Consider the following 56228-nt stretch of genomic DNA (forward strand, 5'->3'; position numbering starts at 1 on the left):
GGCAAAGCCAATCCAAAGGCCGTGAACGAATTGGTCAGCAAAAAGCTGAGTTCGTAAATCTTCCGAGTTGAACAAACCCCAGACAGGGGTTTGTTCAACTTGTACATAACAAAAAGTTAATTTCAGGCCGCTCAAAACGGGCAGGCCTTCAGCTTGACTCCACGCCCAAATGGGCATTCTTCTTCCCGCAACGCGGAGAGGAAGCAGACATGAAAAATCGGTTTGATCAGGAACTGGAAACCCGGCTGGTGCGCTATGCCGCCATCGACAGTCAGAGCGATGAGACCTCGCCCTCGACCCCAAGCACCGATGTTCAGTTCGACATGCTGAACCTGTTGCGGCAAGAGCTGACCGAGATCGGTGCGCAAGACGTTCAGATGACCGGAGACAGCGTGGTCGTGGCCACCATCCCCGGTACGGCCGACGGGCCAACGATTGGATTTCTGGCGCATGTGGACACCGCGCCTCAGTTCAATGCAACCGGCGTGAAGCCTCGGGTGATCAAAGGGTATAATGGCGGCGAGATTACCTTCCCCGATGATCCCGATCTGGTGTTATCGCCCGAAGAACACCCTTATCTGGCCAAGAAGATCGGACATGATCTGATCACTGCCTCAGGCACCACTCTGCTGGGGGGCGATGACAAGGCGGGCGTTTCGATCCTGATGACGATGGCGAGGCACTTGCTGGAGAACATTGACATCCCCCACGGTCCGATTCGCATCGCCTTTACCCCGGATGAAGAAATCGGGCGCGGCGTTTCCGAACAGCTACCCAAGGATCTGGGCGCGGATTTTGCCTATACGCTGGACGGACAGGAACTGGGTGAGATCGAATATGAAAGCTTCTCGGCTGATCGGGCGGTGATCAAGATCACAGGCGTGTCGATCCACCCCGGATTGGCCAAGGACAAAATGGTAAACGCGGCGCATCTGGCGGCAAAGATCGTGCAGACACTGCCTCAGGCGACGATGACACCCGAGGTGACGGATGGGCGTCAGGGGTTCATCCATGTCACAGATATGAATGGCGGCTCGTCCGAGATGGAGATCAAGCTGATCCTGCGTGATTTCGAAATGGATGCGCTGGAAGCCCAGCGCGAAATTGTCCGTCAGGTCTGTGCTGCCGTTCAGGCCACCGAACCGCGCGCGACCATCTCCTGCGACATCTCCCATCAATACCGCAACATGCGCTATTGGCTGGAAAAGGACATGACCCCTGTCGATCTGGCGCGCGAAGCCTGCCGCGAACAGGGGATCGAGCCAATATCGGTTCCGATCCGGGGTGGCACCGATGGCTCCCGCCTAACCGAATTCGGCACACCCACGCCCAACATATTTACGGGCATGCAATGTATTCATGGTCCGCTGGAGTGGATCTCGGTGCAGGACATGGCGATCGCAACCGAAACCTGTCTGTCGCTTGTGGGCAAAGCCGCGCGGAGCTAAAGCCACAGTGCGGGCCGAATTTCGCCAATACGTGATCTTGGCTTTCACCCGCCTGTCAAAATGTTAATTTGCCCGGGTTACGCAATTAGGACCAGTTGATGCAGCGCTACGAATATAAAGTTGTCCCCGCTCCGCAAAAGGGAACCAAGGCGAAGGGCGTGAAAACGCCCGAGGGCCGGTTCGCCACCTCAATTGAGCAGTTGTTGAACCAACTGGGCCAAGAGGGTTGGGAATATCAGCGCGCAGAATTGCTGCCCAGCGAGGAACGCACAGGTTTGACGGGTTCAACCACTAACTGGCGAAATGTGCTGGTATTTCGCAGGGCACTTGCTACGGATGAGCTGGATTCGAAAAACCCGGTTGAAGAAGGCGCCACCCCGACCGCGCGCCCGGTCCCCGGACCTGACGATGGACTGACAGAACCTCCGGCCGCCCCTGCCCCGATCTCAGAAGAGCCGGAAGACCCGCCATTGTCGCTGAAGCCCTCGGATGAAACGGCAGAAAAAGACCAGACCGAGCCTTCGCGCTAGCGTGGCTTCGCGGATTCTAATTGGCTGGCTTGCGTTGAATGTGATCAGCTCTACCAATGATATTTGTGCGCGATCAGGATAAATCCACATCAACCCTGACACATCGCGCCAACCTCTTGCGATGAGCCCCAAAGGAACTATGGGAATGAATCGAGCAATCATCGCTGCTTTGATAGCAATGGCAACTGCTGGTGCCGCTTTAGCCCAACAGCAACCGAATCTGTATGTTGATCCACCGGTCTACTACCAATGGAATAAACAAGTCCAATATGACCCGATCGAGCATGTGGAAGTGATCGGGGCGGTCAACCAGAACCGCGAAAGCCACCGATGTCAATTTGCCCACAGTGTTGGGAACGGCGATGAACAGAGCACGTACCTTTTGACGCGGCACGTGGGTGAGGATCGCGTTGCGGAAATCCACCGGGTTAAGGGTGACATCATATCGACCGAGTATCGCGATATGATCGATGCCATCGAGTTTATTCGCCTTTATGACAACGATGCCGCGTTTGCCTTCGATGGTTGCTTTGCATTTATGACCAACGAAGCGCGGCGCGACGCTCAGACCAAGGCGACAACCCAACGCGAACGGCTAACTAACTTTTGCCGCGATGAGGTAAACCGCAATCTATCCATGTGCCGCGAGTTTTTACCAGGAAATTAGACCGAACGCGAATTTAGGCAGGTTGTCCTAGTGCATAACAGTAAGGCTTGGCACGACCAGCGCACCGATTTAGGGGAAGCCTTGGAACACAAGGCAGACGTTTACGCGGCTGCTGGGTTCAAACTGGCCGACCGAATCCTACGGACTGAGTTGCAGCGGCGCGACTGACATCAGACTGACACGAGTCGAGCATGTGCGGCAGCGTGTCACTGTATATACAAATTAATTTAACATTATCAGGATATTCTGGTGCCCCCACACGGACTCGAACCGCGGACCTACTGATTACAAATCAGTTGCTCTACCAGCTGAGCTATAGGGGCACTGGGTGTCGATTAATCGCTCGGAACAGGGACTGCAAGCCCGAATTTTCGCGTCGCCTTAACTTTGTGATGGTTTGCCTTAGGATAACCTAATAATCAGGCCTTATCCAAATTTGACTGCGCCGGGGACAGGTTGTAACCCAAGCGATAATTTCGCCCGAGGCAAGGACAATTCCAATATGCAGATGGTCATCCAAGCCGGAGCACACTTTACCGACCACGACCCGTTGCTCAATCTACTTCAGGCGAACGTACAGCTTGTCGCTGAGAGCCATGCGGCATTTTGGGGGATGCGTCCGTTCAGAAAGATCTTTCGGCCAGCTCTGAAGCCTGCGGCCGACCGCCCTTCGCACCAAGATACGCGGGCAAGGTTTCAGAAATTAATGCCTCAGGGGCAGCAGGTTGATCGGGCGATCCTGTCAAGTGCGCTGTATCTTGGTGAACGGGCATCGATCATCATGGATGGGCAGTTCTATGCGAACGCGGGTCAAAGGATGTCCTATATGGACCACCTGTTCAGCGATTCGTCTGTCGAACTGTTTGTGGGGCTACGCAATCCCGGCAGCTTTATTCCGAAGGTATTGATGTTGCTATCGGCCCCCGAGCGCGAACATATAGTTGCGACGACCGATCTGAGTTGCCTGAGTTGGCTTGCGATGATTGAGGACATTCGCGATCTTGCTCCAGACGTCAAGATCACCTTGTGGAGTAACGAGGATTCTCCTCTGATCCTTGGTGACATTGCGCGCGCACTTGTCGGACTACCCGCGGACACGCAGCTTGATCAGGAATACGCGCTGCTGTCCTCGCTGATCTCGGATCTGGGTAAGCAGGAGCTGAAGGGGTTGAGAGAACAACAACGCCCACCCAACGATCCCATTTTCAGAGGAAGGTTAGCACAGATCTTTCAGCAGCATGCGCTGACAGGGGCGATCGAGGAAGAGGTGGAACTGCCCGGCTGGAGCGAAGACATTATCGCGGCGTTTACCGAGCTTTATGAGCAGGATCTGGCACGGCTTCGGACCATGCCAGATCTCCGTTTTCTGAACCCGTAAGCGGCTGAAGTTACATCCCCAGCGCTTCTTTGTACATTTCCAGCATGGCTTCTTCTTCAGCGATATTGTTCTTGTCGCGCTTGCGCAGGGCGACGACGTTGCGCATCACTTTGGTATCGTAGCATATTTACGAAATGAATCTGTCTTTAATATCGGGCAAGCTCGTCCGCTCGCAGCCCAAAGCAAACTTTCACAAATGGACTCTGCAAACCCCAGAAGTGCAACCATCCGGTCTTAGCCTTATCAACAATAAATGTCCGTATTACACCCAGTGCGTTACAAAACGTCCTTCCAAATGGTGCTCTATAATATTTCAAGAAAATAGGCTGGCAAAAAGTGCCAGCTCAATTCTATTGGAAAGAGTATCTTGGAGCTAGCCCAGCGGTTTGTATGCGACCGCATCAATCTCGACCTTGGCGTCCACCATGATTTGCGAACGGACGGTTGAGCGCGCCGGGCCGCCATTTGGGAAGTAGCTCGCGTAGACCCGGTTGAACGTCCAAAAATCACGAGGATCGTCCAGCCAGACGCCCACTTTCGCTACATCATCCAGAGTGCAATCAGCCAGCGCCAAAGCTGCTATCAGATTTTCCATCGTTTTTCGGGTTTGTGACTCGATGCCTCCCGCTTCTATTTCTCCATTTTCTTTCATTGCCACCTGCCCGGATATGAACACAAAGTCGCCGGCTCTTACAGCTGGAGCAAAAGGTAGCGGTTGACCACCTGCACCGGTCCTGTCATCGCCCAAGCGCACGATCTTTTTCTCAGTCATTGAAGTGATTTCCTTCTGTTAGGTCTTTTCCGTAAGGAATGGGGTCCACGGCACCAAAGCCCGTAGTCGAAAGGGCCGCGCCGCGGTTCGCGAGTTCAGCAGATTTCAAGGCATCCTTGTTTTTCAGGTAAGCGGACAGGAAAATTCCGTTAAAACAGTCTCCCGCGCCGGTAGCGTCGACCGCCGGGACTGTTACTCCGGGAATTGTGAGAATGCCTTGCCCGTCGGATATGGATACACCGTCCGCACCAAGCGACAGCGCCACAACTTCAGCACCCAGATTGTGGTAGAAGTCAATTATGTCCTCGGGGCTGTGAAGGCTCGTCAATTGACGGGCGTCATCGAGCCCTGGCAGCACGATATTGCAGCGCCGCATTGCATCGTGAGTAACCTGCCGGGCCTTGTCTAACGGCCAAAGAGCTGTCCGCAAATTGGGATCGAAAGCAATTGATACGCCAAACTGCCGCGCTGTGTGGATTGCTTCCTGAGTTGTTGATTGAAGCTCTGGACTTACCCCAAGACTGATCCCGGAAGTATAAAACATCCTTGCATTGGAGATTGCATCGCCTGGAATTTGTTCCGGTAACATCCGACTGGCGGCGGAGCCCTTTCGACGGTAAACGAAATGGTGCCCGTGTCCATCGTGAAAGACGAAATAGAGCCCCGTGTCCTCACCCGAGGCAGATAACACGTGCTCGTGGTTCACACCTTCTCGGGACCACAAACCCCGAAGCTTCTCGCCAAATTGGTCGTCTCCGACGCGCGCAATCAAAGCGACATCAATCCCCTGTCTGGCAGCAGCGACAGCGACGTTGGAAACATCTCCGCCGAACCCCCCTTTGAACAGTCCATCCTGGCATGCGTTTAATTCGAACAGGGGTTCCCCTAAACATATGAGGTCAGCCATGTTTCACCTTATTGATGCCCGACGCAGGCTACGTCTTTGGGCTACGGTTTTGCCGTTACTGAACTTTGCCTCGCGCCACGACTGGAACAGGCCCCAGCGAATGATCCCCGCGAATGGTCTCAATCTGATCAACCATGTTGGTCACAACACAGGCATGGTTTGGAATAATCCGGATATGCTCGCCAACTTTTAGATTGATCTTGTCGGCTTTCAGAACGCCATGTTCCTCTGACAGACCCTGAACCAGAATGTCCGGGCGCCCCATCACGTACCCGTGGCCCTCCAGTCCCAACAGGTCTGAGGTCAACACTTTAGATCCCGCATCTATCACTGCCCGATTGTCGGCAGGAACTGAAATTACGGTGGCAAGAACGCTCAGCGCACAGTCCTCCCACGTGCAGACGCCCTGTGCCTGAAGGGAGCAGTCGTTATAGATATAGGTGCCAATCCGATATTCAGTTGCAACTGGAACATCCTGCGCCTGCCACATTCCTGGTGAGCCGCCATGGGACACGACGTGCACCGGCAACCCGATCTCTTCGATTTCTCGTTTGGCTCTAGTGAGCCATTCTTGAACAGCAACCTCTTGGCCAACCGGCGGATAGGTCATTAGACCGAGGAATGTAACACCTGGTTGGCTATCGATATAACGTGCCAGATCTCGCGCCTGCTCAGGGGTGGTTACGCCACAACGTGCCGCGCCCGTATCGCACTCCACAAGTACACACAGTGGTGTCGCAGCATCTGCAAAAGATTTCGACAAACCGTCAACGGTTTCGGTGTTGTCCGCGACAACAGACAATCTCACCTTCTCTGACAGGGCACGCAACCGCGCCAACTTGGCGTCACCGAGGATATTAAAGGTTATCAGCACGTCGTCGATACCACCCTCAGCAATCATTGCCTCGGCCTCACTCACTTTCTGGCAGGTTATGCCAATAGCGCCCGCCTCTAACTGCCTTCGCGCCAGCTTGGGGAGTTTGTGGGTTTTGATGTGCGGTCGGACGGCGATTCCGTGTTTCGCACAATGCCCCTGAAAGCGGTCGATGTTCGCTTCGGCGATATCCAGGTCGACTAGGACAGCCGGTGTGTCGATATCAGGAAAAATCATTCCACAATTTCCTCGTGAGGGTTTTTGACGATAGGCCAAATTGAGCGTGTCAGATTATTGTAGCGTGTTTTGGTGGGATCATTCGGATAGGGGCCTTCGACAGCTGCATAAATTATTTCGGCAGCGACGTCGGAGAAGGCACCGTGGAAATGGTTTGTAGATTTGACGACCAATATCTTTTTTTCAGTGACATCGATGCCGAGGTTGGTGAACAGGTCTGGCGAGAAAGCCTGACTTCGGTTTGTGTTCAAAACGACCTCTATCCCACCCAAACGAATGACCGAGCAATCTCCCATGGGGACGATAGATGCACCAAAGCTTTGAACTGCATTGCGTTGATTGCGGACAACTGTGACCGTGGCGTCAATTGGGTTACCTGCGAGAGCCGACGTTTTGCCCCCGAAGCGTAGATCGAATACTGCGCCTTCTCCGGCCGCATGGCACAAGCGAACAGCCATGGGATCCCATATCGTGCCGAATGCGACAGATTTGAGGTTTTGAGCAATGGCCTCTTCAAGGATCAGGGTGGAATCCCCTGCGACGCCTCCACCCGGGTTATCCCACACATCCGCCACGACCACAGGTCCATGCGCGGCTTTCTGAGCCATTCGAAATGCTTCAACCGGAGAGAGGTAGTCTGGCTTTGTCTGTCCTCGGAACGAAAACAGCTCCGTTCCCAAATTCCGGGCTATATTGTCGGCTTTGGCCCGATCATCATCTGTCAAAACGACGATTTTGGCGCCGATATCCGGAGAATCCCCAGCCATAAACCCGTGAATGACAGAAGCTGAGAGAACTTCCCCCTTTGCCTCCATTTGGTTCAACTGATCGACAAATCCGCGCATGGGTTCTTGGCTGGTTGGCAGGACATCCAACATACGAACGTCAAAAACTGAGATAACGGGCCGAATGTCTCCTTTGATCGTGCGCAGTGTCAGATCGACACAGGCTTCTCCTGCTTCAACAAAATCAGTATGCGGAAATTCTTTGAACACCGTGATCACGTCGGCATTAGCCACTCGTTTCTGACTGAGATGACTGTGCGGGTCGAAGCTGGCTCCGATAACCGTTTTGGGGCCGACAATCGCGCGAATGGCTTCGATCAATTCACCTTCGCAATCCACACATCCTTCGGCAATCATCGCCCCATGCAGGCCCAGAACAACACCGTCCAAAGGTAGCGCAGCAGTGACCTGATCCAACACTTCTTGCTTCAGGCGTCCCCATGTTTCGCGGTTTAGCAACCCGCCCGGTTCCGCCCATGTAGCAGTACCCTCGATCAACTCCAACTCATTGACCTGTGCCCGTTTTCTCAGTGCCGGAAACACAGCGCTGCACAACGTGGGGGTAACAGGGTGTTCACCGGGTGGTGCGTAAAAGCTCTGCTCGAAATCGGAAAAATCCGTGCGCAGGGGGGAAAACGTATTTGTTTCGGTCGCAATGGACGCACAGAAAACCCGCATGTCTAATCCAATTCGTTGGTTGGGTCGGAGACCAGAGACTGATCTCCGACAAGAGGTGCTGCCGGTTGGATCCGGCAGTCAGGGAGGATCAGTCGAGGTAAGACGCGTTGTTGGCGTTCTCTACCGCAGCCTTGAAACTCGCCAGAAGCTCGGCCGCTTTTTCATCCAGGTTTTCCTGAACATGCGCTTCAAAAGCAGGCTGCGTTGCAGCCGCCATGGAACTGCGTTGATCGTCAGTCAGGGCCGTCACTTCAATCTGATCCATGAGGCCCGCAAGACCTCTATCTGAGGATTCGATGATCCGTGACAGACCGCGACTTGCAGTTACGCAGTTTTCAGCAGCCGTACGGATCGTGGCCTGCTCGGCCTCGGACAGGCCCTCAAAGAAAGCGCGATTGATCATGAAGGTGTAGGGCGAAAACAAATGGTTGGTCAGCGTCAGATACTGCTGAACTTCGGCAAAATTGGCGAAGGAGATGATCGGGACCGGATTCATCTGGCCGTCAATCACGCCGGTTTGAAGGCCGGAATACACCTCGCCCCAGGACAGGGGATAGGCTTCGGCGCCCAAGGCTTGCACGATCTTCTGATGCGACGGCAATGTCATCGTGCGGATGCGAATGCCATCAAAATCCTTCAAGTCCGCAATAGGTCGCTGAGAATTGGTGACCGCAAAGAAACCGCCGGTATCCGGGAAACCCAGCACTACAACATCACCCAGTTCTGCTTCGATATCTGCGGCCAGGGCTTCGCCGAACTCGCCGTCAAAGACTTCGTAGGTCGATGCGTTGCCATTAAATGCAAATGGTAGATTCAGCACATCAATCCGCGGGTAGTAGCTTGCCAAGGCGCCAGTCGATGTCAGGGTTGCCTGAATGATGCCGTCCCGCACCTGCTGCACATGCTCGGCGGCGGAGCCCAGTTGGTTTGATCCAAATACTTCGACCGTGACGCTGCCATTGGTGCCGGAATTCACAAGGTTGGAGAACACGGCCGTACAGGCGTGCGCCGGATTCTCAAATGGATCTGTTTTGTTGTCGTGCCCGAATTTGATGACGCCACCTTCGGCCAGTGCACTGGTTGCAAGCATGGTTGCGGTAAACGCCGCACCTGTCAGAATAGTCTTCATTGTTCTTCTCCTGTTGGTTTGGTTTTCGTGGGGAATTTACTGAGCAAAGCCCAACATCCGGGGCAGCCAAAGGGCTGCGTCCTCCCAAAATGCAAAGGCAAATAAGATGGCGATTTCGGCAATCAGAAACGGGAACAGCTTGATGGAAATCCGCTCCAGCTTTTCGCCGGTGACGGACGACAGAACAAACAGACAAGCGCCCACTGGCGGGGTCATCAACGATATGTTTAGGGCCAGAACAAAGATGATCCCGGCGTGAATGGGTTCTAGGCCAACCTGCTGTGTGAGCGGAACCAACACCGGCGCAAGGATGATCAGGATGGCGGTGATATCCATAACCATACCAACAATCAGCAGCAATCCGATGATGATCGCGATAACGGCATACCGGTTATCTGAAAGGCCAAGAACGGTTTCCGCAATCAGTTGAGGAATGCGCTCAAAGCTCATCCACCAGCCGAGAATGCCAGCGAAGGCGATAATCACAAAGATAACGCCAGTGATACGCGCCGTACGTACAAGCATCGCATAGAAGCCTTTGAACGTCAGCGACCGATAGACAAAAATCCCGATGAACATCGCGTAGGCCACAGCAATCGACGCAGCCTCTGTCGGGGTGACGATCCCACCCAGAATGCCCCCCAGGATAATTACCGGCATCGCCAAAGCGGTCAGAGAGGAAACAAATGTATCCCAGACCTCGCGAGGGCTCGCGCCGCGCAATGCTTTCGGAAGGTTTTCTCGCTTACCGCCGATGGCTATGACCGCCATGCAGACGATACAAATCACTAGGCCTGGCAGAACGCCTGCGGCGAACAGGCCTGCAATGGAGACACCCATTAGCGACCCGTAGACAACCATTAGCCCCGAGGGCGGAATGGTCGGGCCGATGATGGATCCCGCTGCCGTGACCGCGCAGGCATAATCACGTTTGTAGCCTTCTTTTACCATTGCAGGCACAAGTGTCCGACCAAAGGCCGCCGCGTCCGCAGTCGCCGAGCCGGTTAGTCCAGCGAAGAAAACCGAAGCCAGCATATTGGTATGGGCCAGCCCACCACGGAACCGTCCAACCAGAACCTGAGCCAGTTTCACAAGACGACTGGTGATCCCGATGTCATTCATGATCTCACCGGCCAGAATGAAGAACGGCATGGCAAGAAAGGGAAAGATATTGAGGCCGTTAAATATCTTGCTGGGACCAATCGCCAAGAACTGCGTTCCGCCCATGTCAATCAGACCCACGACGCCGGCAAGGCCAATGGCAAACCCAATCGGCATCCCGAACAGGATAAGGGCGACAAAAACGATTGCGACGATCACAGCGTCTCCTCCACCTCAGTGGCAAAGGGTGGCTCGTCAATATGCGACCCCAAATCCCGAAACAGGACCAGCACCAGCTGTACAGATGACAGTGCCGCCGCGACGGGAATGGCTGCGTAAAACGGAGCAAGGCTGGCGCCAAAAATCATCGCTTGGCGGGGAGCTCCGCTTTCGGCGAAGCTGATCCCAAAAAATGCGACGTATAAGAACAAAGCCAGCGCCAAAACGTCCATCGCAACCAACAGAGTACGGCGCAAACCGACGGGAAGTATCATGATGAATGCAGTCAATCCGATGTGGTCCCTGCGCGCGATTCCGGAAGAAACTGCAAGCAATGCGGCCCAGATCATCAGGTAGCGTGCCAGCACCTCGGGCCACGGGAGTTGCCAGTGAAAATAGTAGCGGTCGACGACACCAAGCCAGACATCCAGCACCAAGGACAACATCAACGCGGCGACGATACCCTCGACGACTGAATTTATCTTTGCGCTTGCGGCGGAAAACCAGTCTGACATTCGCACTCCTCCCCAGGACCCGAATCTGTAACTTGGTTACACCTTGCGCGATCAGGGTCGAGTTTTCAACGAAAAAATGTAACTTAGTTTCTTTATAGCTGCCAAAATTAGGGAAATTTCGTGAATATCGGTGAATATCTTGCTCACTCACAGCGATGCATGTAACTAAGTTTCATGAGTGACCAGGAGAAAATCACGCACATGCCGAACCAACCGCGCCCTGCCTCAGATGAAAACGCGCCCCCGCATAAGGGCCGCATTGGCGCTGTAGATCTAATCCCGGCACTGCATAACTCGCAGACCAAACTGGCAGTTCAGGAGCAGAAAGTCGCTGATTATGTAAAGGACCACCTCAACGAAATCAGCTCGATGACTATCGGGGATCTCGCGGAACGTTGTTCAGTCAGCAAGCCAACGGTGGTGCGGTTCTGCCGTAGCCTCGGTTGCGAGGGCTTTCGGGACTTCAAGCTTCGCCTGGCCCAGAACGTCGCCGTAAGCGCGCAGTACTTATACAGAAACGCCGGTGATGAAAGCTCTGATGCGAATACAGCGATTGACCAAGTCCTTGGGGCCTTGTTCGCGACCCTGGATGTCATGCGCGGTCAAATCGATACGGAGAGACTTGAAGAAGCAAGGGATGCCTGCCTGGACCGACGGCAGATCCTTTTTGCGGGAATAGGAGGAGGATCCTCTCTTGTCGCTCAGGAAGCATCCAATCGCTTTTTCCGGCTCGGGATTCCATCGTTCTTCGTCAATGATAGCTATGTCCTACAAATGCGCGCGGCCGCGCTTGGGCCCGAAGACGTTCTCTTCCTTGTTTCGGCGAGCGGTGAAGCCGACGCCATCGTTAGTGCGGCGGAAGTCGCTAATGGTTACGGCGCGACCACAATCAGTATCACCAAGCCCAACACCCGACTATCAGACATATCCAAAATTGCCCTGCTCACGGAATTGCCTGAAGACAGCGACATCTACAAACCAACAGCCTCGCGATATGCCCACCTCGCAATTGTTGACGCATTGGCCATGATCGTGGCGCAGGAGATGACCGACGAAACAAAGGAGAATCTTCGTCGAATTCGTGCGTCCTTGACGGCTTACCATGGAAGAACTGGTCCACAGCCTTTGGGCGACTAACCAAGGAACGAACAGATTAGTTTGTCTCAGCGCCGCTGAACAAAATTAGTTCTGACCTGCACGGCAATCTTAGGCAACTGTGAGCCATTGAATTGGAACGTTTTTGCGAGTTTGGAAGCAAAGTGGTATCAGCGGGGGACTGGTCATGTTGGCGCCATATAACGACGCGTTGCCAGATGACGTGAGAACTGCTGCAACCAATGTCGAGCAAGCGCTGAAAGATGGAACATTGAACCCGTTTGCTGGCCCCATCACCAACGCAAATGGTGAGACGGTGATCGAAGAAGGCGAAGCGCTGACCGACAAGCAAGTTCATGAGATGAACTGGTTTGTGCAAGGTGTCGATGGCGAGCTGCCAACCTGACGAAAGTTGCGATCTAGCAAAAACGCGTGTTGCTGAACGTCTCCTGAGGCAAGCTTCTCCCCGCTTCAAGAAAGGAGAGTGTCGTAACCGCCAGGTGGGCGCGTCGAAACCGGCGCGCTCACTCTTTCTACTGTGTCGTTCACATACCGCACCCTTTGGGCCAAGAAGGTGTTTGAGAGGCAAACCCGCTCAATTCACTTCTCAATCCTGCTGATCTTTGTTCCCTGAAGACTGGTTCGTGCCATAAGCCCCAGACGTCGGTGCTATGTTCTGCTTTGTGCGTTCGTAATCCCGACACCAAGCAGTATTCAAGAAACCTTAGGCTGCGGAGCTGGTTCATTGGCTCGGTTTTAGGTCATACCAAGCGCTTCTTTGTACATTTCAAGAACCGCTTCTTCTTCGGCGATATCGTCCTTGTCGCGCTTGCGCAAGGCGACGACCTTGCGCATGACTTTGGTGTCGTAGCCGCGGGCCTTGGCCTCGGCCATGACCTCTTTCTGCTGGTCGGCAATATCTTTCTTTTCGGCTTCAAGACGCTCGAACCGCTCGATGAACTGGCGCAGCTCGCCTGCGGTCACTCGGTAATTTGCTGCGGCCTGATCTTCGGTGATGTCTTCCATCTGCGTCTCTCCCAAGGGCTGAAAATAAGCAGCCGGATACATCGGCACCGACCCGATCGCAAGCAGACATTCAATACGGCGGGCTTGTCTGAATGGCATCGATCCGCTAAGCGCGACGACGGGTTCAACGGGTGAGCGTAAACAACTATGTTCGACATTATCGTCTGGGGCGGTGCCGCCCTGTCCATGGCCGGGCTGATCGGTCTGGTCTGGTGCATCTTGCGGGTGATGAAAGCGCGCAAAGCTAACCTGACCGATGAGGAACTCCGCGCTGCAGTTCAGGGCGTATTACCCTGGAATCTTGCATCCCTTTTCCTGTCGGTTCTGGGGCTAATGATGGTTATCCTCGGAATTTCTTTTAGTTAACCGAACAGATCACACCGGCATATTGTCGAACCGCGCCTCCAGCGCATCTTCGCACAGCGCCGCATCTAACCGCCGCAAGCGCGAAGGTATCTGAACACGCTGCGCGCGCATTTTATCCAGAACCTGACTGACACGGGGCTGAAGAGCCAGTCGGGTCTCCAAGCATGCACCATGTAGCCTTTCTTCCAGCCGTTCCGCCTCTGTATAAAGATCCTGAGCAGTCATTTGCATCCTCCCATACAGTGCCAGTCTGCCTGATATAGGTAACAAGATTAAGACCAGCACGAGACCGGGCCAAAACATCGCGGAATCTTGCCTGTGAGGGCCAAATTCCGTCAATATGACCTTGGTCGCCCAAAACATATGCTCAATTCGCGGCATTTGCTTTGACAGACATCAATTCGTGATTTGGCACTTTAATCACATTCCAGTATTGATATATAAGATAGAGCCGAACGGAGGATCCCATGACGCCCATAGTGAAAGCTTTTTTTGACCCTCAGACCTTCACAGTCTCATATGTGGTGCAGGAGCCCGAGGGACAGGCCTGCGCCATCATCGACAGCGTTTTGGATTTTGATCACGCCTCGGGTCGCACTGACACCAGTTCGGCCGATCAAATTGTCGAATATGTGACCGACAACGGGTTGAAGGTGGAATGGATACTGGAAAGCCATGTCCATGCCGACCACCTGTCAGCAGCGCCCTATCTGCAGGAAAAGCTGGGGGGAAAAATCGGGATCGGTGAGAATATCGTAGTCGTGCAGGACACATTCGGCAAAGTGTTCAACGAAGGGACCGAGTTCCAGCGTGATGGTAGCCAATTCGATGCTCTGTTTACGGAAGGGGCCAGCTTTCACATCGGCCAGATGCGCGGGGACGTCCTGCATACGCCGGGTCATACTCCGGCCTGCATGACCTATGTAATCGGCGACGCAGCCTTCGTTGGCGATACATTGTTCATGCCGGATTTTGGAACCGCACGCTGCGATTTCCCGGGCGGATCTTCGGAGGATCTATTTGCCTCAATCCAAAGGATTTTAGCATTGCCCGAAGAAACACGGGTGTTCGTAGGGCATGACTATAAGGCACCCGGCCGAGATGAATTTGCCTGGGAAACGACGGTAGGTGAACAGAAGGCGTTGAATGTCCATATCGGACAAGGCCGAAGCGTTGAGGAATTTGTCGAGATGCGCGATGCGCGGGATGCGACCTTGGCAATGCCACGTCTGATTTTACCCTCTCTGCAGGTTAATATGCGGGCCGGTCAGATGCCACCGGCGGATGAACAAGGTGATGTTTTCATGAAAATTCCGGTCAACAAGCTTTGACACGGAATATCGGGTGAGGATCTAGAAATGAATGTGGAGTGGATGTGGGGTCTTGCGGGTGGCCTGCTGATCGGGCTGGGTGCCGCTGTATATCTTCTGTGCAATGGTCGGATCATGGGAGCCAGTGGCATTCTTGGCGGATTGGTTGAGCGCAACGACCGCAGTGCAATGACGGAACGTTTAGCCTTTGTTATTGGGCTGATCGGGATGCCTTTCTTGCTACGCCCCTTGATTGCACCACAGACTCAGACTCATCTGACCCCGGATTTAGCAATTGTGATCCTGGCCGGGTTACTGGTCGGTGTGGGCACGCGGATTGCAAATGGGTGCACCTCGGGTCACGGCGTCTGCGGGATTTCTCGCTTCTCCCTGCGCGGGATTGTCGCCACGGTTTTCTATATCCTTGCTGGCGGGTTAACGGTCGTTCTGTTTCGCCAAGTTCTGGGGGTGATCTGATGCGCTCAGTATTTGCTTTTCTCGCCGGAGGTTTGTTTGGCACCGGGCTGTTGATCTCAGGCATGACCAACACCACCAAGGTGCAGGGATGGCTGGATGTGTTCGGCAACTGGGACCCGACGCTGGCCTTTGTCATGGGCGGGGCGATCCTGCCCATGTTGGTGGCGTGGCAAATGACCCGGAACCGAACGCCGCTGGTAGGTGGCAAATTTCCTGCTCCACCTCGTGTTGAGCTGGATCGTCGGCTGATCGTAGGTTCGGTTCTGTTCGGGGTTGGCTGGGGGTTGGCAGGTCTGTGCCCGGGCCCGGCGATGGCCTCGCTCAGTTATGGTGGTGTTGGCGGAATTGTGTTCCTGATCGCAATGATTGCGGGCATGTTGGCCGCGCCAAAACTGGGCGCACAACTGGACAGGATGGCTGACGCGGCCTAATCAGTTGTCATGGAGATTCGACCGATTACCCCCCGCTATGCCGTCTCACCCCAGATCACGGTTGAGGACGTGCCAGCCATCGCCAAGGCAGGTTTCGTCAAGGTGATTTGCAATCGACCCAATACCGAGGTGCCGCCAGATCAGCAGTCTGATGCCATCGGGCAGGCCGTGCGCAAGGCCGGAATGGAATACGAGGTATTGGAGCTGACGCACCAGACTATGACGCCAGAGAATGTCGCCCTGCAGCGCGATCTGGCCGAAAGCTGCAGCGGGCCTGTCCTGGCCTATTGCGCATCCGGCACCCGTTGCTCGGTTGTTTGGGCGCTGGGACAGTGCAACCGGCTAAGCACGGATGAAATTCTGGACGCGACGGGTAAGGCTGGCTATTCGCTCGACGGGCTTCGCCCTGCGCTGGAGCAGCTGCGCGCACAGGACTAAGCCACCTAGTACGGCCCATCGCCCTCAGGCGCTGGCAGTCCAGCAAGATGTGAAATCTCGGCAACGCGTTGATCGGGATTCGATGGCAAGATATCATCCGGTTCAAGCAGAGTATCATTCATTGCCGGTTCGCTGGTCACAATTTCTTCGTCCAGCAATGCTGACTTTTCGTCATCGTCAAGTTTGGAAACAGGGCCAGACTTGCTAGCCAGAAAGGTCTGGTCGTCCTTCGTGGGCAATGTCGCGACCGAATTGTGTTCATTTATCCGAACCGCGCGCATCCCACCGCATTGCCCCAACCGACCAATCGCCATACGGGCACGGTCGATTGACAGAACTTCAACCCGATCCACACGCGCGCCTTGCAACGGAAGGACATTGCCAACAGCCAACTCTGACAGAGCAGTCAACGGCAGTGAAATACGGCTGATTACAGCTTTCAGTTCAGCGCGCATCACGCCGGATGCCTGATCGAGGTTCATACCCGCGAGACTGTTTTCCGCCTCCTGCTCCGCATCAGACAGCGGTCGGTCAGGCAACAACGCGCAAACCTCCCCCTGTCGGCTACCGCCAGCCAACTCGACTGTCAGATCGAATACACGATATGCCTCATCCACCAGCGCCAGTGTTAGGCTGCGCCGATCTTCAGCTCGCGATGTGAACTCAAACCCCGACAGGCTGGCCATATCCGCCGGGGATTCGACCAGCTTCTGCGCCCGGCCCAGCATATCCTCGATCAAGGGGGCGACCATGGCGGCGTCAGTGTCCGTAAACATTCGCTCCGACGGTGGATCAGAGGTGACAATTGCGATCGTCTGCTGCTGAATCACGGCCGACACGCATCCCGGGTCCAGACACACTGCCGCCACGCTACCTTGATCCGAGCCAAAAAGCAGCATCAACCAACCCTGTTTCAATCGCGCGGTCACATCCTCCTGCACACGCAACGCCTGTTTGGCCCCGATGACTGCCAGCGCAAGCCCCATGCCATCACCTGCCGCCCGCGCCAAACCAAGCCGCAGGGCACGTAGAATTGAACGGGGTGTATCAACTCCACCCTGCCTCGCCGATAGTTTGCGTGCCAATGCTGATTTGGTCATCGCCCCGCTCTGCCGTCTTAGAAACACCTAGGAATTGTGTAACCCGCAGATCGTTACAAATATCTTTATGACATCCTCATTGCGCGGCCTGCCGATAAGCAAGTGGCAGACTCACACGGAAGGCGGCTCCTGCGTGCCCAGGCAAATAGGCGACTTCGCCCCCTAGGCGCTGCATGATCTCGCGACAAATCGCCAAACCCAACCCGGCCCCACCTGCCTTGTCCGAGCCAACGCGGGCAAATTTCTCGAACACCAGCGATTGGGCCTCGGTCGGGATGCCGCTGCCATTGTCGATGAAATCAATCACCATCTGCCCGCCAACATCATGGGCCGATATCGTCAGCACCGGTTCATCAGCGTCGCAGTATTTCTGAGCATTCGAGATCAAATTAATGAAGACCTGCCCCAGCCGATCCAGATCAGTGTAGAGCGGGATGCGTTCGTTGGCGCGCACCCGCCGCACACCAATCTTGCGATCACTGCCTGCCAGAGCACTTGAGACTGCGCGATCCAATACCTCGTTCAGCGTTGCGTCATCCATATTCAGGCTGACCTGCCCGCTTTCCAGGACACTCAAATCCAGCAGATCGTCCAGCAGCCGGGTCAGACGCAGCGACTCGTCATGAATGATCGCAGCATAGCGGGTCTGCTCTTCTGCGCTCAGGCCCTCGGCGTCGCGCAGGATTTCGGAAAATGCGCGGATCGAGGTCATCGGCGTGCGCAATTCGTGGCTGACCTGACTGAGAAAGGCGTCTTTCTGCTTTGATACTTGGGTGAGCTTGGCGTTGGCCTCCCTTAACTGGCGCGCAGTGCGGCTGAGTTCAGCCGATTTCGCTTCGAGCTGGCTGGAATATTCCAGCATCTGAGCGGATTCGTCGGCTACAGCCAGCAGGTCCTCGACCGAAACAGACGCACCACCCACGATCTGACCAATCATCGCATGGGCGGTTGCGGCACCTACCGAACCGCTGAGTTCACGTTCCAGCCGTTCCAGAAACTGCGGAGTTGGTTCGGGAAGACGTCCAGGCCGGCCATTCTGCCGTTCCGCTTCGGCCTGAAAGAACTCCTGCGCGGGTATGGTGCCCAAAATCCGCTGGGTCATGATCATCAGATCTTCGCTTTGCGCTACTGACCCGGTCCAGCCGCGCGCCGAAACCGAGTGGTCGAAGACATTGACGAATTGTGCACCCTGCAGGCGTTCCAGCGGGCTTGGAAAGCTGAGCATCGAAGCGACGCAGAAGGCGATTGTGTTCAGTGACAGCGACCACATGACTGTATGCACCATCGGATCAATTCCTTCGATCCCAAAGAGCGCTTGCGGGCGTAGCCAGCCCCAGCCGAAAGGTCCATTTTCGATCACCGACGCCGGGATGATACCACCTTCCATGCCGGGCAGCAGCAGAGTATAAATCCACAGGAAGAACCCAACACTGAGCCCCACCAACGCCCCGGTTCTGGTCGCACCGCGCCAGAACAAACCACCCACCAGAGCGGGCAGGATCTGAGAGATCCCTGCAAAGGCCACCAGACCGATTGAAGCCAGTGCAGCCCCGCCACCTGACAAGCTGTAGTAGAAATAGCCCAGTGCCATGATCACAGCGATCGAGACACGGCGGGCCATCAGAACGATGGTCCGGACATCACCGGATACCGACGCGGTGCCTTCCTGCGTATTCAGCCAGATCGGCATGACCAAGTGGTTCGAGACCATGGTCGACAGCGCCATGGCCGTGACGATCACCATCGACGTAGCCGAGGAGAACCCGCCGATGAAGGACAGCATCGCCAGCCAGTCATTGCCCAGCGACAGCGGCACGGTCAGCACAAACAGGTCCGGGTTCGATCCCTCAGGCATCAGGTCCAGCCCGACCACCGCGATCGGCACCACAAATAGGCTCATAAGCAACAGATAAAGCGGAAAGGCCCAGGCTGCAGTGCGCAGATGGCCTTCGTCATCATTCTCAACCACCATGACCTGAAACATCCTTGGCAGGCAGACAAAAGCCGCTGCCGAGAGGAATATGAAAGTGGTCCAGCGCCCAGCATCCACATGCCACTGACCAATCTCAGACGCGTCGATCTGGTCCATCATCGGCCCCAGCCCCCCCGCGACGCCCCAGACGACAAAGATACCAACCGCCAGCAGAGCAAAGAGTTTAACAACTGATTCCAAGGCAATAGCCGTGACAACGCCGTGGTGGCGCTCGTTTGCGTCCAGATTGCGAGTGCCGAAGAGGATCGCAAAGACCGCCAGACCGGCAGCGACCCAGAATACGCTGGATCCCTCGCGGTAAAGGCCGGTTGGATCAGCCTCGGCAAAGATCGAAAACGACAGCGTGATCGACTGCAATTGCAGCGCGATATACGGCGTGCCACCCAGCACCGCCAAGATCGTCACGCAAACCGCCAGGGTGTTGGACTTACCGTAACGCGACGAGATCAAGTCAGCGATGGAGGTCACACGCTGGCTGCGTCCGATACGAACCAACTTGCGCAGGCCCCACCACCAGCTGATCATTACCAGAGTTGGACCCAAATAGATGGTCACAAATTCCAGTCCAGAACGCGCGGCGTTGCCGACCGCGCCATAGAATGTCCAGGCGGTGCAATAGATCGACAGAGACAGCGTATAGATCAGCGGGGACCGAAGCCATTTCCCACCTCCGCGTGCCGCAACCCGATCAGCGGCAAAGGCCACGCCGAACAGCAGCACCACGTAGCCCAGACAGACCAGGATCAGGACATTCAGCGTCGCCATGACTCGGCCCCGGGCTCGGCGTTCTCGCGCGCTGCCATACGCCTGGCAGCAATGCCAAAGACCACACTGATCAGGATCAGAATCCCCCAGCAGGCAAAGATGTAGAACATGGCTGAGGAAAGCGACAACGCCTCGGCACTTTCACTTTCACTTTCATCAGGCCACAGAAGCGGTAGCGCAAGCAGGGCGGCCCCCAGAAATGGCAGCAGCCGCGCCGCATCCGCCAGTCTGCGCCGACGATAACCCTGCCGCTCGAGAAACAGAGACGGTCGGGCCGGCGAGGGCCGGCCTTTGCCGTCGTCCGGGGAATTCATGACTGTGACGCCTGCGCATGCAGGTCACGCACCGCCGTCAAAACCTCGGCATTCGAGAACGGCTTGGTCATGAAACGACTGACCCCGGCCTGTTCGGCCATCTCCCGGTCACGGGATTGCCCGCGAGCAGTCAGCATCAGGACGGGCAATGCCTTCATCTCCTCATGCTCGCGCAGATCACGCAGCACATCCATTCCGCTTTTACCCGGCAACATCACATCCAGAATCACCAAATCGGGCTGAGCGGACAGGATTACCTGCACCGCGTCCGTTCCCTCGGCATGCGTTTCAACCTGCCACCCTTCACGCGTCAGCAAAAAACGGATCGCCTCGGTGATATTGGGTTCATCCTCGATCAACAGAACCTTACGGCTCATATTTGTACTTCCTCCCCAGGACCGGTTGCACGTCCGGCCACCTGTCCAGACCAGCTTAAGCGCAGCGTCACGAAACTGTCAAAACCCTTCGCTCAAGATCGACGGTTCCCGACGTGCGCCGCAATCTCGTTTGGGGCAAATCCGACAACTGACCCCGACTTGCGCCGCGTTCTCCGTCGGCCGCACGGTGTCTTCAACCGGCAGCACCAACATGACCGAACGGTAGACCGGCTCGGCTCCGAATTCCTCGGCCGGTTGGGGGGAGGCGATGGCGAAACATTCAAACTGGGCGGCGGTGCGGCCAAGCTGCACGACGCGCTTACGGATCGGCACCAGAGGACGGTTTAGCGCCGTGAACAAAGGCCAGAGCGGGCACGCCTCGCCATGGCGCGGCAGGGCAAAGCCCGGCGCAGGCTTATAGAAAAGAACGCCGCCCGAGGCGTCGCAGATCACCAGCCCTGCAGGACGTGCCAGCGTGCCTTCGGGCAGAAAGGCCAACCGTCGCAGCACCGTAACCAAATCCACCGAAAATGCTGCCGCGAGGGCCAGCGGGTCAGGATCTGATGCATCAAGCGCGGAGCGCACCTGATCCAACGGCATGGCCAGCGCATCGGCTGCGTAAAGTTCCAGCAAGCCCGAGGCTACGGCGTTGGCGGCGGAGGACTCGAGCCCATCCAGCAGCACATCGGTTAATTTCCCTCCGGCTTCGAGTTCCGGGAAATGATATCCCTGTTCAGCAAAAAAGGCCTCGACCGCATCAAGGGGGATGCCACGCAGATCGCGTTGCCCGTCACTGTCATCAAGATAGGCCACTAGCGCTTTGGAGCTTTCGGCCAGCCGCTCGGCATCCTGATGCAGGTTGCGATGGAAGCGGTCGCGCCATTCGGCCTCGATCTCTCCGGGTTCGGCCAGAATCGCGGCGGTTGAACGAATGGCGGCAGCGGTCGACAGCACCTCATGCATCGAAGCGGCCAGATGTGGGTCATGGGTCAAACGATCCGAAAGGGTTTCGACTGTACGTTCCAACGTCACTACGCGGCGATGCATCTGTGCCAGAACGCCGGACCAGCCAGGAAAACGCCCGGCAAATTCTTCAAGCCCGTCAACCTCGGCCTTCTGACCAACCGCATCTGCCGCTGCCTCGCGCAGTGCTGAGATGAGCGTATCTTCTATCCCTTGCGTCAGCAGCGATGGCTCCACTGACAAAACCGCCGCAATATCGACTAGAAGCTTACCACCAATGCGGCGGCGATTGTGTTCGATCAGGTTCAGATACGATGCCGAAATCCCCACCTTCCGCGCCAGTTCCGCCTGTCGCAACCCCGAGATTTGCCGCCTTTCGCGTATCCGGCTGCCGGTCAGGGTATCTCGCATCGTGTTTGTATCCTTGACGACTGGAAACAGATTTGCAGAATAACTGCATGATTTTTAACCCTTGGCGAAGAATTATCAAATAAGATTTACAACTTTGACAGCGACAACAGAAAGAAACCCACCCTTTCCCGCCGCCTGCTCTTCTAATTCAACGCAATACCCGTCACCATAAGGACATGAGCGATCCCGCCTTCGAATACGCACCAATCGGCCTAGTCGAGCTTGAGAACCGGATCATCCGGCGGTGCAATCTGCAATTTGCGCGGACCTTTGGCGGGGATGAAGCTGATTACCGCAACATGCCCTTGCTACATCTTTATCCCTCGGTTGCCGATTGGGAGCGGATAGGCGCACGCAGCCTGCAAGTGATGCGCGACACCGGGTACTATACGGATGAACGAGTTATGCGGAGGCGCGACGGGGACCTGTTTTGGTGCCGCGCACGAGGGCGGTCCCTTACGCCCGACGATCCGTTTCGTCACGGGATATGGAGCTTTTCGGATATCTCGGAAGAACGCCCGCTTGTGCAATTGACCACCCGCGAACGCGAAGTCGCCATCCTGTCCTGCCGCGGCCTGTCTGCAAAAGAAATCGGAGTGGAATTGGGGCTGAGTTATCGCACAATCGAGGCCTATCGCGCTCGTCTTCTAGAGAAATATGGCGCTCGAAAGCTGCCCGAGTTGGTGGCAAAATTGTCAGGGACGCCGCTGTAATTGCAGCGCCCCTCGAACTTGACGCGAAAACCCCTATTTAACGGGCTCAGTCGACGCTTTTCATGGGCGTCTGCATAGCTTATAACCCTGCGTAATCAGACCAAGCCCGCAGGGAACAGACGGGCCATAGGGGAACCTTCGAGGACACTCATGACAGATACCAAACACGAAGCGGATGTCGCGTTTATCAAGGCACTGGCCGAACTGCTGCGCGAGAATGACCTGACCGAATTGCAGGTCAAACGCGAATATGGCGATGACGACAGCCTGAATGTCCGCGTCAGCCGTATGTCGCAGACTGTTGCCGCTCCGGTTCAGGTGGCGGTTCCTGCGGCAGCACCCGCAGCCGCACCTGCCGCCGCACCTGCCCCCGCCGCCGAGGCGCCTGCTGCGATGGATGATCCCGCCAGCCACCCCGGCGCTGTGACCTCTCCCATGGTCGGCACCGTTTACATGCAGCCCGAACCGGGCGCGCCCGCGTTTATCTCGGTTGGTGCATCTGTCTCGGAAGGCGACACGCTGCTGATCGTCGAAGCAATGAAGACCATGAACCACATCCACGCGCCCAAATCGGGCACCATCAAGCGCATTCTGGTCGGCGATGGTGATGCCGTGGAATTCGGCACGCCTCTGGTCATCGTTGAGTAAGGCGGGCCCATGTTCGACAAAATCCTGATTGCCAACCGAGGCGAGATCGCCCTGCGTGTGATACGAGCCGCGCGCGAGATGGGGATCAAGACGGTTGCCGTCCATTCCACCGCCGACAGCGACGCGATGCATGTGCGTATGGCCGACGAATCGGTCTGCATCGGCCCCCCGCCCAGCCCGCAAAGCTATCTGTCCGTGCCCGCGATCATCTCGGCCTGTGAAATCACCGGCGCGCAGGCGATCCATCCCGGCTATGGCTTCCTCTCCGAAAATGCCGAGTTCGTTCAGATCGTCGAAGATCACGGCATCACCTTCATCGGCCCCACCGCAGAACATATTCGCGTCATGGGTGACAAGATCACCGCCAAGGACACGATGAAGGAACTGGGCGTGCCTTGCGTTCCCGGCTCCAATGGCGGCGTTCCCACCTTGGAAGATGCCAAGCGCATCGGCGAAGAGTTCGGCTATCCCGTCATCATCAAAGCCACCGCCGGTGGCGGCGGTCGCGGCATGAAAGTCGCGATGACCGCAGATGAGATGGAAAGCGCCTTCATGACCGCGCGCGCCGAAGGCAAAGCAGCCTTTGGCAATGACGAGGTCTATATCGAGAAATACCTGACGACGCCGCGCCACATCGAGATTCAAGTTTTCGGCGACGGCAAGGGCAAGGCGGTTCATCTGGGCGAGCGCGACTGCTCGCTGCAGCGTCGCCACCAGAAAGTGTTCGAAGAGGCCCCCGGCCCATGCATCACCCCGGAAGAACGAGCCAAGATCGGTAAGGTTTGCGCCGACGCGGTGGCAAAGATCAACTATATCGGCGCTGGCACCATCGAGTTCCTCTATGAGAATGGCGAGTTCTACTTCATCGAGATGAATACCCGTCTGCAGGTGGAACATCCGGTGACTGAAGGCATCTTTGGCGTCGATCTAGTGCGCGAGCAGATCCTTGTCGCCGCTGGTGAGGACATGTCGTTCGGTCAGGACGATTTGGAGATCAACGGCCACGCCATTGAGGTTCGTATCAACGCGGAAAAACTGCCGAACTTCTCGCCTTGCCCCGGCAAGATCACAGCCTATCACGCGCCGGGTGGTCTGGGCGTGCGGATGGATTCGGCGCTCTATGATGGCTACTCGATCCCGCCGTATTACGACTCGCTGATCGCAAAGCTGATCGTGCAGGGCCGTGACCGGGCCGAAGCGCTGGCGCGTCTGGAACGCGCGTTGGGAGAGCTAATCGTCGACGGCATCGACACCACCGTGCCGCTGTTCCACGCGCTGCTGCAGGAACCTGACTTGCATAGCGGTGACTATAACATCCACTGGCTGGAGCACTGGCTTGCGGAGAACATGGCCCAATAAGAAAACGGGATCAGAGGTCTACGGCCCTCTGGCCCCGGGGCACCCAGCATGAGCCTTTCCCCTAAACTTCTGCTGCATGGCTACTCCATCGGCATCTTTCCGATGGCCGAGCACCGCGATGACCCCGAGCTGTTCTGGGTTGATCCGAAGATTCGCGGCGTGTTCCCGCTGGATGGCTTTCACATCTCACGCAGTCTGGCGCGTCGCTTGCGGACGTGTGGGTTCACGATAAGCATCAATCGCGATTTTGCGGGCGTGGTGGATGGCTGCGCCGACCGATCGGAAACCTGGATCAATCCTGAACTGCGCCGCCTGTATCAGGAACTACATCGGGCCGGCCGCGCGCATTCCCTCGAAGTCCGGGAGGGTGCTTCGCTGGTTGGCGGGGTTTATGGTGTGGTTCTGGGCGCAGCCTTTTTTGGCGAAAGCATGTTTTCGCGCCGCACGGACGCATCGAAGATCGCACTTGCCTACCTGGTGGATCGGTTGCGCCAAACCGGGTTCACGCTGTTCGATACGCAGTTTCTGACCGCGCATCTGGCCTCATTGGGCGCGATCGAAATCCCGCGTGCAGTTTATCACAGCGAGTTGAAACAAGCGATTGATCTAAAAGCAGATTTCACCGCTGATCTGCAGCAGACACCTCAGGGTGTGATACAGCGGATCACCCAGACATCGTAACGCGCATGGTCCAGCGCGTTCAGCGCGGGCGAGGTCGCTATCATCCAGCCGTCAAATAGCTGCTGCGCCTTGCCCTGTTCCCAAATTGTCAGATAGGCAAAGGCGTCGCCCGTGGGGTTGTCAGCCGGGTAGCGGCAATCGCCCAGTGCAACGTCCAACCCGAATACGGTCGCCGTCTGTCCGTTCTGAACCTCGATATCCAAGGTCTGCCCGCTAACCTTATCCAGCCCGCGCAGCATGGCGCCCGGACCGGACTCTACCTTTTGCTGTGCAGCCGCAGCAGTCGCGGTGACCAGCAGCGCAGCGAGGGCCGCACGGATCATTCGCTGCCGTCCCCTGCCACAAACTTGACCAACAATGAGATCAGGCTGACCGCGCCCTGCGTGTCCTCGATCTCATCACCCGGCTCAAAATAGAACGGAGAGCCGCCGGGCATCACCTCAACAAAATTGCCTCCCAGCAAACCTTCTGAGGAAATCACAACTGCGCTGTCATCCGGGATCAAAATGCCATCCGCCACGGAAAATTGTGTATCGGCACGGTAGGTGTCAGAATTCAATGTAACGCCCGTTACTGTACCGATTTTCACACCGGCTAGGCGCACATCGGTTCCAACGCCGACACCTTCAAGAGAACGAAAAGACGCGCCCAACTCGTATCCTGCGCTGGACTGGGACAGGCCAGTGGACTGGCTGGCATAGACGCCAAAAGCAATGGCGCAGGCCAGCACGGCACCGCCGACAATAACTTCGGTCTTGGTATGAGCTGACATTGCTTATTCCGGGCTCCACGCCTCGTAGTCCGAGCGCTCTACCGGATCAGCACGACGCAGCGATCCTGCCGGAGCATAGGCCAGCGCGGTTCCCGTCAGGTTTTCCTGATGCGGTTTCTCCCAGGATTTGTGAGCCAGAGGTTTGTCGGTTGGCGGTTCATCCCAAGTGCGATGCAGCCATCCATGCCAATCAGGGTCGATCCGGCTGGCCTCGGCCTCACCATTGAAGATCACCCAACGTTTGCTGTCGTCTGCGTTACGATAGAACACGTTGCCTTCATCGTCTTCACCGACCTTGATCCCTTTGCGCGCAGTGTAGAACTGCGTGTTCAGGGTGGCTCCGTTCCACCAGGTCACGGCCCGCAAAAGACTGTTCAGGATTCCCATCGGCTGCCTCCGGCATTTCTGTCCCCGAAGATATGGACCAAAGGCACGCTGAGGTCCAGTGCCACCGGGCTTGCCTGCGTCATTCCGGCAGAATAGCGGTAACCTCAATTTCGATCCGATACTTCGGATCGATCAACCCGCATTCAATCATCGTGGCTGCAGGAGGGTTCGCGCCAAACGTCTCGGCCAAAACAGGCCAGCAAGGCTCGAACTCGGTGCGATCCGGCAACATATATGTGACGCGCACGACGTCTGAGAATGATGAGCCAGCCTCGATAAGCGCATTTTCGATAATCGACAGAGCTGAGCGACATTGGTCAACCACCGTGTCCCCCTGACTTACAGTCCCTGCGACATGAACCCAGCCTCTAGTGACAACTGCGCGGCAATAGCCAGCCTTGGCTTCGAATTCGCCGTTGGATGATATCCGTTTGATTGCCATGATCGCCTACTAAAATTGCCTCAATGACCTCAGAGCCGATTCAATGCGAGGCTCTGCGTCGCGCTCCGAAGTATTAATAGCCAGATGAAGAGCGGACCCCTGCTTCATCTGGCTATCAATACTTCGGGGAAGTCGCCCAATGGCTACGGGGGCAGAACTCCCGAACCAGCGCCGCGGGCAATCAGCCTCGGCTCAACCAGCGGAAGCAGATTCAGCTGTATCAGCGTAGATGATCAGTGGTTGCGAATCCGACGTTACCGCTTCCTCATTGACTACGACTTCGGTCACGTTCTTCATGCCCGGCAGTTCGAACATTGTATCCAGCAGGATGTCTTCGAGGATCGAACGCAGACCACGCGCACCGGTTTTGCGCTCGATCGCTTTTTTCGCAATCGCTTTCAGCGCGTCATCGGTAAAGCCCAGTTCGGCGTCTTCCAATTCGAACAGGCGCTGGTATTGCTTGACCAAAGCGTTCTTGGGGCTGGTCAGGATGGTAACCAGCGCATCTTCGTCCAGATCTTCGAGCGTTGCCAGAACCGGCAGACGGCCAACAAATTCAGGGATCAGGCCAAACTTCAGCAGATCCTCGGGTTCAAGATCCTTGAAGATCTCGCCCACACCGCGTTCGTCATTGTCGCGGACATCAGCCCCAAAGCCCATAGCCGAGCCTTTGCCACGTTGCGCAATAATCTTGTCGAGGCCTGCAAATGCACCACCACAGATAAACAGGATATTTGTGGTATCCACCTGCAAGAATTCCTGCTGAGGATGCTTACGGCCACCCTGCGGCGGAACGCTGGCCACGGTGCCTTCCATCAGCTTCAGCAGCGCCTGCTGGACGCCCTCACCCGAGACATCGCGAGTGATCGATGGATTCTCGGACTTGCGCGTAATCTTGTCGACTTCGTCGATATAGACGATGCCGCGCTGTGCGCGTTCGACATTGTATTCGCTGGCTTGCAGCAGCTTGAGAATGATGTTTTCGACATCCTCACCCACGTAGCCGGCTTCCGTCAGTGTGGTTGCGTCCGCCATCGTAAAGGGCACGTCCAGAATCCGTGCCAGCGTTTGCGCCAGCAAGGTCTTTCCGCAACCGGTGGGACCGATCAACAGGATGTTGGATTTGGCAAGCTCGATATCACTGCCCGCTTTCTGGGCATGATTCAGACGTTTGTAGTGGTTGTGGACCGCAACTGAAAGCACCCGCTTGGCGGTGGCCTGACCGATCACGTAATCGTCCAACACTTCGCAGATATCCTTGGGCGTTGGCACGCCGTCCGAGGATTTCAGGCCGCTGGCCTTGGTCTCTTCACGGATGATGTCCATGCACAGCTCGACACATTCGTCGCAGATGAACACGGTCGGGCCTGCGATCAGCTTACGCACCTCATGCTGGCTTTTGCCGCAAAAGCTGCAATAGAGCGTGTTCTTGCCGTCACCGCCTGAATTCGTCGCCATGCTTTACCCCTCGGGCTCCGTCTCAGCAGCCCATCTCGGGGCCGCGCTTGCCGTATATGCCTGCAGCTTAGGCCAGCCCTCTGGCAGCTACAATCTCAAAATCAATCCTCACGCCTGACGCGCGCGGATTTGAACCTAGGCGTCGTCGCCGTCCATTTTGGCGCGGTTCTCGACGATCTCGTCGATGTGACCCCACTCCTTGGCCTCTTCCGGGCTCATGAAATTGTCGCGATCCAGAGCCTTTTCAACCGCCTTTTTTGTCTGTCCTGTATGGCGCACATAGATATCATACAGGCGATCCTTGAGTTTTTGCGTCTCGGCCGCGTGGATCATGATATCGCTGGCCTGACCCTGATATCCACCGCTGGGCTGATGCACCATGATCCGGCTGTTGGGCAGAGAAAACCGCATTCCCTTCTCGCCACCAGCCAAAAGAACGGACCCCATCGAAGCCGCCTGACCGATCACCAATGTAGAACATTTCGGCTTGATATACTGCATTGTGTCGTAAATCGACAAACCGCTGGTGACCACGCCACCGGGCGAATTGATGTAAATCGAGATTTCCTTGTTCGGGTTTTCAGCCTCGAGATGCAGCAGCTGAGCGACGACCAGATGGCTCATTCCATCGTGGATCGGTCCGTTGATGAAAATAATTCGCTCTTTCAGAAGGCGCGAGAAAATATCATACGCGCGTTCGCCCCGGCTGGTCTGCTCGACGACCATGGGGACGAGAGTGTTCATATATGTTTCAACTGGATCGAACATTCGGAACCTGCCTGCTTTGCGATGGATCGGGACTTTACCCGAAGAAGAGTTACCCGAGTCTTAGTGCTGCTGTTGGGGGGCTGCAAGGGGGGCTGAGCGTTCCGAGGAATTCCTTCGGTTTCCGAAACTCCTCCACGAGAGGTCTGGCAAACCGACAGGAATATACCATATAACATCACGTTATTTTGATCCGTGCATATAGTGATACATGCCTCGTAGTTGTACCAATTGCACTTTCAACCTAGTAACTTCAGACAATCTCGAACTTGGGCGAATATAATCGAGGAACACGATCATGGCTTTGCCGCAAATGACCGAAGATATGTCACAGTCCGAACTTGAGCGGATGGTTGAAAACGCAACCCGCGCGTCGAATTTTCTCAAGGCGATCAGCCACGAAGGGCGTTTAATGATCCTGTGCCACCTTGTTTCCGGCGAGAAATCCGTGACCGAGTTAGAGCGGCTGCTGTCGGCCCGGCAGGCGGCCGTCTCACAGCAATTGTCACGCCTCAGATTGGAGGGGCTTGTCGTTCCCAGACGGGAGGGCAAGACAATCTACTACCGATTAGCGGACGAAAGACCCGCGCGGATACTTGAGGTGGTGTACGAGCTGTTCTGTAGTCCGGAAGCAGGCTAATTCCTGTAAATCTGGCTAAAATCCAAGGTGTAACTGGAAACGGGCCCAAGGCCTTCTCCGTAGTCTTGAGGTCGTATTTACGCGCCGTTCGCTATACGAGCGATGTAAGCGAAGGAGCCTTTGAAATCTGTGGCTCTGATACATAAAAGCTGCTACCCAATTCGAAACAATCACTTATGGAGCAATCGATGATCCGAGCAATTCTAATTGGCCTGGCCCTATTCACACTTACCGCTTGCGAAACCGCAAAGGGTGCGGGCAAAGACATCGAAAATGCAGGCGATGCTATCCAGAACGCGGCTGAGGACGTTCAGGAAAACATCTGATTACGACGGGATGTTGCGGTTTAGCAACGCCTAATCCGCAATATGTAGTTGCCAGACCCAAACAACAGGCGTAGTGTCGTCCGCACAGGTGCATAGACGCGGCATTGCATTTCTGACACTTCTACGGGGTTCTTTTGCGCAAGCAAAAGAACCCCGTTCCGTTCCGGAGGTTTGTGCGTGGTAGCCTGTATGAACCTTAAGTTCTAAAAAAGGAAAAGGCGCCAGGTGCTCAGACGCGGTCTTTGCATGCATCCTTACGGACACTCCTGACGCCTTGCCGGTTCGAACCGCCCGAGGGGCGTCCCGATCCAGTTGCCTCTGCCCCCGAAGAGGCATTGGCGACTGCCACACGCGCTATGTCGCGTCGCAGCCCGCGCAGACCTTCTGAGAAGCCGACCACCTAATCCGAACCGAAGCCCAGTTTATCTGATCCACTACCGGTAAACCATTGCAACCAAGAACAAATCCTAAAACCTGCCTTTGTCGCCGTGGCCCCCTTGGCCTTTGCGTCCAACCCCTGTTCCGAAGATCAGAAGCCGTATCCAGACTTTTGCATCAGGACCCTGTTCGGGCAAGAAAATAGCACTGCAGCATGAAAATTAGACGGGGATAAACTGTTGATATCCGGCGGGAGATAAATGTGGATAACCCGAGAATTTGCGTCATGACACAGGCTTGGACGCAGACAAATTAAAAAGCGTGCTACGAGCCAGATATCACCCAGTTTCTGCACTTGCGAAGGTTCTGAGCGTTGTTCTTAGGGTGCAGTACCAAAGGAATCGGTATTCTGAACCCAGATTTTTCGAATCGAAGAACCAATGATTCCCTAGCGCACGTGACAATTCCATTCACTTGCGATCCTCAGGACGAGTTGGCATGCCGGATTAACGTAACCCCATCTGATTGCGCGCAAACGCATTGGTGAAATCACTTCTTCCGAAATCGGCCAAGTGTTCACCATTTCTAATGCACTTTTGGGCAGCCCCGTATTGCGCAAATACTTTTTGTATTCTGTAAACTGATGCGCATGGCACCTGTTTCGCATTGGGATCCGACACGAGTAGGCATTCACTTGAACTGCCACCAATCGCCAATGTCACAAAAGTGCCAAAAACACGGCGGTGCATCGGCGTTTCATGTTAAGACCGAAACGTCATAGGCTGTGAAATGGGCTGCAAACGGAGGAACCAATCATTATACGAACAATCGTACTCGCGTTTGTGGCAAGCGTCATTGCAAGCCCTTCTTTTGCGACGTTTCTTGTGTCCTGTGAAGCACCTGATGAGTCAGGCGTTGCGGTAGCATTTGGCTTTGGAGCCGTACCCGGCCTTGCGATTGTCAGCGCGACTATCCACGCGGATGGACAGGACTGGAGCATGACAGAGATAGAAGGTGCGCTGCCCCTTGTTTTGGCACAGGGGGCTGCGGAGAACACGCACACATTGCTGGATTTCGCCGATCCTGAGTTTGACCGCATTGTTGCATCAGTGCGGCTGATAACGGCTGTTGAAGGCGACGACCAAATCACCGTTGGCACGCTCAAGATCCCGGAGGTCGGGGTCTTTCCGCTGGTCTGCGAAGGACCATGACCCACATCTTCGCTAGAAACGTGTGGGCGGGCACAGGGAGAAACCAATGCCCCCGACCTAGTGAACGAACATCCAGTAATAGCTTCATTTTCCGTTTTTTAGCGATCTCAGCCCACACCTGGCCTATAGATATGAGGTTAACTCCCGGGACATGTTCAGAAGTGGCATTTTCTAGCTACATTCCAGACTACACCAGCCCGGCAACCTTCTAGTGGCCGCGCCACCGCAGGAGACAGTCGCATGATCCAAGAAATACATCGACCCGGAGATCCAGTAGCTGACATTCTCTTCAATTGGCTTCCATTTCTTGGGGTGGTTGCGCTCGGCGTAGTAGGATTGGTCATCACCGCGCGGGGCTATCGGCACTATTTGAATTCGACATATTTGAAGCGAGCCGGTCGACCTGGGCAGGCGCGTGTGACCGACAAGTGGGTCAAGAAGGGCCACGTTGGTCGCGACGAACGGAAACGCACGAAACCTTCGAAACGTCACTTTTTGCGCTTCCAACTTTTGGATGACCCGCGCGCATTTTCCCTAAAAGAAGTTGCTCCGATAGACCTTTGGAACGCGGTCGAGGTCGGCGACATGGTCGACGTGCTCTATCACCCGCAGCGGCGCTTGATGCGCCTTGCTGCCTGGACGAACTACAGCGGGACAAACGCAGGTGCAGCCCAGATGGCAATTGGTGCGATCATGCTGTCAGCAGCCGTCGCTTCTGTTGCAGAAGGCGCAGTCTCGGCTTTGCGAAGTCCTGAGCAGCGTATTGCTGGCGAAACTTGGGTTCGTAGCAAGGCAGAGGTTTTGAACATGGGCAAGCCCGCGGATCCGTATCTGCGCATGTTTGCTCCAGGGTCCCGGATGATCCGCGTCGTGTTCGGAGATACCCATGGAGGCGCATTCTTAGGGAATGAGCGCACTATCCATGTGACCCCAGCAGAAATCCGCATATACGACATCGAAGAAGACGCGATCCTAGTTGCCTGGATGGACCCGGAGAATGAATTCAATGCTGTTCTGGACCTTGAGCAGCGTGACACAGATTTTCGTTGATTGTTTTGGATCGAATTGTACGGCGACAAATACACTCAGATGGTGGGTTTGTCCCGGATTGTGTCATTGATCGCGGTTGCAAAGAAAGTGCAGTCTTGATTCTGAAAAAGTCGAAGTACTGAATAACCAAATTTACAACGCGTGCATCGACATCGCTTTGTGTCTACCGCATATGAAAACATGCTGCGACAGCGCTCTCTGAATTTCAAAAGTCTAGAAGCTCCGCGAGTTGCGCGTTGATGATTGATCTGATGCAGCGTTGTCGATGAATGTCGGCAATGTGGGCTGCGACCGTAGCATACGAATTGGCTGGTGAATGTTTCTTTTCGGCCGTGTGACCGGGTGTTAAATTCGATATTAAAGTTATTTTGAATAATACATAATGATGAAAAGAGCCGCATGAGAACTTGGTTTTTAAAAAAGGGCTCAGCCGTAACTCGGATTGCTAAATCCTGCTTTTCTGAACGTTCTAAACAGCGTTTTCGCCACCTCCCTCATTCATTTTGCCATGTACTTTCTCCCTGAACCGTTGCGCGATGATGTAAAGGGGCGGGATGACAAATATGCCCACAAGAGCAGCTGCGATCATCCCTCCGAAAACCGGTGTGCCGACACCTCTGCGAGCGAGCATGGAGGCACCGTCGGCCACAACCAGCGGGTAGAGCCCGGCAATGAATGCAAAGCTGGTCATCATCACTGCCCGAAAACGTGCGCGGGCACCCTGAATGGCGGCATCCGCAGCGCTCAGGCCCTGCCGGTATCGATCCATCGCAAATTCGACGATCAAAATCGCATTCTTGGCGGCAAGCGCTATCAGGACCACCAATCCGATCTGGGCATAGAGGTTGTTCTGGAGACCCAGCAACAGCAGCGCACCCAACGCGCCGCACACCGCAAAGGTGACCGAGAAAAGGACCGCAAGCGGTATCGTCCAACTCTCGTAAAGCGCAACAAGGAAGAGATATGCGAACAGCAAAGCAAGCCCCAGAACAATAGGTGTCTTTCCGGCGGCCTCAATCTCTTGCTGCGCGGTTCCGGTCCAATCGTAGCTGTAGCCTTCTGGCAGAGTCTGGGCTGCAATTTCTTCCATCGCCGCGATGGCCTCGCCCATTGATACGCCCGGAGACGGTCCACCGTTTATGGTGACGGCCCGAAAATTATTGTAGCGGGCGAGCAATTGCGGACCCAGAATGAGTTCTACCTTCGCCACGGCGCGCACTGGCACCATATCTCCATCGTGATTTCGGACATGAATGCGAGCAATATCTCCGACATTGGCCCGGTATTTCTCATCTGCTTGTAAGTTGACCTGCCACGTCCGACCGAACAGGTTCATGTCATTCACGTGATACCCGCCCAAAGTGACCTGCATCGCCCGGAACAGGTCGTCGACGTTCACGCCAAGCGTCTGCAGCCTTTTACGATCGAGATCGAGATTCAGTTTTGGCGACTGCGCAGAGAATGTTGTGTAGACGCCCGACAACCGGGGGTCGGCGTTGGCGGTTGTGATGAACCCCGCCGCAGTTGCACCAAGATCTAAAACGCTGTCGCCATGCAAGTCCAAAAGCTCGAACTCGAACCCGGCACCAGTGCCCAGACCAAGGATCGGGGGCAGATTGAATGGAAAGGCAATGGCGTCTTCCAAACCGGCAAACTCGCGCCGAACATGCCGGATCGAGGATCTTACGGATAACGCCGGATCGGTTCGATCTTCAAACGGTTGCATGATGGCGATGCCAAACCCGCTGTTCGATTTGTTCAGGCCATCGACAAAGCTAAAGCCCGTGACCGTCATGACATCCTGCACGCCGGGCGCGGATTTGATGATGGTCGAGACGTCTTCCATAACTTTGGATGTGCGATTGATCGAGGACCCCTCGGGCAGCGCGACCTCAACGAAGTAAGCCCCTTGATCTTCGACCGGTAGGAAACCGGACGGCGCTGTCTTGAACAGCCAGCCCGCACCGAAAAGTGCAAAACCAAGCAGCAAAACAGCCAGAATTACTCGACGGGCGAGAATTGAGACCGCATAGGCATAGCCGTCGCGCGCGTTGTCTATTCGGCGAGATAGCCAGGCAAGCGGTCCGCGTTTTGGGGCGCTATCCCGGCGCAACAGCACCGCACACAAAGCCGGGCTGAGTGTCAGGGCGTTCAGCGCTGAAATCAGCATCGAAAAGGAAACTGCCACCGCGAATTGTTGGAACATCGTTCCTGTAATGCCGGGAATGAATGCAACCGGCACAAACACCGAAAGCAGCACACAGGTTATTGCCAGAATGGGGGCTGTAATCTGTTTCATGGCCTCGCCGGTGGCTTCGGCCACGGTCATCTCGGGGTTTTCACCCATGATCTTTTCGACGTTTTCGATCACCACGATCGCATCATCCACGACGATGCCAATCGCAAGCACCAGTGCCAGCAACGAAACTGTGTTGAGTGAAAACCCCAAAGCGAGAATGAACGCCAGCGCACCAATAAGCGAAACCGGAACCGCGATGAGCGGGATTAGCGCCATCCGCAGGTTGCCCAGAAACAAGAAGACCACGATCACCACCAGGGCAAACGCTTGTACCAGAGTTTTCACAACTTCATCGATACTGGCGCGGACGAAGGTCACAGAGTTGTAGGGCACACTCCAGTTAACCCCATCGGGGAAAGCGCTCTGTAATCCTGTCAGCGCCTTTTTTATGGATTCTGACGTGTCCAGGGCATTTGCGCCCGGCTCAAGGTAGACACCGATCATTGCGGCCGGCTTATTGTCAAACGAGGAAAAGGAGTCCCGGGTTTTCGCCCCAAGGTCCACCCGTGCGATGTCACTGATCAAAACAAAAGAGCCGTCTGGAAGTGCCCGCACGACAATCTCTTCGAACTCGGCGACGGTGCTCAACCGACCTTGCGTCTGGATACTCAGCTGAAAGGTCGGGTCATTTGTCATCGGCTGCGCACCGACGCGCCCCACCGCTGCCTGAACGTTTTGCGCATTAAGGGCGGCGATCACATCGTCGACGGTCACCGAAAGACTTGTCATCTTGTCGATGTCGAGCCAGATGCGCATCGAGTAGTCAAGCGCTCCGAACAGCGTCGCATCCCCTACACCGGGTGATCTTTTGATGCTGTCCAGAACGTTGATTGTTGCAAAATTCGACAGGAACAAGTCGTCGTTCTTCGGGTCGTCCGAGGTAATGGCCACGACCTGCAACAGAGCCGAGGACTTCTTTTTGGTGTTGACGCCCGCGCGTGTGACCTCTTCGGGCAATGCGGACATGGCCAGGCTGACACGGTTCTGCACATTGACAGCGTTAATATCAGGGTCTGTTCCAGGCTCGAAAGTAACCTGCAGGTTATAGCTGCCATCCGAACCGCTCGTCGATTTCATATAGAGCATGTCGCTGACCCCAATCACCTGTTCTTCGATGATCTGGGCAACGGTCGACTCGACCACTTCTGCCCCGGCCCCAGGGTAACTGGTAGTAACCTGAACCTGTGGCGGCACGATGTCGGGCAGCTGCTCCACCGGCAGCTGCGTAATGGAGATCAACCCGGCCAGCGTAATCACCACCGAGATGACAATTGCAAATCTGGGGCGGCGGATAAACAGTTGCGAGATCATGGGATCAGTTTCCGCTGGTGGCTGACGATGTGCTCTGGGGTGTGGAGATACTGACCTCGACGCCCGCATGAACGCGCTGAACGCCGTCGGTGACAACCTGGTCCCCTTCGGTCAGACCGCTCGAAATGACGGCTTCGGCCCCTTCGGTCCGTCCCAATTGAATCGGCTTCTTTTCAACCTTGTCGTCGCTTCCGACCGTGAAGACAAAGTAACCCGACTGATCTTTTTGCAAAGCCTTGGCGGGGATCACCAGCGATTTGTCCTGCGTGGGATCTGTGACAAGAACCCGCACCAGCTGATTATCAATGAGTGACCCATCCGCATTAGGAAAAGACCCCCGGACCAGAACGGTATCCGTGCCCGACTGCACCTGCGTGTCAGCCACTTCAATGCTGCCTGTTTCACCGTATGTCGTGCCATCGGCAAGAATCAGCTGCAGTTTCAGCGGTTCAGAGTCCGACGCCTTGGCACGGCGGGCGCGAAACTCAAGCAGTTCGGCTTCGGTTACCGGGAAGGTTACATTGATGGGATCGATGCTGGACAGCGACAACAGGGTTCCACCCTCTGGGCTGACGAATGCGCCCACGGACAAGTCCGTCAGTCCGATCCTGCCATCAAAGGGCGCGGTTATCTTTGTATAAGACAGGTCAAGCTGAGCGTTTTGGAGGCTGCCCTGTAGTTCCAGCACATGCCCATCCGCCTCACCTTGCTGCGCTTCCGCTTTCTGAACGACAGCCTGAGGTGTGTCGCCTTTGGCGTATAGCTTTTGCTGTCGATCAAGCTCGATATCGGCAATTTTCTTTCCCGCTTGTGCCGCTTGGATTTGTCCTTGAATTTCCGTGACGGTCGCCTCGTAGGAATCCGGTTCGATCTCGATCAGGACATCCGCCGCTTTAACGCTTGAGCCGTCCTTGAAATTAATGGACTTCACAAATCCAGGTACGCGCGCGATCAGGTCGACACGATCCAACGCCTCGATCCGGCCAGTGAACACTTCGGTCAAAGATACCGGTTTCATCTCTGCCGACGTCACGGTCACCTTAGGCTTCGTTTGGCTGTCCTGCGCAATGACAACAGAAGGGTTCAGACCAAAGTTCAAAATCACTGCGGTGACTAACAGCCTTACTGACAAATTACATCCTCCAGAAGAGTTTCGTCTGTGCTCTCGTCGAAACCAAGGTAACGTAATGCTGTTGAAAATCCAGCAATCACATTGAGTGCATTTTCCACCGACTCAACCAATTGGAAGTCTTTGCAAATTAAGCAAGGCGCCTTGGTCTCATAATGCTGTCGCCAATACGTCGAGACTTTTGAGCAATCTATGAGTTCAATAAGTTTCTGATCCCGCAGGCGCAGCGAATGTCAGGAGAGAGGGCTGCAACTGCAGCATGGCAATGGTATGACGAACGTCCGAATAGGCCATTCCAAGAAATTCATGCTCCTCGCAAAAGCCAGTCGCTGTCTCTGGCGGTGAAGTGTGTTCTAAGGCGTAATTCCAGAACAGCAAAATCTGCCTCGCGAAGGTACTCCGACGCGTCATCTGCCGATTTAAAGAACTGTGCATTGTCTTTGAACATTCGGTCATTGCTCGTGGGAAAATACTTGTCGGCGTTCTCTGCCATGGCGTTTCGACGCGTACGGTCGTTTGCATAAACTCAAAAGGTGTTGGGAAATCATCTTTTGACAACGCGCTACTCACATTTCTTGGTTTTGCATTGAGACCGCAGCCTCAACCGAACCGTGTTCAGACGGTATGGCAATCTCTGGCAATCAAAGTTGGTGCAACTAATGCTTCGGGTGGAAGAAACTCTAATCTGAATGACTGCTTTCCAAGATTCGCATCTGGATTTCGCATCCACAGTGAATGTCTGCTCCCAGCCCAACCTTTCAAGCAAATTGAATTAGTCAACGTCCCAAGTATTGGGCTTTGGCAGCTGAAGTCCTCCATTTGAGACAATGGCAAACTTATGAGCTCGAAATGGCAATCCCTAGGGCCAAAATGGCAATACTATGGGTACGTGTAAAATGACCCATAGTTTGCCCATTTGACCTCATGTAACTCATTGTTTTTACTATGACCCATATTTGAATGTTACTCTTTGGCGTCCATAAAATACACATAGCATGTACATTAAATCTAAGTACTATTTGTCATGAAATTTGAGCCCTCAGTTTGAGCTGATGGTTGTTTTGATGCCTTACGGCCCACGAAGTCGCCCTCTCGCATCACTGAAAATCAAAGACCAACTGCTGTGAGGCATTCAGCAGCCTGATTTTTCGCCCCATTGATGCTTCAGCTTTCAAAGTAACTTCGGCAGCAGCACGTGCATCTTCTCCGGCATCATGGTGCTTGAATTGAAGCCCTAACACCTCTTTAAGATTGGCCAGACCATGCCCACCATTGCCCCGCAACTCCGGCCAGGCTTGGCGAGCGATGGCAACGCTGTTTGACCATACCGATTTCAACACTTGAAGTCCTGCAAGTCGGCACGCTGCATCAAAGGTTTTCTCATCGAAACGGCTATGTTGAATAAGCGGATATGCTTCAAGAACCGGACGCAGGTCAGGCAATACTTCTGCAAATTCGGGGGAGTTTTTGACCGTTGCAGCATCAATCCCATGCAACCGCGTATTGCCTGCGGCGAATGGCGTGCGGGGATCGATATAGGTGCTGTAAGTCGCAATTGAGTTGTCAAACCCAACAAAAGCGAGGCCAATTTGACAGATGCTCGCGATATCGTACCCGGCAGTCTCGACGTCCACAGCTATGAACCTGAGATTGTCGCTCAGTGGTTCGACCTGATTGAAACAGGTTGGTAAAGACAAAGATGTAGCATTGACCATGAGAACGATTTTCACACGCTTACTGACTGATGCAAAGCTCGACCAGCAGCTGAGCAAAGCAGCCAGGCTTCTTTTCCAGACCACGCAGCACATGATAGCAGTCATTGGTACAGGTTGTAGCGAACAGCGGAAGAGAGCCCACACCGGACCTCTTGATTTTGTGCTGCGCACGCTCGCAGCATGAATTTCTCTGCACACGCGCATTTATTGGTGACGCATCGCGGCGAGAAAACCGGCCATTCAATCAGATTGAACTTCGTTCCTGATCCCGGACACCGGGGCAAACTACCCGTGCCCAGGAAAGGCGCATGGAATGGGACAATCGAGACGGGCGTTCATAGATGAGTTCAAACCCGCAGGGTTCTAGGCCGGCCCATATCGCCGCGATCATTTTCAGCCCGCAACCAGTCCAGGAATGCCTCGGCCCCTTGAGACATCTGCCGATCCGTGAAAACGACAAAGTAACCCGCGTTCTCAACTCTGATGTCAGACAATCTGACAAGCGTTCCATCGCCAAATTCCGGCGCGACCAGATCATCCCACAGGGCGATCCCCTGGCCATCCACCACCGCCTGAACGCGGCTGTTGGAATCCGGGATGGTCAGGCTGGACCGGCTGGGGGCGTAAGGTAGCCCTGCTGCTGCGTGCCAGGCCTTCCACCCCGCATCGCCGGAGCTGTCCCCCAAGAGCGGAAGCTGCCTGACCGCCTCGGCCAGTCCAAGCTGCCTTACCTGCTCTGCGACTGCGCGGTTGGCAGTTGGAACGGCAGGCAGGGACAGAAGAAGTTCGCTTTTGTGACCCTTCCAGCCGCCTATTCCCCAGAGGACAGCCATGTCCACCCTGACGCTCTTCAGCATGTCCATAGAACTGATGGGTTCGATCCGCAGGCTGATACCGGGATTGGCCTCGAAAAAGCGAGTTAGCCTTGGCGATAACCACCGCGACGAGAAGTAGGTCAGTGCGCCAACGGTCACGGCACCTGAGGCCGAGCCGCGCAGGTCTTCGATTTCACGGTCGATCTGGCTCAGGGCCGTTTGGGACACATGCCACAACCTGCGCCCTTCTTCGGTCAGTTCCAGTTTTGCGTGCACCCGCTCGAACAGGCGAAAGCCGAGTTCGGCTTCAAGCTTGCCCACCTGGTAACTGATCGACCCTTTTGACTGATGCACCTCGTCCGCCGCCTTGGTCATCGACAGATTGCGGGCAACGGCATCAAAGGTCTTGAGGGCATCATAAGAACGAAAGCGCATGGGTATTGTCTAATTTTTTCGAACGACTTGTGCAAATCATTAGATTTGCGCCAAGCCCACCTGGCCCAATACACTAAATCTAATGCGTGGCACCCATCTGTCCTTGTCGAAGATCACCCGCAGGCGTCTAACAACTCTGAACGGTGAATTTCATGACAACTGACCTCTCCCACACCCGTTACGCGGTCAAAGCCTTCAAGAACATTGGCGAGCGCCCGCGCGAACTGACCCGCACAATGCCGCCCCATCCGTTGAGCTATATGGAGCTGCCTTTTGATCCTGAATACACGCTCTACAATTCGCGCCTGACACCAGAAAAGCTCGACACAGCCACGGATGACGAGATGTATTGGGCCGTGCGCACCAACGTCATCTTTCGCCACACCGGCGAGTTGCCAATTGAGATCAGCGGGCCGGATGCGGAAACGCTGCTGAACAAGGTTTTCACCCGGAGTGTTAGCAAGGTGAAACCGGGCCGCTGCTCCTATCAATTCGCCTGTTACCACGATGGCGGCATGATCACCGATGGCGTGCTGTTGCGGCTGTCGCAGGACAGGTTCTGGATGGCGCAGGCCGACGGCGACCTGTTCAGCTGGTACAAGGCCCACGCCGAGGGGCTGGACGTGAAAATCCACGATCCGAATGTCTGGGTCAGCCAGATACAGGGGCCACGTTCGCTGGAACTGCTGGCCACCGTGCTTGATGGCCCCATGCCCGATCCATTCCGCTATTTCGATTGCGCTGAGGTCTCCATCGCGGGCCAGACCTGCTGGATCAGCCGCTCGGGCTTCACCAACGAGCTGGGGTGGGAGGTCTACCTGCTGCCCGACACCGACATCCCCGCCATCGGCGACCGGATCATGGAGGTCGGTGCGGCATTCGGCATTCTGCTGACCGGAACGCCGGTGTTCCGCGCGCGGCGGATCGAGGCCGGGTTGCTCAACGCTGGGTCAGATTTCGGAGCCGAGACGACGCCGTTTGAGGCAGGGCTTGGCGGTTTTGTCGAATTTGAAGATCGTGACTTTGTTGGCCGCAAAGCACTGGAGGCCGCCGATAAATCCTGCCGCACCTGGGGCATGCGTGTGTCCGGCGGCGTGGCGCAGCTTGGACGCGTCATGACCATTGATGGAAAAGATGTTGGCCGTGTCTGTTCCTCGGGCTATTCGCCGTATCAGGGCTGTGGTGTTTGCATCGTGCGCATGGACGACCCCGCACAGGGTCCGGGCACACAGGTCGATGTGCTCTGCGCCGATGGGTCCACCCAGAGCGGTGAGCTCTGCACCCTGCCGATGTACGACGCCGACCGGCTCATTCCGCGCGGCAAATTGGTGGATATCCCGACCAAACCGATCGCGGCGGAATGACGATGTATGACATGAACCTCACCACCTCGCACTTCCCGGCGCAGAATGATGCGGAAATCCGCGACATCACGGTTGGCGGGTTGCTGCGAGAGGTAGCAGCCAGTCATCCGGATGCCGTGGGGATGGTGGATGTCGCGGAGAGCGGTTACTGTGGCCAGTCATGGACCTACGCGGAGATACTGGCACAGGCCGAGAGCCTTGCCGAGGCCCTCGCCACCCGGTTCGAAGTTGGTGACAGGGTCGTCGTCTGGGCACCCAATATCCCCCAGTGGATTTTCATGGAATATGCCTGCGGCATGGCGGGGCTGGTTCTGGTTACAGCCAATCCGTCTTTTCAGGCCTCCGAGCTCAAATATGTGCTGGAACAATCAGGGGCTGTCGGACTGTTCATGGTGGACGGGTACCGAGGCAATCCGATGGCTGAGATTGCGCGCGAGGCGACAAAAGGCAACACGCGCCTGCGCGAGGTCGTCAATCTGGAATGCGAGGATGCTCTCTACGCCCATGGTGAGCGACCCGCCATCCTGCCAGATGTCCAGCCGGATGATGCTGCGCAGATCCAGTACACCTCGGGAACAACAGGATTTCCAAAGGGCGCGGTGCTCAGCCACAAGAACCTGGTGAACAACGCGCGGCTTTTCTGCGCACGCAAACAGGTTGGGCCGCACTCAGTCTGGGCCAACTTCATGCCGCTCTTTCACACGGCGGGCTGTGCCACTGGGGCGCTCGGATGCCTTCAGGCCGCGTGCAAGATGCTGCTGATCAAGCGTTTTGATGCCGATGTCTTTGCGCGATTGATCGAGGAACAGGGCGTCACAACCTGTTTCGCCGTTCCCACCATGTTGTTCAACCTGCTGGAATCCCTCGAACAAACCCCGCGCGACATGTCTTTACTTGAGGTTATCACGACGGGCGGAGCGCCTGTGCCACCCGATCTGGTTCGCCGGGTGCGGGACCGATTGGGCTGTCACTTGCTCAGCGCGTTTGGGCAGACGGAACACAGCCCGATGATCTGCCTGAACCCGGTCGAAGCAACGCTTAAACAGATCATGGAAACCGCAGGCCCGCCCTTGCCGCAGACCGAGGTGTCGATCCGCTCTCCAGAGGACAACCGCGTGCTCCCAATAGGTGAAGTCGGCGAAATATGCGCGCGATCCTACGCTGTGGTGATCGGATACAATGACAATCCAGAAGCAACCGCCGCCGCTATCGACGCAGACGGCTGGCTGCATACCGGCGATCTGGGAACGATGGATGCTCAAGGTTTCGTGCGGGTGACGGGTCGTGTGAAGGACATGATCATACGCGGCGGTGAAAACCACTTCCCGGCCGAGATCGAAGCGGTGTTGGTGACCCACCGCAACGTCGCTCAGGTGGCCGTGGTCGGCCTGCCGGATGAGAAATGGGGAGAGGTGATCGCGGCATTCATCCTGTCCGACCAACCCCTCGACGTGGCTGATTTGCGCACCCACTGCCGGGCGCATCTGTCCGCGCAGAAAACGCCATCGGTCTGGGTGCGTGTGCCGGACTTCCCGCTGACAGGCTCTGGCAAGGTGCAGAGATTCGCTATTCGTGAGAAGTTCCTCGCAGGTAACTACGGAGAGGTTCTGCAATGAGCGTTCGCGTCGAAAAGGATGGTCCGGTCTGGACCATCATCCACTCCCGCCCTGAGGCTCGCAATGCCATGGATCCGGAAAGTGCCACTGCACTTTTTGAGGCGTTCCAGTCGTTTGACGCGGACGTCACCGCCAGCGTTGTAGTGTTCTGGGGCGAAGGCGGTGCCTTTTGCGCCGGGTGGGATTTGAAGCATGCAGCCTCCCTTGCCGGGGCCGAGGCGCTTGATCCGTTCGACTTTCCCGATGAGGGTGAGCCGCCGATGGCGGCCATGGGACCCAGCCGGTTGGAGCTCAGCAAACCGGTGATCGCCGCTGTGGCCGGGCCTGCCGTGGCGGGTGGCATGGAACTGGCGCTTTGGTGCGATATCCGGGTGATGGAAGAAACCGCCTTCATGGGGGTCTACTGCCGCCGTTGGGGTATTCCATTGATCGACGGTGGCACGGTGCGCCTGCCGCGTCTGGTGGGTGAAGGCTGCGCGATGGACCTGATCCTGACCGGTCGCCGCGTCGATGCGGAAGAGGCACTGCGAATTGGGCTGTGCGAATACGTCGTGCCTGAAGGCGACGCGCGAACCAAGGCCGAAGCGCTGGCCCATGACATCGCCCGTTTCCCCCAAAGCTGCATGCGCGCAGATCGCCGGTCTGTGCGGGCACAGCACGGGTTAACTGAACGTGACGCTCTTCGACAGGAATGGAAGGGCAGCAAGGCCGAGGTCACCAAAGGTGTCCAAGGCGCCACCCGGTTTGCCAGCGGCAAGGGCCGTGGCGGTGATTTCAGCGATGTATGATTTGACCCTCACCACCTCCCGTGCTCCTGCCCAGTCCGACATGGAGACGCGCGAGATCACCATCGGTGCATTGCTGCGTGAGGTTGCTGCGGCGCGCCCGGATGCCGAGGCCTTGGTCGAAGTCATGCAGGACGGATCAGAAGGGCAGCGCTGGACCTATGCCGAACTGCTGGCCGAGGCCGAGCGACTTGCGCTGGCGCTGTCCAGTCGTTTTGCGCCCGGTGAACGGGTAGTGATCTGGTCACCCAACAGCCCAGAATGGGTGTTGATGGAATATGCCTGTTCGCTGTCAGGGCTGGTTCTGGTCACCGCGAACCCAGCCTTTCAGGCGCGCGAACTGGCCTATGTGCTGGAACAATCCGGCGCGGTTGCCCTGTTCCTTGTCGAGGAATTCCGCGGCAACCCAATGGGCCGGATTGGAGCTGAGGTCGTGACCGACATCGCTGCCATCCGCGAAGTCACAGATATGGAAAGTGACGCGTTCTTTGCACAGGGCACCCGCCCGCCTGCCTTGCCCGAAGTTGCCCCGGGCGACGCTGCGATGATCCAATATACGTCCGGCACAACAGGTTTTCCCAAGGGTGCTGTTCTCAGCCATCGCGGATTGGTCAACAATGCACGCTTCTACGCGTCCCGCTGCGGCGCGACCGAGACGACCACATGGGTCAACATCATGCCGATGTTCCACACCTCAGGCTGTGGCATGGTCACTCTGGGCTGCTTGCAAGCCGGGTGCAAAATGGTGCTGGTCAGCCTGTTTGACCCGAACATCGTGCTGGATCAGTTGGAAGCGAGCGGCGCTGACATCATCCTTGGCGTACCGACCATGGTGGTGGCGCTTCTCGACGCGCAAGAGGCGCGTCCGCGAAACCTCTCAGCCCTGAAGCTTGTCAGCTGCGGCGGATCAATGGTGGCGCCCGAATTGGTGCGCCGGGTCGAGGCGCTGATGGGGGCCGGATTTTCAACGCTCTATGGCCAGACCGAGCATTGCCCGGTAATCACGCAACACCATTTGTCAGACAGTATTGACGACATCTGCAACACGGCTGGCCAGCCGGTTGCGCAAACCGAGGTCTCGATCCGCAGTGTCGATGACAATAGCGTTGTCGCCGTCGGAGAGGTCGGGGAAATCTGTGCCCGCGGCCCCTGCGTCATGCTGGAATACAACGACAACCCCAAGGCCACGTCCGAGACCGTCGACGCGATGGGTTGGCTGCACACCGGCGATCTGGGCCGGATGGATGCGCGCGGCTACGTCACCGTCACTGGCCGCGTCAAGGAGATGATCATCCGCGGCGGCGAGAACCATTTCCCGGCCGAGATCGAGAACTGCCTATTGGAACACGCGAGCGTGGCCGAGGTCGCCGTTGTCGGCCTGCCGGACCCGAAATGGGGCGAGGTTATCGGCGCCTTCCTCCGCGGCACTGAACCGCTCGACAAGACCGCGCTGCATGCCCATTGCCGCGCAAACATGTCCCCGCAGAAAACCCCGAATATCTGGGTGCAGGTCGAGGTTTTCCCTCTGACCGGCTCGGGCAAGATCCAGAAATTCATCCTCCGCGACCGGTTTGTCGCCGGGGACTTCACCGAACTTTGAAAGGCAGGACACGCCATGCAAGACGCCACACGACATTACATCAACGGCCAATGGGTTACCTCGATCGACGGGCGCGAAGTGGAAGTTGAAAACCCGTCCACAGAAAAAAAGATCGCCACGATCACTTTGGGTGGCGTCGCTGTTGCCGACGCGGCCGTCGCCGCAGCCAAGGCAGCTTTCCCGGCCTGGGCGGCAACAGACCCTTTGGGCCGGATCGCCGCACTGGAGCGGTTGATGGAGGTCTACAAGGGCCAAGCCGAAGACATGGCACAGGCCATCAGCTTTGAGATGGGTGCACCTATCGCATTGGCAAAGACGGCGCAGGTCGGTGCCGGGGCGGGGCATCTCAAGAACACCATTCGGGCGGCCAAGGCTTTTGCCTTTGAACGTCCCTTGGGGGACCACGCGCCCGGCGACGTGATCCTGTACGAGCCGGTCGGTGTCTGCGCCCTGATCACCCCATGGAACTGGCCGATGAACCAGGTGATGCTGAAACTCGCCCCGGCGCTGGCCGCTGGGTGTACGGTGGTTCTGAAACCCTCTGAACTCTCGCCACTCAGTGCCATTCTGCTGGCCGAGATGATCGATGCAGCGGGCTTCCCACCCGGCGTGTTCAATCTTGTGAACGGTGATGGTGCCGGTGTTGGCGCGCATCTCACCGCGCACCCGGACGTGGACATGGTCAGCTTCACCGGATCAACCCGAGCTGGGGTCGCGATCAGCAAGGCGGCAGCGGAGACCGTCAAGCGCGTCAGTCTCGAACTGGGGGGCAAGGGGGCCAACATCATCTTTGCCGATGCCGACGAAAAGGCGGTCGCACGCGGTGTGCGCCATTGCTTCAACAATACCGGCCAGTACTGCAATGCACCCACAAGGATGCTGGTGGAGCGGTCGATCTATGACGCGGCTGTTGAAACTGCCCGAGTGGCGGCCGGGAAAACCGAGGTTGGCCCCGCTGATGTCGAGGGTCGCCAGATCGGCCCGGTCGTCTCCGGGGTCCAGTTCAACCGGATCCAATACTACCTCAAGCAAGGGATCGATGAAGGCGCCAGGCTTGTGGCTGGCGGGATGGGCAAGCCGGACGGGCTGAGCACCGGGCATTTCGTCCGGCCTACGGTCTTTGCCGATGTCACGCCTGACATGACCATCTGGCGGGAGGAAATCTTTGGCCCGGTTCTGACCATGACACCATTCGATACCGAGGAAGAGGCGATCGCCCTGGCCAATGACACACCTTATGGGCTGACCAATTATGTCCAGACCCCCGATAAATCTCGTGCCCGTCGGGTGGCGCGGCGGCTGCGCTCGGGTATGGTCGAGATGAACGGTAAATTCGGCGGGGCCGGAACACCCTTTGGCGGGATGAAGCAATCCGGTACTGGCCGCGAAGGCGGTGTCTGGGGGCTGGAGGAGTTCCTGGAGGTCAAGGCCGTGAGTGACTGGGGGTGAGCATGGCAAAGGTTCTTTACGAAAAAGATGGCCGGATCGGGCGGATCACCCTGAACCGCCCCGAGGTGATGAATGCCATCGACGACGATCTGCCGCGCGAACTGGCGGCGGCGGTGGCCGAGGCGGATGCCGACAGGGGCGTGCATTTGATGGTCCTGTCCGGTGCCGGCAAGGCATTCTGCGCGGGCTACGATCTGGCCCATTATGCCGAAGGCAACGGCCCCAACAAGGTGGTGCAGGACATGCCATGGGACCCAATGCAAGATTTCCAGTTCATGTGGGCGAATACGCAGGCCTTCATGTCGCTCTTCAGGGCGATGAAACCGGTGATCTGCAAGGTTCACGGCTTTGCCGTCGCGGGTGGGTCGGATATCGCGCTCTGCGCTGATTTGACCATCATGGGAGAGACAGCGCAGATCGGCTACATGCCCACCCGGGTCTGGGGGTGCCCGACCACGGCAATGTGGGTGCATCGGCTCGGGCCTGAGAAGGCCAAGCGGATGATGTTCACGGGCGACAAGGTAGCTGGTGTTGAGGCCGCCGAAATGGGACTCGTTTTGAAATCCGTACCCGATGACCAGCTGGACGACGAGGTCGAGGCGCTGGCTGCGCGCATTGCGTCCGTGCCGATTAACCAGCTGGCCATGCAGAAAATGGTGATTAACGCGGCGGTCGAGGAAAAGATCAACCAAACACAGCGCCTTGCCACCGTGTTCGATGGCGTCACTCGCCATTCACCCGAAGGCATGAACTTCAAAGCCCGCGTGGAGCAAGTCGGCTGGAAACAGGCTGTGCACGAACGGGACACCGGCACCTTCGACTGGACCCGCAACAAACCCTTCGATTGAAAATTTGAGTACGGCGACCGAAACTGAGCCTCCCCAACTGAACTGGTCCGACGTTATGTTTAGGAAACGGAGGACCGAGAATGGCAAACAAGCGACCGAAGCCGGAAGAGATTGTCTCGAAGTTGCGGCAAGTTGAGGTGCTGATGGGGCAAGGGATGCCTCGTCTGGATGCGATCAGACAGATCGGCGTTGTCGAACAGACCTATTCACGCCTGTCATCTCAACACCCACCCTGTATGTCATTGATGGTAGCTGAATCCAGAGAGCTTTGCGAAACACCCAAATCGTAAATCAGGCCCGCAGGGGTTATATGTATATTTGGCATCACTACCCACTTTATATGTATAATCTGATTTTTAGATAATCTGAAAATGAGATTACTGGAAATGTCCGAAGCATCATACGGACACTCAATTGACCAAAACACTTCGCACCGACGGACACTTGGCGCTCATTGAAGCGCTCATTTCAGCCCGTAAGTCACAAAAACTCTCTCAGGCAGCCTTGGCTGACCGGTTGAAGTGCCATCAATCGTTCGTCGCGCGGATCGAGTCGGGTCAGCGGCGTATTGATGTGCCAGAATTGGTGATCATTGCGCGGGCGCTCGATGTTCCTGCGGAACACTTCTTCGAAGCCGTCATTAAGGCAGTGCCACCGGGTGAACGGATTTAACGACTTGATTTCGTTGACTAATCACACAATTCACAAAGGGCTTTTGCGGCTTTGGGTGTGACCGAAGCATGATTTTCACGTCCAAAATTTACTCAAACCCCATACCCAAAATAGAGACGGCTTCACCCGAAAGCATCGTTGTGAAGCCGCTCAATGTACAACCTATGTGTAGATTGTGGACCCAAGTTAGAACGAAATGGGCAAACTATGGGTCATTTCACAACATCAACAACTATGTACCCAGAATCTAACCGCATTTCGAATGGCCGCAACTTCTGCAGGTCATGCAGCCTTCGATCATCACCATGTCGAACTGACCACAGGACGGGCATGCTTTGCCGCGTGGAGTGTCGATATTGACAACTTGCGCCTGGGGGTCCGACTTTAGGCCCATTCCTTCACCTTCGAGAAATCCGATTACAACCATATGCTGCTCGATCACGCCACCGATTGCAGCAAGAATTGAGGGGATGTACTTGCCCTTGACCCAAGCCCCGCCGCGTGGATCAAAGACGGCTTTCAGTTCCTCCACAACAAACGAAACATCTCCGCCCCGGCGGAAAACAGCGGAAATCATCCGCGTCAGGGCCAGCGTCCAGGCATAGTGCTCCATGTTCTTCGAATTGATGAATACTTCGAACGGTCTACGACGACCACTGATGACAATGTCGTTGATCGTCAGATAGATCGCGTGTTCGCTGTCGGGCCATTTCAGCTTGTACGTCGACCCTTCCAGAGATTGCGGACGATCCAGCGGCTCTGACATATAGACGACTTCGCCGACATCAACCTCCTGCGGCGCAGCGGCACTTTCACCTGGTGCTGTATCTGTACTCTCTGACACGGTCAGAACAGAACCCGTCACATCGTTGGGGCGATAGGTCGTACAACCTTTGCAGCCTTGATCCCAAGCCTGCATGTAGACATCCTTGAAGGCGTCAAAGCTTATATCCTCGGGGCAGTTGATGGTCTTCGAAATCGAGCTGTCGATCCACTTCTGCGCCGCGGCCTGCATCTTGACGTGATCAGACGGCGACAGCGTTTGTGCGTTAACGAAATAGTCGGGCAGCTCCGTATCCCCGAACTTATCGCGCCACATCTGGACGGCATAGTCGACTACTTCTTCTTCAGTGCGCGAACCGTCTTTCTGCAGCACTTTGCGCGTGTAAGCATAAGCAAAGACCGGTTCGATCCCCGACGACACGTTCCCGGCATAGAGCGAGATCGTCCCCGTCGGCGCGATCGACGTCAGCAGCGCGTTGCGGATGCCGTGTTCGCGGATCGCATCGCGCACATCGTCATCCATCTGTTGCATCGTACCACTGGCCAAATATTTCTCAGCATCGAACAAAGGAAACGTGCCTTTCTCCTTTGCCAGGTCCACCGACGCCAGATACGCGGCGCGGGCGATCGCGTGCAGCCATTGCTCGGTCTGACGCGCCGCCTCGTCCGAGCCATAGCGCAGGCCCAACATCAGCAGTGCATCTGCGAGACCCGTTACGCCCAGCCCGATACGGCGTTTGTCTTGCGCTTCCGCCTCTTGTTCAACCAGCGGGAATTTCGACGCGTCGACCACGTTGTCCATCATGCGAACGGCGGTGGCGACCAGCTCTTGCAAAGCGTCCTCATCCAGATGCGCCGCGTCCTCAAAGGGCTCGGCCACCAACCGCGCCAGATTGATCGAACCCAACAGGCAAGCACCATAAGGTGGCAAAGGCTGTTCGCCGCATGGATTGGTCGCAGCAATCGTCTCGACGTAGCTGAGGTTGTTGGCAGTGTTGATGCGGTCGATGAAGATCACACCTGGCTCGGCATAATCATAGGTCGCCTGCATGATCTTGTTCCATAGATCACGGGCCTGAACTATGTGATAGACTTTGCCGTCAAACACCAAATCCCACGGGCCATCGGCTTTGACGGCCTCCATGAACGGATCTGTCACCAGCACGGACATGTTGAACATGCGCAGGCGCGCCGGGTCGGACTTGGCGGTGATGAACTGTTCGATATCCGGGTGGTCACAGCGCATGGTCGCCATCATCGCCCCACGGCGCGAGCCCGCGGACATGATCGTGCGACACATTGCATCCCACACATCCATAAAGCTCAGCGGACCAGATGCGTCGGCGGCAACCCCTTTGACGTCCGCGCCGCGTGGACGGATGGTCGAGAAATCGTAACCGATCCCCCCACCCTGCTGCATGGTCAGAGCGGCCTCTTTCAGCATATCGAAGATGCCGCCCATGCTGTCGGGGATCGTGCCCATCACAAAGCAGTTGAACAGGGTCACCTGACGTGCGGTGCCCGCCCCAGCAGTGATGCGACCAGCAGGGAGGTATTTGAAATCCTCAAGCGCGGTGTAGAATTTTTCTTCCCAACGCTCCGGGTCCTGTTCCACCCGCGCCAGATCACGTGCAATTCGCCGCCAACTGTCCTCGACCGTCTGATCGATGGGTGTGCCATCCGCCTGTTTGAAGCGGTATTTCATGTCCCAAATCTGCTCGGCGATGGGGGCGGCAAAGCGGCTCATTGGTGATTCCCTGTGCTGAAAGAGGTATTCAGACTATCATCCACAATACCTTGATGACAATCGCGCATGAGCTACAATGGATAGACAGTCGATGAACGACTCTGTGGGAAAGCTGTGGATAACTACGTAAACCTCATCAAACTTTCGGTCGGATCAGAAAGCGTCGACACGCTGATCGCATGGCAGGACAGCCGAAAACCTCTTTATGAGGACGGATGCCCGCGCCATGTCACACGTATGTGGCCCAAACGTGAATCCGAGATTTTGAATGGCGGATCAATCTATTGGGTGATCAAAGGTGTCGTCCAATGCCGTCAGCAGATTCTACGGCTGGACGAGGTGCGCGGTGAGGATGGAATCCGACGCTGTGCCATCGTTCTCGACCCCGAGGTGCATCGCACGCAGAACGCTCTGAAACGCCCGTTCCAAGGCTGGCGCTATCTGAAACCCGAGGATACTCCGGCCGATTTGCCCAGAGGACGCGAGCAAGACGATGCCCTGCCCGACGACCTGAACCGTGCCCTGGCGGATATCGGCGTGCTTTAGCGCAACCGATCCAGTAGGTCGTTCAGAATCGTCTTCTCGGATGCGTTATAGGTTGCCACCCGGCTGCGCCACAAAGTCGCCTGCGACTGCAAGATCGACCCATCTGATAGGATTTTCAGGTGGTTGGCCCGCAGAGTTTCGCCAGTTGACGTAATATCAGCAATCGCCTCGGCGGTTTCGTTCACCACCGTGCCCTCAGTAGCACCCTGGCTATCGACCAGCGTGTAGTCGGCCACGCCCGCTTCTGTCAGGAATTCACGAACCAAACGGTGATACTTGGTGGCGATACGCAGCCGGTGCCCGTGAGCCTTGCGGAAACTCGCAGCTGCCGCGTCCAGATCGTCCAACGTATCCACATCGACCCAGCAGGCAGGTGTTGCGATGATCAAGTCAGCCTTGCCGAACCCAAGCGGGGCGACCTCTTCGACCTGCTGTTCCCACCGCGGCAGTTTCTCTTGCACCAGATCAATCCCGGTCACGCCCAGATGAACGCGCCCAGCGGCAAGCTCGCGCGGTATCTCCCCGGCGGATAGCAGGATCAGCGAGACGCCATCAATCCCCTCAACTTTGCCTGCATATTCCCGGTCCGATCCGTTGCGCGAAAGGGTGATGCCGCGCTTTTCAAACCACGCGAAGGTCTTGTCCATCAATCGGCCCTTCGAGGGCACGCCCAGTTTCAGGCTCATTGCGCGGCCTCCTCGATTTCGAGCATCAGGTCCGGGCGGATCACGCCGCCAATAGCCGGAATCTCGGCCCCACCTCCCAATTGCCGGGTCAGCGCATCATAGCGCCCACCGGTTGCGACCGGTGGCAGATCAGGGCGGCCTTCGGCGTAAAAACCGAATACAAAACCGTCGTAATACTCCATCGAGGTTCTGCCATAAGACGCCTCAAAATCCAGTGTATTCACGTCCACGCCCCGCGCCTGCAGGGCTGCGATACGGGCTTCCAAACGATCCAGCGCGGGCGTGATCTGCGGCAGGTCAACCGCCACGTCGCGCAATTGTTCCAGCGCAAAAGGCATGGTTTCGCGCACATTCAGCAGTGTCTCCAAACCGGCCAGTTCATTGTCCGAGATCGGCGGCGCGGCGCGGTCTTCGCGTAGGGCTTCTATCCGGTCGAGGATTTCCGGCGCGCGGCGTTTACCGATCATGGGCACGTCAATCGCCAATGGGTCAGCTGCGTCAAGCAGAGCATCGCGACCCTCAAGGCCCGCTTTGCGCCCGGCGTATCGGTCCAGCAGAACGCGGAACCGGCGAGGCCGCCAGAGATGCCGCATCAGCGCGGCCTTGCGGCGGTCAGTTGTCTTCAGTCCCGCGACAGCGGCGATCAGAATGCCGATATCACCGGTCGCTGCCCGCAAGGGTAGCCCGCGTAGTTGCAGGGCAAACAGCGAAAAAACTTCGGCATCTGCCCCAGCGGGGTCTTCGCGATCAAAGACTTCGTAACCGACCTGGATATACTCATTAGCCCGGTCGGGATCGTGTTCCTGACGACGGAACACTTCGCCGGAATAGGTGTATCTTGCAGGTTCAGCCCCTTCGGACATGTGCATCTGCACCACTGGCAAGGTGAAGTCCGGGCGCAGCATCTGCTCACCCCGCAGCGCGTCCGAGGTCACATAGGCGCGCGCGCGGATATCTTCACCGTAGAGGTCCAGCAGCGTACCCGCAGGTTGCAACAAAGGTGTGTCCACCACATGCCCACCCGCGGCCTCGAACCGGACGCGCATCATTGCGGCGCGGGCCTGTATCTGGGAACGATTGGGCATGGGTCAGTCCTGACTGTCCAAAATTTCGCGCACCTTGGCGACCAGATCTCCGCGTAGCACTTCAAACTGGCTGGGTCGTTCTTTCCATTCCTCAAGCGTGGCGCTTTCGGCAATCTTTGCGCCAAGGATCAGGTCCTTGATTTGCACAATTCCCTTTTCTTTTTCGTCACCACCTTCGATCACAGCGATCGGAGAGTTCCGCTTGTCCGCGTATTTCAGTTGGTTGCCAAAGTTCTTGGGGTTGCCCAGATACACCTCGGCCCGGATACCTGCATTGCGCAGCTCGGTTACCATGGCCTGATAGTCGGCCATCCGATCCCGATCCATGACGGTGACGACCACCGGACCGGTGGCTTGCGCTGCGATCCGACCCTTTTCGCGGAGCGCGGCTAGTAAACGATCAACACCGATCGAAATACCCGTCGCGGGCACTTCCTGTCCGGTAAAACGCTTGACCAGATCGTCATAGCGACCACCGCCTGATACCGACCCGAATTGCCGCTTGCGGCCTTTCTCGTCGAATATCTCGAAGGTCAGTTCGGCCTCATAAACCGGCCCAGTGTAGTAGCCGAGGCCACGGACAACCGAAGGATCAATCTCGATCCGGTCCGATCCATACCCCCCCGCATCCAGCAGGGCACCGATCTGCTCCAGCTCGGCAATGCCATCCGCGCCAATCTTGCTGTCGCCCACGGCGGCGCGCAGGTTGGCCAGCGTACCAGCGGTGTCGGTAGCTTTCGAGGTCAGGAACGCGATCACAGGTTCGGCCTGATCATCGCTGAGACCAACACCATCAATGAACGCCCCAGAGGCATCCAGTCGGCCCTTGGTCAGCAGCTCTCGCACACCGGCCTCCCCGACCTTATCGAACTTATCGATAGTGCGCAGAACATTATCGCGGGCGGCCAAGTCTTCGCCCAGCCCCATCGCCTCAAGCACTCCATTCAGAACCTTGCGGTTATTGACGCGCACAAGATAGTCACTGCGGGGAATGCCCACTGTCTCCAGCGTGTCCGACAACATCGCGCAAATCTCGGCATCCGCGGCCATCGAGGCCGTGCCCACGGTATCCGCATCACATTGATAAAACTGGCGATACCGCCCCGGCCCTGGCTTCTCGTTTCGCCAGACCGGACCCATCGCATAGCGACGATAAGGCGTGGGCAGGTCGTTGCGGTGCTGCGCGTAAACGCGAGCCAAAGGCGCCGTCAGGTCATAACGCAGAGCCATCCAGTCGCCATTGCCGCCCTCGTCGAATTCCTGCCATGCAAACACGCCTTCGTTTGGGCGATCCACGTCCGGAAGGAACTTGCCCAGCGCGTCGACGGTCTCAACCGCGCTGCTCTCCAAGGCATCGAACCCGTAACGATGATAGACGCCCGCAATCGTCCGCAGCATCTCGGTGCGCTGCGTAACTTCCTCGCCGAAATAGTCACGGAACCCTTTCGGCGTTACGGCCTTGGGGCGGGGCTGTTTCTTGGGCTTGGCCATGTGGGGCGTCCTTGGGATTTAGTGTTCCGCGCGCGGTCTATCCCATGGCCCGCATCGGAGCAAGGCGGGGTTTCACTGGTCATGGGCTGCCGGGGTCGCTATGAGACGCCTATAAGGAGAGCCCCATGCAGCATCTGGAAGAACAGATCGCCCATCTGACCCGCACGGTTGAAGAGCTGAACTCGGTCGTCACAAACCAACAGAGCGAGATCGACCGCCTGACCCGTCGTGTCGAGATGTTACTGCAGCGCGAGGCCGAACGGGCGCAGGAAGGCTCAGGCGGAGTTGTGTTCGGCGACGAACGTCCGCCGCATTATTGAGTGATCACAACCCCAGTGTCGATTTCACCGCATTGTCGACCACCCCGCCCAGAAGGGCGTTCTTGTCTGCGGCACAGCCCTCGGACAGAGCGGCAATGAAGGCTTCGCGCAGTTGGGCCTTTTCCTCGTCAGTGGCTGCATGATCCTCGATATTGATCTGGCGGTTGTAAAGCGACAGGGCCGTCATCTTTCCAACCACAGCCACGACAAATTCTTCGTCGCCATCAGCCTCTTCCGCAATCGATGCGCATGTATAGTGCATCACGGGCAAGGCATCCTGCACCAATTGCTCTGCAGAATCGTCAGCCACAGCAAATGTCGGAAGGACAAAAAGCGCGGCACAGGCGGTGGATTTGATGGAATTTTTCAGCATCATGATCACTTCCAGTTATGTCC

Annotated in this window: 59 protein-coding genes, 1 tRNA gene and 2 pseudogenes (1 of these 62 running past the window's edge); 29 read left to right on the forward strand and 33 right to left on the reverse strand. The window is 56.4% G+C overall.

The genetic code is table 11. From position 1 onward, the window contains the following. Nucleotides 1-209: 209 nt before the first annotated feature. The 3 genes from pepT to G7G_RS0119950 all read left to right on the forward strand — a co-directional run bounded on the left by pepT (nt 210) and on the right by G7G_RS0119950 (nt 2645). Nucleotides 210-1448 carry a peptidase T gene (gene pepT, locus G7G_RS0119940; RefSeq protein WP_010443234.1) on the forward strand — a complete coding sequence of 413 codons (1239 nt, stop codon included), beginning with the start codon at nt 210-212 and terminating at the stop codon, nt 1446-1448. 98 nt (nt 1449-1546) lie between these two features. After that, nucleotides 1547-1978, forward strand: a complete 432-nt coding sequence (locus tag G7G_RS0119945; protein WP_010443235.1) for a DUF4177 domain-containing protein — start codon at nt 1547-1549, stop codon at nt 1976-1978. A 145-nt stretch (nt 1979-2123) separates the two neighbouring features. Beyond that, nucleotides 2124-2645 (forward strand): hypothetical protein, encoded by a 522-nt coding sequence (locus tag G7G_RS0119950; protein WP_029622216.1) that lies wholly within the window; start codon nt 2124-2126, stop codon nt 2643-2645. 247 nt (nt 2646-2892) lie between these two features. Here G7G_RS0119950 and G7G_RS0119955 read toward each other — a convergent pair. Continuing rightward, nucleotides 2893-2968 (reverse strand) — tRNA-Thr (locus tag G7G_RS0119955). Nucleotides 2969-3147: 179 nt separating this feature from the next. Here G7G_RS0119955 and G7G_RS0119960 point away from each other — a divergent pair. Then, nucleotides 3148-4023 carry a hypothetical protein gene (locus tag G7G_RS0119960; RefSeq protein WP_010443237.1) on the forward strand — a complete coding sequence of 292 codons (876 nt, stop codon included), beginning with the start codon at nt 3148-3150 and terminating at the stop codon, nt 4021-4023. Nucleotides 4024-4033: 10 nt separating this feature from the next. Here the strand turns inward: G7G_RS0119960 and G7G_RS24045 are convergent. The 8 genes and pseudogenes from G7G_RS24045 to G7G_RS0120000 all read right to left on the reverse strand — a co-directional run. Then, nucleotides 4034-4144: pseudogene (locus tag G7G_RS24045) on the reverse strand (GapR family DNA-binding domain-containing protein); the annotation flags it as partial. Nucleotides 4145-4396: 252 nt separating this feature from the next. Further along, nucleotides 4397-4795, reverse strand: a complete 399-nt coding sequence (locus tag G7G_RS0119970; RefSeq protein WP_010443239.1) for a RidA family protein — start codon at nt 4793-4795, stop codon at nt 4397-4399. After that, nucleotides 4788-5702 carry a sugar kinase gene (locus G7G_RS0119975; RefSeq protein WP_010443240.1) on the reverse strand — a complete coding sequence of 305 codons (915 nt, stop codon included), beginning with the start codon at nt 5700-5702 and terminating at the stop codon, nt 4788-4790. The genes G7G_RS0119970 and G7G_RS0119975 overlap by 8 nt, the downstream gene beginning before the upstream one ends. 55 nt (nt 5703-5757) lie before the next feature. Then, nucleotides 5758-6813, reverse strand: coding sequence for a D-TA family PLP-dependent enzyme (locus tag G7G_RS0119980; RefSeq protein WP_010443241.1), 1056 nt, complete (start codon nt 6811-6813; stop codon nt 5758-5760). Continuing rightward, nucleotides 6810-8276: a M81 family metallopeptidase gene (locus G7G_RS0119985; protein ID WP_010443242.1), complete on the reverse strand. Its 1467-nt coding sequence runs from the start codon at nt 8274-8276 to the stop codon at nt 6810-6812. The genes G7G_RS0119980 and G7G_RS0119985 overlap by 4 nt, the downstream gene beginning before the upstream one ends. Nucleotides 8277-8364: 88 nt before the next feature. After that, nucleotides 8365-9405: a TRAP transporter substrate-binding protein gene (locus tag G7G_RS0119990; RefSeq protein WP_010443243.1), complete on the reverse strand. Its 1041-nt coding sequence runs from the start codon at nt 9403-9405 to the stop codon at nt 8365-8367. A gap of 36 nt (nt 9406-9441) precedes the next feature. Then, nucleotides 9442-10725: a TRAP transporter large permease gene (locus G7G_RS0119995; RefSeq protein WP_010443244.1), complete on the reverse strand. Its 1284-nt coding sequence runs from the start codon at nt 10723-10725 to the stop codon at nt 9442-9444. Continuing rightward, nucleotides 10722-11240 (reverse strand): TRAP transporter small permease, encoded by a 519-nt coding sequence (locus G7G_RS0120000; protein WP_010443245.1) that lies wholly within the window; start codon nt 11238-11240, stop codon nt 10722-10724. The genes G7G_RS0119995 and G7G_RS0120000 overlap by 4 nt, the downstream gene beginning before the upstream one ends. Nucleotides 11241-11414: 174 nt before the next feature. On the opposite strand from G7G_RS0120000, the gene G7G_RS0120005 reads away from it, so the two are divergent. Together G7G_RS0120005 and G7G_RS0120010 are read left to right on the forward strand one after the other, a co-directional pair. Continuing rightward, the gene (locus tag G7G_RS0120005) at nt 11415-12377 is read left to right on the forward strand and encodes a MurR/RpiR family transcriptional regulator (RefSeq protein WP_120981179.1); all 963 of its coding nucleotides are present in this window, start codon (nt 11415-11417) and stop codon (nt 12375-12377) included. Between the two features lie 145 nt (nt 12378-12522). Next, nucleotides 12523-12741, forward strand: a complete 219-nt coding sequence (locus G7G_RS0120010; RefSeq protein WP_010443247.1) for a hypothetical protein — start codon at nt 12523-12525, stop codon at nt 12739-12741. Between the two features lie 350 nt (nt 12742-13091). On the opposite strand, the gene G7G_RS0120015 is transcribed toward G7G_RS0120010, so the two are convergent. Then, nucleotides 13092-13361, reverse strand: a complete 270-nt coding sequence (locus tag G7G_RS0120015; protein WP_010443248.1) for a DUF2312 domain-containing protein — start codon at nt 13359-13361, stop codon at nt 13092-13094. Nucleotides 13362-13508: 147 nt separating this feature from the next. Here G7G_RS0120015 and G7G_RS0120020 point away from each other — a divergent pair, with 147 nt between their 5' ends. Next, the gene (locus tag G7G_RS0120020; protein WP_010443249.1) at nt 13509-13727 is read left to right on the forward strand and encodes a hypothetical protein; all 219 of its coding nucleotides are present in this window, start codon (nt 13509-13511) and stop codon (nt 13725-13727) included. Between the two features lie 9 nt (nt 13728-13736). Here G7G_RS0120020 and G7G_RS0120025 read toward each other — a convergent pair whose 3' ends face one another. After that, nucleotides 13737-13952, reverse strand: a complete 216-nt coding sequence (locus tag G7G_RS0120025; protein WP_010443250.1) for a hypothetical protein — start codon at nt 13950-13952, stop codon at nt 13737-13739. A 242-nt stretch (nt 13953-14194) separates the two neighbouring features. Between G7G_RS0120025 and G7G_RS0120030 the strand changes: the two genes are divergently transcribed. From G7G_RS0120030 to G7G_RS0120045, 4 genes are read left to right on the forward strand one after another with little or no spacing between them, the layout of a single operon-like run. Beyond that, the gene (locus G7G_RS0120030; RefSeq protein WP_010443251.1) at nt 14195-15058 is read left to right on the forward strand and encodes an MBL fold metallo-hydrolase; all 864 of its coding nucleotides are present in this window, start codon (nt 14195-14197) and stop codon (nt 15056-15058) included. Between the two features lie 27 nt (nt 15059-15085). Next, nucleotides 15086-15514 carry a YeeE/YedE family protein gene (locus tag G7G_RS0120035; RefSeq protein WP_010443252.1) on the forward strand — a complete coding sequence of 143 codons (429 nt, stop codon included), beginning with the start codon at nt 15086-15088 and terminating at the stop codon, nt 15512-15514. Further along, entirely contained in the window at nt 15514-15945 is a 432-nt protein-coding gene (locus G7G_RS0120040) for a DUF6691 family protein (RefSeq protein WP_010443253.1), read from the forward strand. Before G7G_RS0120035 ends, G7G_RS0120040 begins: the two co-directional genes overlap by 1 nt. A gap of 9 nt (nt 15946-15954) precedes the next feature. Continuing rightward, entirely contained in the window at nt 15955-16383 is a 429-nt protein-coding gene (locus G7G_RS0120045; RefSeq protein ID WP_010443254.1) for a protein tyrosine phosphatase family protein, read from the forward strand. 5 nt (nt 16384-16388) lie between these two features. On the opposite strand, the gene G7G_RS0120050 is transcribed toward G7G_RS0120045, so the two are convergent. From G7G_RS0120050 to G7G_RS0120070, 5 genes are all read right to left on the reverse strand, one after another. Continuing rightward, nucleotides 16389-17483 (reverse strand): FliM/FliN family flagellar motor C-terminal domain-containing protein, encoded by a 1095-nt coding sequence (locus G7G_RS0120050; protein WP_010443255.1) that lies wholly within the window; start codon nt 17481-17483, stop codon nt 16389-16391. A 76-nt stretch (nt 17484-17559) separates the two neighbouring features. Beyond that, nucleotides 17560-20241 (reverse strand): ATP-binding protein, encoded by a 2682-nt coding sequence (locus tag G7G_RS0120055; RefSeq protein ID WP_010443256.1) that lies wholly within the window; start codon nt 20239-20241, stop codon nt 17560-17562. After that, complete coding sequence (locus G7G_RS0120060; RefSeq protein ID WP_010443257.1) at nt 20229-20555, reverse strand: hypothetical protein; 327 nt, start codon at nt 20553-20555, stop codon at nt 20229-20231. The genes G7G_RS0120055 and G7G_RS0120060 overlap by 13 nt, the downstream gene beginning before the upstream one ends. Further along, nucleotides 20552-20932 carry a response regulator transcription factor gene (locus tag G7G_RS0120065; RefSeq protein WP_010443258.1) on the reverse strand — a complete coding sequence of 127 codons (381 nt, stop codon included), beginning with the start codon at nt 20930-20932 and terminating at the stop codon, nt 20552-20554. Before G7G_RS0120065 ends, G7G_RS0120060 begins: the two co-directional genes overlap by 4 nt. A 78-nt stretch (nt 20933-21010) precedes the next feature. Continuing rightward, a complete protein-coding gene (locus G7G_RS0120070) occupies nt 21011-22306 on the reverse strand; it encodes a helix-turn-helix transcriptional regulator (RefSeq protein ID WP_010443259.1) in 1296 nt (431 codons plus the stop codon). A 176-nt stretch (nt 22307-22482) separates the two neighbouring features. On the opposite strand from G7G_RS0120070, the gene G7G_RS0120075 reads away from it, so the two are divergent. The 4 genes from G7G_RS0120075 to aat all read left to right on the forward strand — a co-directional run bounded on the left by G7G_RS0120075 (nt 22483) and on the right by aat (nt 25707). Next, nucleotides 22483-23019, forward strand: a complete 537-nt coding sequence (locus G7G_RS0120075; RefSeq protein ID WP_010443260.1) for a helix-turn-helix domain-containing protein — start codon at nt 22483-22485, stop codon at nt 23017-23019. A 150-nt stretch (nt 23020-23169) separates the two neighbouring features. Then, the gene (gene accB / locus G7G_RS0120080; protein ID WP_010443261.1) at nt 23170-23667 is read left to right on the forward strand and encodes an acetyl-CoA carboxylase biotin carboxyl carrier protein; all 498 of its coding nucleotides are present in this window, start codon (nt 23170-23172) and stop codon (nt 23665-23667) included. A gap of 9 nt (nt 23668-23676) precedes the next feature. Beyond that, complete coding sequence (gene accC, locus G7G_RS0120085) at nt 23677-25026, forward strand: acetyl-CoA carboxylase biotin carboxylase subunit (protein ID WP_010443262.1); 1350 nt, start codon at nt 23677-23679, stop codon at nt 25024-25026. A gap of 48 nt (nt 25027-25074) precedes the next feature. After that, nucleotides 25075-25707: a leucyl/phenylalanyl-tRNA--protein transferase gene (aat, locus tag G7G_RS0120090; RefSeq protein WP_010443263.1), complete on the forward strand. Its 633-nt coding sequence runs from the start codon at nt 25075-25077 to the stop codon at nt 25705-25707. Here aat and G7G_RS0120095 read toward each other — a convergent pair. The 6 genes from G7G_RS0120095 to G7G_RS0120120 all read right to left on the reverse strand — a co-directional run bounded on the left by G7G_RS0120095 (nt 25671) and on the right by G7G_RS0120120 (nt 29534). Further along, nucleotides 25671-26030 carry a DUF2155 domain-containing protein gene (locus tag G7G_RS0120095; RefSeq protein ID WP_010443264.1) on the reverse strand — a complete coding sequence of 120 codons (360 nt, stop codon included), beginning with the start codon at nt 26028-26030 and terminating at the stop codon, nt 25671-25673. The two genes, aat and G7G_RS0120095, sit on opposite strands and share 37 nt — an antisense overlap. Continuing rightward, a complete protein-coding gene (gene mlaD, locus G7G_RS0120100) occupies nt 26027-26479 on the reverse strand; it encodes an outer membrane lipid asymmetry maintenance protein MlaD (RefSeq protein ID WP_010443265.1) in 453 nt (150 codons plus the stop codon). The genes G7G_RS0120095 and mlaD overlap by 4 nt, the downstream gene beginning before the upstream one ends. A 3-nt stretch (nt 26480-26482) precedes the next feature. After that, nucleotides 26483-26866: an NADH:ubiquinone oxidoreductase subunit NDUFA12 gene (locus G7G_RS0120105; protein ID WP_010443266.1), complete on the reverse strand. Its 384-nt coding sequence runs from the start codon at nt 26864-26866 to the stop codon at nt 26483-26485. A gap of 79 nt (nt 26867-26945) precedes the next feature. Continuing rightward, nucleotides 26946-27308 (reverse strand): RidA family protein, encoded by a 363-nt coding sequence (locus G7G_RS0120110; RefSeq protein ID WP_010443267.1) that lies wholly within the window; start codon nt 27306-27308, stop codon nt 26946-26948. A 192-nt stretch (nt 27309-27500) separates the two neighbouring features. Further along, the gene (gene clpX / locus G7G_RS0120115) at nt 27501-28766 is read right to left on the reverse strand and encodes an ATP-dependent Clp protease ATP-binding subunit ClpX (RefSeq protein ID WP_010443268.1); all 1266 of its coding nucleotides are present in this window, start codon (nt 28764-28766) and stop codon (nt 27501-27503) included. Between the two features lie 135 nt (nt 28767-28901). Further along, on the reverse strand, nt 28902-29534 hold the full coding sequence (locus tag G7G_RS0120120; RefSeq protein ID WP_010443269.1) for an ATP-dependent Clp protease proteolytic subunit: 633 nt from the start codon (nt 29532-29534) through the stop codon (nt 28902-28904). A 295-nt stretch (nt 29535-29829) separates the two neighbouring features. Between G7G_RS0120120 and G7G_RS0120125 the strand changes: the two genes are divergently transcribed. The 4 genes from G7G_RS0120125 to G7G_RS0120140 all read left to right on the forward strand — a co-directional run bounded on the left by G7G_RS0120125 (nt 29830) and on the right by G7G_RS0120140 (nt 33136). Continuing rightward, nucleotides 29830-30171, forward strand: a complete 342-nt coding sequence (locus G7G_RS0120125; protein WP_010443270.1) for an ArsR/SmtB family transcription factor — start codon at nt 29830-29832, stop codon at nt 30169-30171. A gap of 188 nt (nt 30172-30359) precedes the next feature. Continuing rightward, the gene (locus G7G_RS24050; protein ID WP_010443271.1) at nt 30360-30497 is read left to right on the forward strand and encodes an entericidin A/B family lipoprotein; all 138 of its coding nucleotides are present in this window, start codon (nt 30360-30362) and stop codon (nt 30495-30497) included. A gap of 1262 nt (nt 30498-31759) precedes the next feature. Beyond that, nucleotides 31760-32086, forward strand: a complete 327-nt coding sequence (locus G7G_RS0120135) for a hypothetical protein (RefSeq protein ID WP_139056632.1) — start codon at nt 31760-31762, stop codon at nt 32084-32086. Between the two features lie 240 nt (nt 32087-32326). After that, a complete protein-coding gene (locus tag G7G_RS0120140) occupies nt 32327-33136 on the forward strand; it encodes a hypothetical protein (RefSeq protein ID WP_010443273.1) in 810 nt (269 codons plus the stop codon). A 469-nt stretch (nt 33137-33605) separates the two neighbouring features. Here the strand turns inward: G7G_RS0120140 and G7G_RS0120150 are convergent, their stop codons facing one another. From G7G_RS0120150 to G7G_RS0120175, 5 genes are all read right to left on the reverse strand, one after another. Further along, entirely contained in the window at nt 33606-36746 is a 3141-nt protein-coding gene (locus G7G_RS0120150) for an efflux RND transporter permease subunit (RefSeq protein ID WP_010443274.1), read from the reverse strand. Nucleotides 36747-36750: 4 nt separating this feature from the next. Next, complete coding sequence (locus G7G_RS0120155; RefSeq protein WP_010443275.1) at nt 36751-37878, reverse strand: efflux RND transporter periplasmic adaptor subunit; 1128 nt, start codon at nt 37876-37878, stop codon at nt 36751-36753. A gap of 301 nt (nt 37879-38179) precedes the next feature. Further along, nucleotides 38180-38368: a hypothetical protein gene (locus G7G_RS0120160; RefSeq protein WP_010443277.1), complete on the reverse strand. Its 189-nt coding sequence runs from the start codon at nt 38366-38368 to the stop codon at nt 38180-38182. 604 nt (nt 38369-38972) lie between these two features. Continuing rightward, nucleotides 38973-39590 carry a 3'-5' exonuclease gene (locus G7G_RS0120165; RefSeq protein ID WP_010443278.1) on the reverse strand — a complete coding sequence of 206 codons (618 nt, stop codon included), beginning with the start codon at nt 39588-39590 and terminating at the stop codon, nt 38973-38975. A 347-nt stretch (nt 39591-39937) separates the two neighbouring features. Then, nucleotides 39938-40840, reverse strand: coding sequence for a LysR substrate-binding domain-containing protein (locus G7G_RS0120175; RefSeq protein WP_010443280.1), 903 nt, complete (start codon nt 40838-40840; stop codon nt 39938-39940). A gap of 152 nt (nt 40841-40992) precedes the next feature. On the opposite strand from G7G_RS0120175, the gene G7G_RS0120180 reads away from it, so the two are divergent. The 8 genes and pseudogenes from G7G_RS0120180 (at nt 40993) to G7G_RS0120215 (ending at nt 49174) form a co-directional block, all read left to right on the forward strand. Continuing rightward, the gene (locus G7G_RS0120180; RefSeq protein WP_010443281.1) at nt 40993-42204 is read left to right on the forward strand and encodes an aminomethyl transferase family protein; all 1212 of its coding nucleotides are present in this window, start codon (nt 40993-40995) and stop codon (nt 42202-42204) included. Further along, entirely contained in the window at nt 42201-43820 is a 1620-nt protein-coding gene (locus G7G_RS0120185) for a class I adenylate-forming enzyme family protein (RefSeq protein WP_238528845.1), read from the forward strand. The genes G7G_RS0120180 and G7G_RS0120185 overlap by 4 nt, the downstream gene beginning before the upstream one ends. Continuing rightward, nucleotides 43817-44608 carry a crotonase/enoyl-CoA hydratase family protein gene (locus G7G_RS0120190; protein WP_010443283.1) on the forward strand — a complete coding sequence of 264 codons (792 nt, stop codon included), beginning with the start codon at nt 43817-43819 and terminating at the stop codon, nt 44606-44608. Before G7G_RS0120185 ends, G7G_RS0120190 begins: the two co-directional genes overlap by 4 nt. Beyond that, entirely contained in the window at nt 44601-46205 is a 1605-nt protein-coding gene (locus G7G_RS0120195; protein ID WP_010443284.1) for a class I adenylate-forming enzyme family protein, read from the forward strand. Before G7G_RS0120190 ends, G7G_RS0120195 begins: the two co-directional genes overlap by 8 nt. Before the next feature lie 15 nt (nt 46206-46220). Next, nucleotides 46221-47654: an aldehyde dehydrogenase family protein gene (locus tag G7G_RS0120200; RefSeq protein WP_010443285.1), complete on the forward strand. Its 1434-nt coding sequence runs from the start codon at nt 46221-46223 to the stop codon at nt 47652-47654. A gap of 2 nt (nt 47655-47656) precedes the next feature. Next, complete coding sequence (locus G7G_RS0120205; RefSeq protein ID WP_010443286.1) at nt 47657-48502, forward strand: crotonase/enoyl-CoA hydratase family protein; 846 nt, start codon at nt 47657-47659, stop codon at nt 48500-48502. An 80-nt stretch (nt 48503-48582) separates the two neighbouring features. Then, nucleotides 48583-48708: pseudogene (locus tag G7G_RS24275) on the forward strand (IS3 family transposase); the annotation flags it as partial. 208 nt (nt 48709-48916) lie between these two features. After that, nucleotides 48917-49174 (forward strand): helix-turn-helix domain-containing protein, encoded by a 258-nt coding sequence (locus G7G_RS0120215; RefSeq protein ID WP_010443288.1) that lies wholly within the window; start codon nt 48917-48919, stop codon nt 49172-49174. 247 nt (nt 49175-49421) lie between these two features. Here the strand turns inward: G7G_RS0120215 and G7G_RS0120220 are convergent, their stop codons facing one another. Then, on the reverse strand, nt 49422-51704 hold the full coding sequence (locus G7G_RS0120220; protein ID WP_010443289.1) for an adenosylcobalamin-dependent ribonucleoside-diphosphate reductase: 2283 nt from the start codon (nt 51702-51704) through the stop codon (nt 49422-49424). A 114-nt stretch (nt 51705-51818) separates the two neighbouring features. On the opposite strand from G7G_RS0120220, the gene G7G_RS0120225 reads away from it, so the two are divergent. Then, nucleotides 51819-52250: a DUF1489 family protein gene (locus G7G_RS0120225; RefSeq protein ID WP_010443290.1), complete on the forward strand. Its 432-nt coding sequence runs from the start codon at nt 51819-51821 to the stop codon at nt 52248-52250. Here G7G_RS0120225 and hisG read toward each other — a convergent pair. The 3 genes from hisG to hisS are packed head-to-tail and all read right to left on the reverse strand — an operon-like array spanning nt 52247 to nt 55512. Then, the gene (hisG, locus tag G7G_RS0120230) at nt 52247-52936 is read right to left on the reverse strand and encodes an ATP phosphoribosyltransferase (protein ID WP_010443291.1); all 690 of its coding nucleotides are present in this window, start codon (nt 52934-52936) and stop codon (nt 52247-52249) included. The two genes, G7G_RS0120225 and hisG, sit on opposite strands and share 4 nt — an antisense overlap. After that, nucleotides 52933-54021, reverse strand: coding sequence for an ATP phosphoribosyltransferase regulatory subunit (locus G7G_RS0120235; protein WP_010443292.1), 1089 nt, complete (start codon nt 54019-54021; stop codon nt 52933-52935). Before G7G_RS0120235 ends, hisG begins: the two co-directional genes overlap by 4 nt. Nucleotides 54022-54024: 3 nt before the next feature. Then, nucleotides 54025-55512, reverse strand: a complete 1488-nt coding sequence (gene hisS, locus G7G_RS0120240) for a histidine--tRNA ligase (protein WP_010443293.1) — start codon at nt 55510-55512, stop codon at nt 54025-54027. A gap of 125 nt (nt 55513-55637) precedes the next feature. Here hisS and G7G_RS0120245 point away from each other — a divergent pair, with 125 nt between their 5' ends. Then, entirely contained in the window at nt 55638-55832 is a 195-nt protein-coding gene (locus tag G7G_RS0120245; protein WP_010443294.1) for a SlyX family protein, read from the forward strand. Nucleotides 55833-55836: 4 nt separating this feature from the next. Here G7G_RS0120245 and G7G_RS0120250 read toward each other — a convergent pair whose 3' ends face one another. Next, on the reverse strand, nt 55837-56205 hold the full coding sequence (locus G7G_RS0120250) for a hypothetical protein (protein WP_170476686.1): 369 nt from the start codon (nt 56203-56205) through the stop codon (nt 55837-55839). A 5-nt stretch (nt 56206-56210) separates the two neighbouring features. Then, nucleotides 56211-56228, reverse strand: the final stretch of a protein-coding gene (locus G7G_RS0120255; RefSeq protein ID WP_010443296.1) for a YMGG-like glycine zipper-containing protein. Its footprint extends 192 nt past the window's final position; 18 of the gene's 210 nt are visible here — the last part of the coding sequence; its start codon lies off the right edge, out of view — the gene reads right to left on this strand; it ends in the stop codon at nt 56211-56213.

It is taken from the genome of Ruegeria conchae (assembly GCF_000192475.1).
Taxonomy (GTDB): domain Bacteria; phylum Pseudomonadota; class Alphaproteobacteria; order Rhodobacterales; family Rhodobacteraceae; genus Ruegeria; species Ruegeria conchae.

Coding starts and splice junctions, on each gene's coding strand:
- pepT (WP_010443234.1), top strand. CDS start 210: ATGAAAAATCGGTTTGATCAGGAACTGGAAACCCGGCTGGTGCGCTAT.
- G7G_RS0119945 (WP_010443235.1), top strand. CDS start 1,547: ATGCAGCGCTACGAATATAAAGTTGTCCCCGCTCCGCAAAAGGGAACC.
- G7G_RS0119950 (WP_029622216.1), top strand. CDS start 2,124: ATGAATCGAGCAATCATCGCTGCTTTGATAGCAATGGCAACTGCTGGT.
- G7G_RS0119960 (WP_010443237.1), top strand. CDS start 3,148: ATGCAGATGGTCATCCAAGCCGGAGCACACTTTACCGACCACGACCCG.
- G7G_RS0119970 (WP_010443239.1), bottom strand. CDS start 4,795: ATGACTGAGAAAAAGATCGTGCGCTTGGGCGATGACAGGACCGGTGCA.
- G7G_RS0119975 (WP_010443240.1), bottom strand. CDS start 5,702: ATGGCTGACCTCATATGTTTAGGGGAACCCCTGTTCGAATTAAACGCA.
- G7G_RS0119980 (WP_010443241.1), bottom strand. CDS start 6,813: ATGATTTTTCCTGATATCGACACACCGGCTGTCCTAGTCGACCTGGAT.
- G7G_RS0119985 (WP_010443242.1), bottom strand. CDS start 8,276: ATGCGGGTTTTCTGTGCGTCCATTGCGACCGAAACAAATACGTTTTCC.
- G7G_RS0119990 (WP_010443243.1), bottom strand. CDS start 9,405: ATGAAGACTATTCTGACAGGTGCGGCGTTTACCGCAACCATGCTTGCA.
- G7G_RS0120000 (WP_010443245.1), bottom strand. CDS start 11,240: ATGTCAGACTGGTTTTCCGCCGCAAGCGCAAAGATAAATTCAGTCGTC.
- G7G_RS0120005 (WP_120981179.1), top strand. CDS start 11,415: ATGAGTGACCAGGAGAAAATCACGCACATGCCGAACCAACCGCGCCCT.
- G7G_RS0120010 (WP_010443247.1), top strand. CDS start 12,523: ATGTTGGCGCCATATAACGACGCGTTGCCAGATGACGTGAGAACTGCT.
- G7G_RS0120015 (WP_010443248.1), bottom strand. CDS start 13,361: ATGGAAGACATCACCGAAGATCAGGCCGCAGCAAATTACCGAGTGACC.
- G7G_RS0120020 (WP_010443249.1), top strand. CDS start 13,509: ATGTTCGACATTATCGTCTGGGGCGGTGCCGCCCTGTCCATGGCCGGG.
- G7G_RS0120025 (WP_010443250.1), bottom strand. CDS start 13,952: ATGACTGCTCAGGATCTTTATACAGAGGCGGAACGGCTGGAAGAAAGG.
- G7G_RS0120030 (WP_010443251.1), top strand. CDS start 14,195: ATGACGCCCATAGTGAAAGCTTTTTTTGACCCTCAGACCTTCACAGTC.
- G7G_RS0120035 (WP_010443252.1), top strand. CDS start 15,086: ATGAATGTGGAGTGGATGTGGGGTCTTGCGGGTGGCCTGCTGATCGGG.
- G7G_RS0120040 (WP_010443253.1), top strand. CDS start 15,514: ATGCGCTCAGTATTTGCTTTTCTCGCCGGAGGTTTGTTTGGCACCGGG.
- G7G_RS0120045 (WP_010443254.1), top strand. CDS start 15,955: ATGGAGATTCGACCGATTACCCCCCGCTATGCCGTCTCACCCCAGATC.
- G7G_RS0120050 (WP_010443255.1), bottom strand. CDS start 17,483: ATGACCAAATCAGCATTGGCACGCAAACTATCGGCGAGGCAGGGTGGA.
- G7G_RS0120055 (WP_010443256.1), bottom strand. CDS start 20,241: ATGGCGACGCTGAATGTCCTGATCCTGGTCTGTCTGGGCTACGTGGTG.
- G7G_RS0120060 (WP_010443257.1), bottom strand. CDS start 20,555: ATGAATTCCCCGGACGACGGCAAAGGCCGGCCCTCGCCGGCCCGACCG.
- G7G_RS0120065 (WP_010443258.1), bottom strand. CDS start 20,932: ATGAGCCGTAAGGTTCTGTTGATCGAGGATGAACCCAATATCACCGAG.
- G7G_RS0120070 (WP_010443259.1), bottom strand. CDS start 22,306: ATGCGAGATACCCTGACCGGCAGCCGGATACGCGAAAGGCGGCAAATC.
- G7G_RS0120075 (WP_010443260.1), top strand. CDS start 22,483: ATGAGCGATCCCGCCTTCGAATACGCACCAATCGGCCTAGTCGAGCTT.
- accB (WP_010443261.1), top strand. CDS start 23,170: ATGACAGATACCAAACACGAAGCGGATGTCGCGTTTATCAAGGCACTG.
- accC (WP_010443262.1), top strand. CDS start 23,677: ATGTTCGACAAAATCCTGATTGCCAACCGAGGCGAGATCGCCCTGCGT.
- aat (WP_010443263.1), top strand. CDS start 25,075: ATGAGCCTTTCCCCTAAACTTCTGCTGCATGGCTACTCCATCGGCATC.
- G7G_RS0120095 (WP_010443264.1), bottom strand. CDS start 26,030: ATGATCCGTGCGGCCCTCGCTGCGCTGCTGGTCACCGCGACTGCTGCG.
- mlaD (WP_010443265.1), bottom strand. CDS start 26,479: ATGTCAGCTCATACCAAGACCGAAGTTATTGTCGGCGGTGCCGTGCTG.
- G7G_RS0120105 (WP_010443266.1), bottom strand. CDS start 26,866: ATGGGAATCCTGAACAGTCTTTTGCGGGCCGTGACCTGGTGGAACGGA.
- G7G_RS0120110 (WP_010443267.1), bottom strand. CDS start 27,308: ATGGCAATCAAACGGATATCATCCAACGGCGAATTCGAAGCCAAGGCT.
- clpX (WP_010443268.1), bottom strand. CDS start 28,766: ATGGCGACGAATTCAGGCGGTGACGGCAAGAACACGCTCTATTGCAGC.
- G7G_RS0120120 (WP_010443269.1), bottom strand. CDS start 29,534: ATGTTCGATCCAGTTGAAACATATATGAACACTCTCGTCCCCATGGTC.
- G7G_RS0120125 (WP_010443270.1), top strand. CDS start 29,830: ATGGCTTTGCCGCAAATGACCGAAGATATGTCACAGTCCGAACTTGAG.
- G7G_RS24050 (WP_010443271.1), top strand. CDS start 30,360: ATGATCCGAGCAATTCTAATTGGCCTGGCCCTATTCACACTTACCGCT.
- G7G_RS0120140 (WP_010443273.1), top strand. CDS start 32,327: ATGATCCAAGAAATACATCGACCCGGAGATCCAGTAGCTGACATTCTC.
- G7G_RS0120150 (WP_010443274.1), bottom strand. CDS start 36,746: ATGATCTCGCAACTGTTTATCCGCCGCCCCAGATTTGCAATTGTCATC.
- G7G_RS0120160 (WP_010443277.1), bottom strand. CDS start 38,368: ATGGCAGAGAACGCCGACAAGTATTTTCCCACGAGCAATGACCGAATG.
- G7G_RS0120165 (WP_010443278.1), bottom strand. CDS start 39,590: ATGGTCAATGCTACATCTTTGTCTTTACCAACCTGTTTCAATCAGGTC.
- G7G_RS0120175 (WP_010443280.1), bottom strand. CDS start 40,840: ATGCGCTTTCGTTCTTATGATGCCCTCAAGACCTTTGATGCCGTTGCC.
- G7G_RS0120180 (WP_010443281.1), top strand. CDS start 40,993: ATGACAACTGACCTCTCCCACACCCGTTACGCGGTCAAAGCCTTCAAG.
- G7G_RS0120185 (WP_238528845.1), top strand. CDS start 42,201: ATGACGATGTATGACATGAACCTCACCACCTCGCACTTCCCGGCGCAG.
- G7G_RS0120190 (WP_010443283.1), top strand. CDS start 43,817: ATGAGCGTTCGCGTCGAAAAGGATGGTCCGGTCTGGACCATCATCCAC.
- G7G_RS0120195 (WP_010443284.1), top strand. CDS start 44,601: ATGTATGATTTGACCCTCACCACCTCCCGTGCTCCTGCCCAGTCCGAC.
- G7G_RS0120200 (WP_010443285.1), top strand. CDS start 46,221: ATGCAAGACGCCACACGACATTACATCAACGGCCAATGGGTTACCTCG.
- G7G_RS0120205 (WP_010443286.1), top strand. CDS start 47,657: ATGGCAAAGGTTCTTTACGAAAAAGATGGCCGGATCGGGCGGATCACC.
- G7G_RS0120220 (WP_010443289.1), bottom strand. CDS start 51,704: ATGAGCCGCTTTGCCGCCCCCATCGCCGAGCAGATTTGGGACATGAAA.
- hisG (WP_010443291.1), bottom strand. CDS start 52,936: ATGAGCCTGAAACTGGGCGTGCCCTCGAAGGGCCGATTGATGGACAAG.
- G7G_RS0120235 (WP_010443292.1), bottom strand. CDS start 54,021: ATGCCCAATCGTTCCCAGATACAGGCCCGCGCCGCAATGATGCGCGTC.
- hisS (WP_010443293.1), bottom strand. CDS start 55,512: ATGGCCAAGCCCAAGAAACAGCCCCGCCCCAAGGCCGTAACGCCGAAA.
- G7G_RS0120245 (WP_010443294.1), top strand. CDS start 55,638: ATGCAGCATCTGGAAGAACAGATCGCCCATCTGACCCGCACGGTTGAA.
- G7G_RS0120250 (WP_170476686.1), bottom strand. CDS start 56,205: ATGCTGAAAAATTCCATCAAATCCACCGCCTGTGCCGCGCTTTTTGTC.